The organism is Enterococcus sp. DIV1368f (assembly GCF_051712245.1).
Taxonomy (GTDB): Bacteria; Bacillota; Bacilli; order Lactobacillales; family Enterococcaceae; genus Enterococcus; species Enterococcus faecalis.
Genome location: NZ_JBIOON010000001.1, coordinates 2,377,501 through 2,435,171, shown reverse-complemented (window position 1 = coordinate 2,435,171; position 57,671 = coordinate 2,377,501). Strand labels below are relative to the sequence as shown.

Genomic DNA, 57,671 nt, shown 5'->3' with positions numbered 1-57,671 from the left:
ACTCTTCAATTAGTTAAATTAGTTCCGACCATTGCTTTAGGAAATAAGTCGGTCCAAGCGATTATTCAGAATCCGACATCCGCTATTTTTCCCGAAGTACGTTTAGAAGGGAAAGTAACGAAAAAAGGTGAAACGAAAGAATATGCTAAACGGATTTTACCAAGTGTTCGTTTTGCACCGAATTCAACGATGAACTTTCACTTAGATTTTGGGAAAGAAGATGTTCGTCCAGGAACCTATATTTTTGAAGGAAAAGCGGTCTTGAAAGAAGATGAACAACAAGTTTGGCCGTTTAAGCAAGAATTTACCATCAGTAGTCAAGAAGCCAAAAAATTAAACAAAGAAGCGGTGGTGAAATTGGTCCTACCGACTTGGTGGAATCAAGCTTTTTATGGGTTGTTAGTTGCAACGTTTGTGAGCCTAATTCTCGCTGTTTGGCGTTTTACGCAACAGAAAGCGACACTGAAACAACAAGCCTATTTACAACAAGAAAAACAGGCAGCCTTGAAAAATAGACAAGGAGTGCGCGATGATGACAGCGAGAAGTAAAGGGTCACTTCTGGTGATATTAGGAATGCTTTTAATCATCGCCAACGCGAGTCTGACCGCTTCTTCTGAGAGCTTTGCAGAAGAAGCGGGACAAACGAATATCGGTGTGACGTTTTATGGTGGGAAGGCACCGCTAGAAACAGAAGATATCACTAAGTCAACAGAACAGCCAATTACTAACAAAGATAAAAAAACGGCACAACGCCAAGAAGAGATGCCTAAGAAAAATACTGCCAAAACAAATCCCACTAATGCCCAGATGTCCTTACCAAGGACAGGTGAACGAAATAGCAGGTGGCTTTACAGTCTTGGTATTGTCTGTCTGCTCATAGTAATAATAAGTTTCTATTATTTGAATAAAAAAAGGAAAAAAGAAAAATAGATTGCCGTTTCTATAAATAAAATCAATTTGAAAAGGAGGCGTATTGATGGGGATTACGATGTGGATTTGGATTTGTGCCGGCTTGGCCGTCCTTTGTTTTGCTTTATTTTTACTATTCTTAGTAAGTAGCATGAATTTTGTTCATCAAGCAAAGCCCAAGCAGTCTTTAGTAAAACAATCAATGTTTAGTTGGCTGCTTCTGGTGATGTGTGGCGGCTGGGTAGCGGTGGCTATTTTACTGAATATCGCATTACAAACACAATTAACATAAAGAAAACCCGTTGTAAGTTTTTAAGAAACTTGCAACGGGTTTTTGTTAACTTTAAAATAAAGAACGGTACAATTTATCAAAAAAGTACAGTAGACATTTGTACCCAACTTAGATAGAAAATAAAGCGCTACCATTATATGATGATTACAGGAGGAGGACACAGGCTGTGAATTATAAAATAAGTTATCTCCTTGACGAGTATGCAGGGCAAAAAATTGCGCTCTCTTTGGCTCAACAAATAACCGATCTTTCGCAACGAGAATTAGTGACGCAACTTTCGGCAATAGGCGGAGAAGTTCAACAGAATACTGTCAGCATTCCAAGTCTTTCCGCAAATGAATGGGGGAAGCAACTTTTTCAACAACGTCAAGCGATCTATAGCGAAGCAGAAAGACAAGCACTCATTTTTTTACTCACTTATTCAGAGATCGAAGAACTATCAGTTTATCATTACCAAAATTTTTTAGATGTTTCGAAAGGCACTATTTTAGCGGACATCAAAAAAGTCCGACACCAACTAGCAACTGAAAACATTGCTTTATCCTACGAACGAAAACGAGGGTTTTACCTAGAAGGAGATGAATTTCGGATTCGTCGTTTCGGGAAAAATTGGCTTGCCCGCCTCTTACAACAAAAGTCGGGCACCTTTGCTTTATTTTGCTGGCTCAGTCAGCATCAAATGAGCCAATACGCAAAAATGCGTGACGGCATTCAATTAGCCGTCCAGGAAGCACAGCTTCAACTGGTACCCAGCAGATTGGATGAAATTAGTTACTTTCTTGCTTTTTCTCAAAAAAGATTAGGCAAATATAAAACAGTCGTCTGGCCTGAGAACCAGTTAATTCAGTCCTTACGCGCTTATCCCGTCAGTCGTCGTATTTTAAGTGATTTAGTTGGGCCAGTGGCGAATATAGAAACTGAGAGTCTTTTTTTCACGATTTGTTTAATGACAGCCTTGCAAGGAGAATTGCGAGATACGAAGTTAGAGTTTTTATTAGATATTTCTGGTGAAATTATTCGGAAAATGGAATTATTGGCCGTCGTTCAATTTGAGCAGCCTCGTGAATTGCTCATGAATGTGTATTATCATCTGGTTCCTGCCTATTTTCGAATTAACTATGGCTTTTACTTGCCGAATGTTTTAATCAAGGATATTCGACAATCGTATCGGTCGCTTTATCATCTTTGTGAACAAGCGTTAGCTCCTTTAGAAAAATTAACGAAACGGTCAATCCCGTCAGAGGAAATCGGTTTTTTTACCATATTATTTGGTGGAGAAATTTTCGGGCAAAAAAATGAACAGCGGCAAGAAAAGCTAAAAGCGCTAATTGTTTGTCCCAGTGGCATCAGTTCTTCGTTGATTTTGCAATCGGAATTGCGTCGGCTATTTCCAATGATTGAATTTAAAGAAACAAATGCGGTGAGGGAAATAGAGAATGTATCTGAAAAAAGCTATGACATCATTTTCTCAACGGTCCCTATTGAAACAGCCAAAAAGGTTTATCTTACCAAGCCCATTATGAGCTCTTTGGAGAAAAATCAATTGATGCACCAAGTCCAATCAGATTGGCTATTGCCAGGTATTTCCATGCCAGATGTTAAAGATATTTTAGATGCGTTAAAACCTTATATTTCCTTAAAAAAAGGAGTCACAGAAGCGCAGTTATATCGTGTCTTGCATCGTAAAATGAACAAAATTTTAGAAAAAGAGGAGGATCTGCGTCCAATGTTATCGGAATTATTAACAACAGAAACAGTCCAAGTCCTGCCTGAAGTTGCAGACTGGCGAGCGGGAATTACAGAAGCTGCCAAGCCGTTATTAAAAAATGGCAGTATTACGGAAAAATACATTGATGCGATGATTCAAAAAGTCGAATCGTTTGGGCCATTTATCCATATTTGTCCAGACGTAGCATTGCCTCATGCGCGACCAGAAGATGGCGTTAATCAGTTAGGTATGTCATTACTAAAAATCCAAAAAAGTGTCGATTTATTAGAAGATCCTAAGCATGAAATTCACCTTTTTATTTGTTTAGCTGCTTCAGATAACGAAACACATTTACGGGCCTTATCTAGTCTGACAAAAATTCTATCAAAAAAAGAATCATTACATCGCTTAGTGGCGGCTGAAACCGTTCCAGAAATACTATCAATTATCCAAGAAGGAGAGAAATAAGATGAAGATTTTTACAGTTTGTCAAAGTGGTTTAGGAACAAGTTTTATGGTGCAAATGAATATCCAACAAATTTTAGAGGAAGTCGGTGTTGATACAGATAATTTTCAAATTGATCACACAGATGTCGGGAGTGCCAGTGGCGATATGGCTGATTACTTCTTTGTCGAAAAAACATTGCAAGATGCTTTAGGGTCAATTCCTGCTGAAAAAATCATTCCTTTAAATGCGATTATTGATTACGATGAAACGAAGGAGAAAGTCTTGAAAGTTTTAGATGACAATGGCATTGCACATCAATAAGAAGGAGGAAAAACATGGAAACTTTATTGAATTTATTTGTTTCAATTGTTAGCCAGCCAGCGATTCTGGTTTCATTAATTGCTTTGTTGGGATTAGTTTTACAGAAAAAGAAATTTTCTGATGTTGTTCAAGGAACGTTGAAAACATTCGTCGGCTTCTTAGTTTTAATTGGTGGCGCAGGGCTATTGGCGAACTCATTAACGCCCTTTGCGGAGATGTTCCAAACCGCATTAAATACACAAGGCGTGGTACCTAGTAATGAAGCAGTTGTAGCGATTGCCTTGCAACAATATGGGACACCAACTGCTCTGATTATGTTGGTGGGCATGGTTGTTAATATTCTGTTGGCGCGTTTTACACGTTTTAAATATATCTTTTTGACAGGTCAAGCGATGATGTACGTTTCGTGTTTGACAGCCGTTATTTTAGTGGGGGCCGGTTTTAGCGTTAGTTTGCCAATGATTCTTTTAGGTGGTTTATTTGAAGGAACTTTATTAACAGTGACACCTGCTCTTTGTCAGCCCTTTATGAAACAAATTACTGGAAATGATAAAGTGGCAATGGGTCATACAGGGAATATCGGCTATGCGGCAAGTGGCTTTATTGGAAAAGTCTTTGGGAATAAAGAAAAGTCAACGGAAGATATTAAAATTCCTAAAAGTTTTGGTTTTTTAAGAGACTCAACCATCTCAATTATGATTTTGATGTCGATTGTCTATGTGATTTTGGCTTTGCTGGCTGGGACAGGCTATGTCGAGCATGAGTTAAGCAATGGCGAAAATGCGATCATCTTTTCATTAATTCAAGCAGGAACCTTTACGGCTGGTTTCGTAGTGGTTTTGCAGGGTGTGCGGATGGTTTTAGGAGAAATTGTACCGGCCTTTCAAGGGATTGCTAAAAAATTGGTACCTAATTCTAAACCAGCACTTGATGTTCCCATTATCTTTCCTTATGCGCCAAATGCTGTCTTGATTGGGTTCTTTGTGAGCTTTATTGTGGGAACTATTTCAATGTTAGCGATGGTTGGTCTGAATACCACCGTGATTATACCAGGCGTTGTTGGGCACTTTTTCTGTGGTGCCGCGGCAGGCGTTTTTGGAAATTCCACAGGGGGACGTCGGGGAGCGATTTTAGGGGCTGCGTTTAATGGCTTATTAATTAGTTGGTTACCGTTATTTATTTTACCAGTCTTGGGTGATCTACAGTTAGCATCCTCAACGTTTGCGGATACAGATTATTTAATCCCAGGCCTATTTTTAGGCAAATTAGGTGAGGCAGGTCCGAGTCTTTTAGTAGGAGGAATCATTGCTTTTGTAGTGGTTGTTCTTTTGGCTAGCGCTGTTTTGACTATGCGGGAGAAAAAAGTCGCCGAAGAAAACTAAGTGTTTTCTTCTACAAAAAGGCAAGTGGGACAGAAGTCGTTTTGACTTCTGTCCCACTTGCCTTTTACCATTGTTCTTGGATAAACTGTGCAATTTGTTTCCGCGCTTGTCGTCCTTCTGGCAAGTATTGTTTCATTGCGAAAACGTGTTGCATGCCAGGAACCAATCGGCAAGTATCTTGTGGTCGTGGCCCTAATTGTTTTAAAAATTGGTGATAGGAAGGGCAAAAAACTTCATGTGTGCCGCCCACGAAAAAAAGTGGCGGAAATTTTTGATAATCAAAGGACAAGCAATTTAAAGAAAGCGTGGCGTGATTAGCCGTGTCGTCAATCTCTTGGGCAATTAATTGTAAATAGTTCATGCCAATCATTTTGTCCTTTTTTTGATAACTTTTGGCAACAGGAATGTCTAAATGTCCATCTAACCAAGGAGAAATTAAAACAGCAGCTTTGGGTAAGCGTTCAGGGAAATCGATGGCTAAATTCTGCAATACGTTTAAAACCAATGTGCCACCAGCAGAATCACCTAATAAAATAACATCTTCGGGATCATAATGCTGTAAAATTTCTTGGTAAGCAGCATAGCAATGATTATAAATATCAGCAAAAGACTTATTTGGTGCTAATGGATATACAGGGATAAAATAATCTGTTGCAAAAGGGAGATCTTCAATTAGTTTATAACTAAAGTCTAATTGGCTATAGGCAAGATTCAATGTAAAGCCCCCACCATGCAGGTACAGTACAGCTTTCTTGGTAGGCGCAATAACGGAGTTTGACATGCGATACATCGTAGGAAATTGAGTCATTTCTTGAAGAGGAAAAAGATGACGTAAATGTTTTGGCAAAGTTACTTGTTCATTTAATGATCGTTGCCAATGATAAAAAGCCTTGGTGACTTTCGGATTTCGTTCAAGTCGAGCAATTTGGGAAAGACGTAAAGAATCTTCAAAAAGACAGGCTTTTAAGGATTTTTGACGAGAACGTGCGTGAAACAAATATGCGCTAGCTAACAACAAACCAATCGATTTCTTTTTCAATTAAGGCCCTCCATTCAGCAAAAAGTAAATCATTTTTTCTACAGTATAACATTTTAAAAGTAGAACAACGAAATTTGTTGAAGGGATGAAAGGACGGTTTAAACGAATGTACGTATTTATTTGTGGTTGCGTAAAGTAAATGATTGTAGTAAATTAAATGAGATTAAGAGGTCCGGTGAATGGGCGCGTTCACGGCAAGGAGAGAAGTAGGATGACAAATAAAAAGGTTACAATTAAAGATGTTGCCAATGACTCAGGTGTCTCCATTACTACCGTTTCACAAATTTTAAACGGGAATGGGGCACGGTTTAGTGGGAAAACGGTCGAAAAAGTATTGGCTGCAAAAGAGCGATTAAACTATCAGCCCGACTATTTTGCGCAGCGTATGGTGATGAAAAAAAGTAAGACAATTGGCGTAATCGTACCTGATATTACCAACCCATTTTTTGCGCAATTGATTCGAGGAATTGAAAGTGTTTTATACAAAGAAAATTTTATACTGATGTTATGCAATGCGGACCAAGATGTTACAAGAGAACATGAATATTTAACAGAGTTGATTCGTCGCAGTGTCGATGGTTTTGTGATTGCAAGTTCTGAAATTTCTAATCAAACGATTAATGAAACGCTACGTGCGAAAAAGATTCCGTTTATTGTACTTGACCAAAAAAAAGCAGAAGGCTTTAGCGACGCTGTTTTGACAGACGATTATAGAGGTGGGCAACTAGCAGCAGAGCATTTACAAGAGCAACGACATGAACAGGTCGTCGTGGTAATGCCACCACATGCGCCAGTCAATATTCAGCAACGGTTAAAAGGTTTTTGTTCTGTTTATACGGAAAAGATCCAGTTGATCGAAACAGAATTATCAAAAACCGGCGGCTACCAAGCTGTCCCCGAAATTTTAAAAACAGAGAGCACCGGAATTTTTGCTATCAATGATGAAATTGCTTTTGGTTTATATCGAGGATTAGCAGAAGCGGGCAAAAAAATTCCTGAGGATTATAGTATTATTGGTTATGACAATGTTGATATGTGCGAGTATGTTTCGCCGCCGCTAACAACAATTGCTCAACCTGTTTTTCAATTGGGGCAAACTACGGCGACTTTATTATTGGAAAGAATCCATCAGCCTGCAAAAGATTGGGAGGAGCAAACCTTGCCTGTTCAACTGATTGAACGATTTTCGACAGCACCCTTGAAATAGCTTTCAAGGTGTGCTATATTTTTGTTGTGGAATTAAAACGTTTTACTAAAACGTTTTAATTAAAATGAAAAAATAAATTTTATTGAGGTGGATGAAAATGAACGCGGTTACAATTATCGGAAGTATCAATTTAGACACAACATTAAGAGTCAAAGAAATGCCAAAACCAGGCGAAACAATTCACGCCATTGAACATTTTACAGCGGGTGGTGGTAAAGGAGCAAACCAAGCAGTTGCAGCGAAACGTTCAGGCGCAGAAACATATTTTATTGGTGCTGTGGGAAATGATGGCGCTGGAGCTATGATGACTGATTTAATGAGTCAAGATGAAATTAATTTAACTGGGGTCACCACTTTAGAGAAAACAGCTACTGGCCAAGCCTTTATTATGGTAGATAACGCTGGTGAAAATAGCATTATGATTTACGCGGGAGCCAATAACGCCTTTACGCCAAAACAAGTACAGGAACATCAAGAAATTATTGAAAAAAGTGATTTTGTGATTGCCCAATTTGAAAGTGCGATTGATAGTACGATTGCAGCGTTTAAAATTGCTAAAAAAGCAGGCGTCAAAACGATTTTAAATCCCGCACCTGCGTTAGAACAAGTTCCTGAAGAATTACTAAACGTTACAGATATGATTGTACCAAATGAAACAGAAACCGAAATTTTAACAGGAATTAAAATCACAGATGAAGCGAGTATGCGTAAAGCCGCAGAAGCACTTCATCAATTAGGGATTGAAGCAGTAATTATTACAGTAGGTAGTAAAGGCGCCTTTTATGACGTCAATGGACGAAGTGGTATTGTGCCTGCTTTTAAAGTGAAAGCGGTTGATACAACGGCTGCTGGCGATACTTTTATTGGCGCATTAAGTAGTATATTAGAAAAAGATTTTAGCAATTTGGAAGAAGCTATTCGTTATGGAAACAAGGCGTCCTCGTTGACTGTTCAACGTTTTGGAGCCCAACCTTCGATTCCTTATCAACACGAATTGGCAGACAAATAAAAAGGAGCGAGCGACATGAAAAAAACAAAAGTTATTAATTCAGATATTTCCCGCGTTATCGCACAAATGGGTCATTTTGATAAATTAAGTATTGGTGATGCAGGCATGCCAGTGCCTCGAACTACAGAAAAAATTGATTTAGCAGTTACCAATGGCGTCCCTAGTTTTATGGAAGTTTTAAACAATGTTCTTGAGGAATTGGCAGTTCAACGAATTTATTTAGCAGAAGAAATTAAAACAGAAAATCCTGACATGTTGACAGCAATTAAAACTCGTTTACCAGAAACTCCCATCAGTTTTATTCCTCATACAGAAATGAAACAAGAATTAAACAATTGCCATGCATTTATTCGGACAGGGGAAATGACTCCTTACGCAAATATTTTATTAGAAAGTAACGTTGTCTTTTAAACGAGAGAGGGGAAATAGAGATGAATGCGACTGCATTATTAATCGGTTTAGGACCGCTTCTAGGTTGGGGGCTTTTCCCAACAATCGCTTCAAAAATTGGTGGTCGTCCAGTGAATCAAATTCTCGGTACCAGTTTAGGAACATTAATTTTTGCCGCTATTTTTTCAATGATTAATGGTTTAGCTTTTCCAACGGGCATGGATTTATTCTTTTCAATTTTATCTGGTGTCGGTTGGGCCTGTGCGCAAATCATTACATTTAAATGCTTCACGATGATTGGTTCATCCCGTGCCATGCCAGTAACGACCGCGTTTCAACTTTTAGGGGCTTCTCTCTGGGGTGTCTTTTTCTTAGGAAACTGGCCAGGTGCGACAGCCAAATTGTTAGGCGCATTTGCCTTAGTGTTAATCATGATTGGTGCCAAAATGACGGTCTGGTCGGAAACGGAATCCGCTGAGAGTGCTGGGATTATGAAAAAAGCAGTTCTTCTATTAGCTGTTGGTGAAATCGGCTATTGGGCGTACTCTGCAGCACCACAAGCGACGGCAATTGATGGCATGCATGCCTTTTTACCACAAGCAATAGGCATGGTAATTGTGGCAGTTATTTATTCAGCAGTTGTCACTATTAAGGGTGGGGAAACATCCCCATTTATAGAATCCGTTTCTTACAAACAAATTTTTTCAGGCTTTTTCTTCGCCTTTGCAGCGTTAACTTATTTAATTTCAGCGCAGCCAGATATGAACGGCTTGGCAACGGGCTTTATTCTATCCCAAACATCAGTTGTGCTTGCAACGTTGACAGGTATTTGGTTCTTAGGTCAAAAGAAAACAGCCAAGGAAATGACCGTAACGATTATCGGCTTAGTTTTGATTTTGGCAGCAGCTACGATCACAGTGATGATTTAAAAAAGTATTCAACGACCTATTATTCAGGGCGTTGAATACTTTTTTTTATTTGTTCTAAAAATAATGCAGCAGCTGTGGAAAGAACCGTATTTTTGCGCCAAATTAAACTAATTTTGGCTGTTAAAGCAGGATATAGCGGGATAAAACGTAAATTTGTTTGCTTTGTTTCTAGAATACCATCAATGCTTAGGGCGCTACCTAGCCCAGCTTCTACCATCAGTGAAGCGTTGTAAAGTAAGTTGTAGGTCCCAACGATTCGGAACTGATCTAGACTTGCTTCGAGCCAATCAGAGAGTTGGCTCGGAACTTGTGCTTGTCGAGAAATAAATAAAGGTTCTTCTTTTAAATCGGCTGCAGTAATAACATTTTTAGTGGCTAAGGGATGGTCCTTTGCAGTAATTAAGCCCCATGTATCTACAACTGGTAATGTTAAATAGCTATATTTTTGTTTAGGTGCAGGCTCAATAATTAAACCAAAATCTAATAATCCTTTGTCTAGCCGTTCTATTACATCATCTGCATTCCCGCTGTATAAATGAAGGTGAATATCAGCTGAGTGCTGGCTTGTTATTTGTTGTAGTGCATTCGCTAAAAAAGACATAGCTTTTGTTTCGCCGCCACCAATCGTGATTTCGCCATTAATGAATTCATTTTGCGACAAGTTGGTGACTGTTTTATTCGCTAAGCTTAAAATATCTTGCCCTTGTTTAGCTAAATATTCTCCTTCAGGTGTTAATTGTATTTGTCGATTTCCTCGTATAAATAATGTCACGCCTAATTCTTCCTCTAATTCTTTTAATTGCTTAGATAATGTTGGTTGTGATACATGCAATTGTTTGGCTGCGCCACTAATCGTTTTTTCTTGGACCACTGCTAAGAAATAGTGAATCACTCGTAATTCCATTACTTTCCCTCCTATAACTAAAACGCATACTTATCTATTTATTATAAGTATTAGACAGAGGAGTTGTCACGTATTACGATAAATTTAGCAAAAGGAGGCGATTAGGAATGCTTACAAAAAATCTCCAAGAACTAATTGCAACAGGTAGCATTGATAAAGATGAACCACTATTTCAACTTATTCATCAGATTCAAGAGGAAAATAGTCGCTATTTAATAGAATTAAATCAACAAGCCTATACACATAATGAAGTAAGGAATCTTCTTGCCACGATTATCCAAGACAAAATTGACGAAACCGTTACGATTTTATTGCCTTTTTATACAGATTTTGGACGCAATATACATTTTGGTAAAAATATTTTTATTAATCGGGCAGCTATGTTTGTTGATTTAGGGGGCATTATAATTGAAGACAATGTTTTAATTGGTCCGCGCGTTAATCTCTTAAGTGTCAATCATCCGGAACTGCCAATGAAACGGCGAGGTGTATTGCTAGCACCAATTACCATTAAAAAATTTGCGTGGTTAGGCGCGGGTGTCACTGTTTTACCAGGTATTACGATTGGTGAAAATGCTATCGTAGCAGCTAATGCGACTGTAACTAAAGATGTGCCAGCTAACGCTATTGTTGCAGGAACACCAGCTAAAATTATTCGTTGGATTCAGGAAGATAAGGAGGAAATATAATGAAATCATTATCAGAAAAAGTTATTGTTATCATGGGCGCTTCCAGTGGCATCGGTGAGGCAACAGCCCGTTTACTTGCCAGAAAAGGAGCGAAGTTAGTCATTGCAGCACGTCGACAAGAACGTTTAATTGCTATAAAAAAAGAACTTCCTGAAGCAACGATTCTCGTGCAACAAGCAGATGTAACGAAAGAAGAGGAAGTTCAGCGTGTAATCAAGCTTACAATGGAAAAATATGGACGAATTGATGTTCTTTTTAACAATGCAGGAGTTATGCCAACGGCGCCTCTTATTGAAGCACCAAAAGGAGAATGGCGTCAAATGCTAGATATTAATATTATGGGTGTTTTAAATGGCATTGCGGCAGTTCTTCCAATTATGGTTGAACAAAAATCAGGGCAGATTATTGCTACTGATTCTGTGGCAGGACATGTCGTTTATCCAGATTCGGCTGTCTACTGTGGAACAAAGTTTGCTGTTCGAGCAATTATGGAAGGATTGCGACAAGAACAAAGAGAGAATAACATTAAATCAACGATTATTTCACCAGGTGCTGTACAAACAGAACTTTATCAAACAATTTCTAATCGAGTAGTAGCTGAAACGTTACATCTAGAACAGTTAAGTTGGGGCTTAAAGGCGGAAGACATTGCGCAAGCGGTGGTCTTTGCCATAGACACGCCAGATCGTATGTCAATCAGTGAAATGGTTGTTCGCCCGACCACACAAACGATTTAATTTAAAAAGTATTCCTAGAAAGGAATACTTTTTTTAAATCGTGATTGTTCGTTTTTTACAGAATTTAGAATTTGATATTTACTTATTTGTTGGTTTATTATATGATTAAACACGTTGTTTCATTAATAAATTGAATATTTTACGAACATTGTAAGATGTTTAGATTTTAGGAGGACGGAACATGAAAGAAAAAATAAGTTCATATTTTGAACTTGAACAATTGAATACGAATATGAAACGAGAAATGTTAGCTGGTTTCACCACATTTATCTCAATGGCGTATATTTTGTTCGTTAATCCAACCGTACTTGGTGCTTCTGGCATGGACGAAGGCGCTGTTTTTACTGCCACCGCTTTAGCGAGTGCCTTAGGTTGTATTTTAATGGGTGTGTTGGCGAAATATCCGATTGCGACAGCACCAGCTTTAGGAATTAATGCATTCTTTGCTTATTCAGTCTCTGTTGGTATGGGGATTCCTTGGCAAACGACATTAGCAGGCGTTTTTGTGGCTTCATTGATATTTATTTTAATTACAATTTTTAAATTACGCGAGCTAATTATTGATGCAATTCCTGCAGACTTGAAATTTGCTATTTCAGGTGGAATCGGGTTGTTTATTGCTTTTCTTGGTTTAAGCCAAGGCGGCTTAATTGTGGCTAATGATGCGACACTCGTTGGCTTAGGACCTTTGAATGTTGGCTCAACGTGGGTCACCATTGTCGGTTTGGTCGTAACTGCAATTCTGTTAGTTCGTCGAGTGCCTGGTGGTATTTTTATTGGGATGGCGATTTCAACGATTGTTGGTTTAGCGACAGGCGTTATTCCAATGCCTGATAAGATTATTTCAAGCGCGCCAAGTTTAGAGCCAACATTTTTAGTGGCGTTAGGACATGTGAAAGATATCAATACGATTCAAATGTGGGTCGTGGTTTTAACGTTCCTATTAGTAACATTCTTTGATACGGCTGGTACGTTGGTGGGCTTAGCCAATCAAGCAGGTTTTATGAAGGACAATAAAATGCCGCGTGTGGGGAAAGCTTTAGCTGCTGATTCAACAGCGATGTTAGCTGGTTCTCTACTAGGGACATCGCCAGTTGGCGCATATGTCGAATCATCTGCGGGGATTGCTGTGGGTGGTCGTTCAGGAATCACAGCTATTACAACAGGGATTTTATTTATTTTCAGCTTGCTATTTTCTCCTTTGTTAGCAGTTGTCACTTCGCAAGTTACAGCACCAGCGTTGATTATTGTTGGTGTTTTGATGGCACAATCCTTAAGCAAAATTAAATGGAACGAAATGGAAATTGCAATCCCTTCCTTCTTAATCTTGTTAGGAATGCCATTGACATATAGCATTTCAGATGGGATTGCCTTAGGCTTTATCTTCTATCCAATTACAATGATTGCGGCAAAACGTGGGAAAGAAGTTTCGCCAATTATGTATGGCTTGTTCTTTGTTTTTGTCGGATTCATGTGGATCCTGAATGCGCAATAAGTAAGAGAGAAAGTTATCAAATAGTTGATTCATAAGACAATGAACTTATGAATCAACTATTTTTTTTCGACTAAGCACTAGAAAAACGCCCCTTATTTGATGTATAATTTGCAAAGACATTGACCTGTGAAGATACAGGAACAGAGAGGAATTAATTGAGTGAAGTATACAGAAATTATGGTTCGCTATGGCGAATTATCAACTAAAGGAAAAAATCGTAAAACGTTTATCATGCAGTTAGCACAAAATGTGAAACGTGCGTTAGCTGATTTTCCAGCATTGAAAATCCATGCAGATAGAGATAGAATGCATATTTTATTAAATGGGGAAGATAGTGAAGAAGTGATTCCGAAACTAAGTAAAGTGTTTGGGATTCAAAATTTTTCGCCAAGTATTCGTATTGAAAAAGAAATGCCAGCGATTCGTGCAATGGTTCAAGAGGTTGTTCGGGAAGTTTATACGCCAGGTAAGACGTTTAAAATTACTGCTAAACGCTCGGACCATTCATTTGAACTTGATTCAAATGGCTTGAATCAAGAATTAGGTGGGGCTGTTATTGAAGCCATTCCGGAAATTCAAGTACAAATGAAAAAGCCTGATATTAACTTAAGAATTGAAATTCGTAAAGATGCGGCGTATTTATCTTATGAAACGATTCGCGGTGCGGGTGGATTGCCAGTGGGCACCAGTGGTCGTGGTATGTTGATGTTGTCAGGAGGCATTGATTCACCAGTTGCTGGTTATTTAGCTATGAAACGTGGCGTGGAAGTGGAAGCTGTCCATTTTGCTAGTCCGCCTTATACAAGTGAACAAGCGTTACAAAAGGCTAAAGATTTAGCTGAAAAATTAGTCCCTTATGTAGGAACTATTCAATTTATTGAAGTGCCCTTTACAGAAATTCAAGAAGAAATAAAACGAGTTGTTCCCCAAGGCTACTTAATGACCATTACACGACGTTTAATGTTACGCTTAACAGATGCAATTCGTGAAATGCGGAAAGGTTTAGTCATTATTAATGGTGAATCGTTAGGACAAGTAGCTTCGCAAACACTTCAAAGTATGGTAGCAATTAATGAGGTTACCTCAACACCGATAATTCGACCCGTTGTTTCAATGGATAAGACAGAAATTATCGAAATTGCCGAAAAAATTGACACGTTTGAATTAGCCATCCAACCCTTCGAAGATTGTTGTACAATTTTTGCGCCACCGCAACCGAAAACACGACCTCGCTTGGATAAAGCGCAAGATTATGAAGCGCGCTTAGACTTGGAAGGTTTAATGGCTCGGGCCTTAGAAGGACTCAAAATTACAGAGATTTCAGCAGAAACAGCGAAAGATAAACAAGAAGACGAATTTGCAGATTTCCTATAAGCAATAAATACAGTGACGGTCGCTTAGACGTCACTGTATTTATTTTGTACTTATTTCACAAACAAGTTGCTCGGAGAGGGGAACCGTGATAAACTGAATATGTGAAGTAGGTAACAAGGAGGACAGAGGATGGAGAAAAAAATGCCTAAAGCAACGGCAAAACGTTTGCCGGTTTATTTACGTTATTTAAAAATGTTAGGGGATTCTGGTGTTAAACGCATTAAATCACGAGAGTTTAGTGAAATGATCCAGATTCCTTCTGCAACGATTCGGCGTGATTTTTCCCACGTTGGTGAACTGGGCCGAAGCGGTTATGGTTACGATGTGCCGTATTTAATTGAGGTATTTAGTAATATTTTAAATACGCAAGAAGAAAAAAGAATTGCTCTGATTGGTTGTGGCAATTTAGGCAAGGCATTATTAAAAAATAATTTTAGACGCAACGAGAATTTGAATATTGTCTGTGCTTTTGATAATGATTCGGCTTTAGTTGGCACCACGATTAATGGATTATTAGTTCATGATATGTCTGAGTTAGAAGCATTCGTTCGACGAGAAGGGGTCACGGTAGCCATTTCTACAGTACCAAGTCACCATGCCCAAAAAGCCATCGACAAAATTGTACAAGCTGGTGTGACTGCGATTTTAAATTTTGCGCCAGACCGTGTCAGTGTGCCAGCCAACGTTAGTGTGCAATATATTGATTTAACAACGGAACTGCAAACACTGATTTATTTTAATGAAACTTTTTCACTAGCAAATAGCCCAAAGCAATAAAATTGTCTTCATAAAAATCCTCTACTATACTTATTATTGAAAGTGGAAAAGGAGGATTTCAGAATGAATGTTACAAGAAAAGGGCACGTATTAGAATTGACAGGTGAACAGCCTAAAGTTGGCACAAAAGCCCCCGTCTTTTCTTTGAAAAATTTAAACAACCAAGAAATCAACTTGGCAGATTATAAAGGTAAAACGGTTTTAATTAGTGTGGTTCCTGATATCGACACACGTGTTTGTTCACTGCAAACGAAACGTTTCAATCAAGAAGCGGCGAAATTAGACGGTGTTCAGATTATCACGATTTCCAATAACACAGTTGAAGAACAAGCAAATTGGTGTGCCGCTGAGGGTGTCGAAATGGAAATGCTTCATGATACTGAAGACTCATTTGGTGCAGCTTATGGTTTGTATATTCCAGAAATGGGCCGTTTAGCACGTGCTATTTTTGTGATTGACCCAGAAGGAACGTTAGTTTATGAAGAAATCGTCTCAGAAGTTTCGTCGGAACCCGATTATCAACAAGCGTTAGAAGCTGCAAAAAAAGTGTAATCCCTCTAGATTACAAATTGACTTTGCTTGCGCTTCATTGTAGAATGAAGCAAAGACAGCGAACAAGAGGAGTATCATTGGCGTCGTTTTAGAGAAAAAGTCGTTCAGGTGCAAGACTTTTACACAACCAGTGAGAAGGTAGCTTGTGAGTCAATGGTTTGAACACAGTACGTTAGTAGAACGATTCGTTTCGTGAACGTTATCTCACGAATGAGTGGCATTTGAATGAATTCAATTCAAATGCAATTTAGGTGGTACCGCGTAAATAAGATGAATCTACGCCCTAAAATACGAAAGTATTTTAGGGCGTATTTTAGTGTTTAGCCCAAAAAAACTCATTTGTAAAATAATTACCGCTCCAAATCGCGTATTTTAAGAAAGAAGGGGAAAAAATGTCAGAAGAAAAAAACTTACCAACGAAATATCAACCGACAGAAATCGAAGCTGGACGTTATCAAAAATGGCTAGATCAAGATTTATTTAAACCAAGTGGCGACAAAAAAGCGAAGCCCTATTCAATTGTTATTCCACCACCCAATGTAACAGGGAAACTACACTTAGGGCATGCTTGGGATACAACATTACAAGATATGATTATCCGCCAAAAAAGAATGCAAGGCTTTGATACGTTATGGCTACCAGGAATGGACCATGCCGGAATTGCTACGCAAGCAAAAGTAGAAGAGAAACTAGCACAACAAGGAATTTCACGTTACGACTTAGGTCGTGAAAAATTTGTTGATCAAGTGTGGGAATGGAAAGAAGAATATGCTTCTCACATTCGTGAACAGTGGGCAAAAATGGGCCTTTCTTTAGATTACAGCCGTGAACGTTTTACTTTAGATGAAGGGCTATCTGAGGCCGTTCGTAAAGTGTTTGTCTCTCTTTACGAGAAAGATTTGATTTACCGTGGTGAATATATCATTAACTGGGATCCGAAAGCGAAAACAGCATTGTCTGATATCGAAGTAATCCATAAAGATATTGAAGGAGCTTTTTACCATATGAGCTACCCATTATCAGATGGTTCTGGCGTTGTTGAAATTGCGACAACGCGTCCTGAAACAATGTTGGGAGATACGGCGATTGCGGTCCATCCAGAAGATGAACGGTATCAAGAACTTATTGGTAAGACAGTTGTCTTGCCATTAGTAGATAAAGAAATTCCAATTATTGCAGATGACTATGTAGATATGGAATTTGGAACAGGGGTTGTAAAAATCACACCTGCCCATGATCCAAATGACTTTGAAGTCGGTAATCGTCATGACTTACCTCGAGTAAATGTTATGAACGAAGACGGCACGATGAATGAACTGGCTGGAAAATACGAAGGAATGGATCGTTTTGCCGCACGTAAAGCGATTGTCTCTGACTTGAAAGAACTAGGTCGCTTAATTAAGATCGAAACAATGAATCACAGCGTGGGCCATTCAGAACGAACAGGCGTTGTCGTGGAACCTCGTTTATCGACCCAATGGTTTGTAAAAATGGGACCATTAGCTGAAAAAGCAATGAAAAATCAAGAAACAGAGGACGCTGTTGAATTTTATCCACCACGCTTCAATCAAACATTTTTACGTTGGATGGAAAATGTACATGACTGGGTTATTTCGCGACAATTATGGTGGGGCCACCAAATTCCTGCTTGGTATCACAAAGAAACGGGCGAGATGTATGTTGGGATGGAAGAGCCAGCCGACAGTGAAAACTGGGTTCAAGATAGTGACGTCTTAGATACATGGTTTAGTTCTGCTTTATGGCCATTTTCAACGATGGGTTGGCCAGATGAAGCAAGCGAAGATTATCAACGTTACTTCCCAACAAGCACATTAGTTACTGGCTATGACATCATCTTCTTCTGGGTAAGTCGTATGATTTTCCAAAGCTTAGAGTTTACAGGTGAACGTCCCTTCCAAAATGTCTTAATTCACGGCTTAATTCGTGATGAGCAAGGACGCAAAATGAGTAAATCATTGGGGAATGGGATTGATCCAATGGATGTTATCGAAAAATATGGCGCAGATGCATTGCGTTGGTTCTTATCAAATGGTTCAGCTCCAGGTCAAGATGTTCGTTTTAGTTATGAAAAAATGGATGCTTCTTGGAACTTTATCAATAAGATCTGGAATGCAAGTCGCTTCGTTATCATGAATGTAGAAGGTATGACTGCTGCAGATATTGACTTTAGTGGTGAAAAGACTGTCGCTGATCGTTGGATTTTAACGCGCTTAAACGAAACAGTCGCCCGTGTGACAGAATTATTTGATCGCTTTGAATTCGGTGAAGCAGGTCGCCAATTATACAACTTCATCTGGGATGATTTCTGTGATTGGTATATTGAAATGAGTAAAGAAATTCTTTACGGAGACAATGAAGCAGCTAAACAAACAACACGGAGCATCTTGGTGTACACATTGGATCAAATCTTACGTTTATTGCATCCAATTATGCCGTTTGTAACAGAAGAAATTTGGGAAAAAATTCCGCATCAAGGTGAGTCATTGGTTGTGGCAGAGTACCCAGTTGTGCATGAAGAATTTAACGATGAAGCAGCAGCTCGAGGAATGGAAGTTCTGAAAGAAGTTATTCGTTCGGTTCGGAATATTCGAGCAGAAGTGAATACACCACTTTCTAAACCAATTACCTTGTTAATTAAAACAAACGATACAGAAGTAGAAGAATTTTTAACAGCTAATACTAGCTACTTAGAACGCTTCTGTAACCCAGAGGAATTAGTCATCAGTCGTGAAATAGAAGCGCCAGAATTAGCCATGTCCGCTGTATTAACAGGCGCAGAACTATTCCTACCATTAGCTGGGTTGATTAATATCGAGGAAGAAATTGCTCGCTTAGAAAAAGAATTAGACAAATGGACAAAAGAAGTCAAACGTGTGCAAGGCAAACTTTCAAATGAACGTTTTGTGTCAAATGCACCAGATGAGGTCGTGGAAGCAGAACGTGCAAAAGAAAAAGACTACCTTGAAAAACAAGAGGCTGTCAAAGAACGGATTGCCCAATTACGTTCAATCTAAAAAAGAAAAGACAACAAAACCAAACGTTGGTTTTGTTGTCTTTTTGTTATAATTTGCCAAATAATTGAAACAAATACAACATTAAATAGCTGTAAGTAGCCACAGACCAGAATTTCAATAAAAGAACAATTTTCATGAATTCCTTTAAAGAAATATCTGTAATTCCCGCCACTAAACAAACAATATCATCTGGAGCGAAGGGGACTAACATAGTAAAGATTAAGAGCTTTTTGACATTGTGTTCATTTTTGTCTAAAATCTCTTCAAATTTTTTGTATTTATTGGGTGAAAGGATTATTTTTACAAAGCTACGTCCATAGTAACGAACTAGTAAAAAGCCAATAAACTCACCAATAATCAATCCAAGATAGCTATACAAAAGTCCTTGCAAATTGCCAAACATCAACATTCCTGCAACAGAAGAGATTCCTCCAGGTAGAATAGGGATAATCACTTGGACGATTTGTAAAAGAATGAAACACAGAACCGCATAGTTACCAAACTGTTTAATAAAAGCTTGCAAGGAAGCAACAGAATGAAAAATTCCTCTGGAATATCCCCATAAAATTAAGCCGAAGAAAAGCACCAGTCCAACTAGGGGTAACCACCGAATGAGTCCATTTAAAAATTTTTTCTGATTAGTCATGAGTGGCCTCCTGACGTTTTCGACGGTATTTTTTAAAGCCAAGATAACCAGCCGTTCCCAGTAAAATCATTCCGCTGACGGCAGTGCCGAGATAAATCATTCTTGGATGATAGGCAAAGGTTAACTGCTGTTTGCCCGCTGGAACTTCAACAGCTAAAAAGCCACCTAGAATGCGTTGTGTTTTTAATGGTTCTTTTTGTAGCGACGATTTGACTTGCCAATCTTGGTCATAAGGAATGGACGTATACAGTAACTGAGTATCATTTCCAGGTACATTCAGTGCGCCATTTAAATGGCCTTTTTTAGTTGCATTCACGTGAAGAGCTTGTTGGTGTAATTTGTCAACCGCACGATTAAAGGCTGTTTGGTCTAAAGTTTGAAGTTGCCAATTGGTTAAATCAACCACTTGTTCAGCAGTTAGTGACAGGGTCACGGTAGTTCCTTTTTCAAAATGCCCTAAATTGAACAGTTGATTGGTTGCAATATAAATCGGCGTCGAGATAACTTGTTGGTTTACCTTCAATTGTGTAACTTTTTTCCATTTTAAATTCGGAATATAAAGATGCAAGTCACCAGTGCTATTCACTTTAAAGGTTGCTTCAATTGTTTCGTTGGTATGATGAGGTTCATTTATCAACGAAGCTGTTTTAAAGTAAGGTTTATCCGTCGGCACGAGCGTTTGCAGGAGTTCTTCTTGGGCATCTAAAGGATTATTTTTTGCTAATTTTAACTTGGTTAATGCGGTTGGCGCCAAAAAGCCCATACCGATCGCTTCATCATTTTCCATGATTTTCGTGGAACCAACTGTTTTTAGCAATTTTTCACTGGTAGGTTTTTCAATTGGTAAAAAGTCATATTTCACATTTAAAAGTAAATTGGTTAGTTGTGAATTATCCACATAGGCAATCCGGCGATCATTTTTTCGATATAAACCTAGCGCACTTAATGTGTCTTGGGTAGTGGCAGTTAAAGTCGAAGTATAGCTAGAAACGCCAGCATAACCATAAAGTAAAGGATTATTGTAGCCGTTATTGATTTCACGGAACCCTGTTTCTTTGGAAGGAATGACTTGTTTCATGCGATAAAGTTCTGGTGCTGAGGCCATTTTTTCATCGATTAATTGGCTGTGTTTTCGGTAATCTTGGGCAAATGTTGCTTGGCTACCAAAGGGCATGTGTTTAAAAGAAATCCAGAAATTCGTTGTTAATTCTGTGCTGACCAGTAAGAATAAAGCCACGACTACATAGTTTCTTAAGGCCTTTTTTTGTGCTAAACGCAAGCAAACGAAAATCAACCAAATAAAAAGTAAACTTAGCCATAAATAATTGATCGAAATTAAGAGATTCTTTTGTGGACCATAATACAAAGATCCGTAGCCAATGACTAACAGCAGACTAAAAATAATAGGTGCGGACCAAGGAATGGTCACTTTTTTAAGCCAAACTTCATAGGCAAAGACAATCAATAAAAAGCTAAAAATAAAGACATTTCGGTAAGGGAAACCAGCTGGGCTTTGAAACATGTGCCAGACAGTGTTAAAGGCTTCTAACCAAAAGCTTAAAAAGAGAATGAATAAAAGAATCGCTGAAGCTATTCTTTCTTTTAACGCAATTTGTTTCGTTTGAAAATAGGCGACACAGAGGAGTGTCACAAATAATCCAGCAAAAACGGTTGGTAAATGGTCTAAACGCAACTCATAATTAATAGAACCTAAGCCTAATTGCGAGAAGAACGAAGTATTGAACTTAGGCGTTAAAAAGAACGTCGAGACATCAAAATCTGCTTTTTTTGTATAGAGCATTCCTTCTGCTGCAGGTAATAATAAAAAGCTAGTTGCGGTTCCTGTTAAAAAAGAAACGAGGATGAATAACGGACTTTGTTTAAAAAATTGCCGAATAGCATGGGCTTGAGTATTCTTTTTAAAGAACCAATAGATACTGTACAAAACAGCAAAGAGACAAATCATATAACCCATGTAGTAATTCGTCACAATCGCTAAAAACAGGGTTATACTGTATAAGCCCCATTTGCGTTGATCCCATAAACGTTGGAGTCCCAATAAGATAAGCGGGAATAGAATCAGTGCATCCAACCACATAAAGTTTTGGCTATAGACGGTGACAAAGCCACAGAAACTATAGGACGTTGAAAAAAGTAACGTGGTGCCATCAACTTTTTGATAGGTGTATTTTAAATAGCTAAACATCGTAGTGCCCATCAAGGCAAGTTTTAAGGTAATAATCCATAAAATTGCTATAGGTAATTGTTCATAAGGAAAAAAGAAAGCCAACACATTAAAAGGGCTCAGTAAGTAATAGGCTGCCAAAGGAACAATCGACTCACCAATCTCATTGGAAAAAGAGTAGAATGTAGTTATTCCCTCGTGAAAAGAGCGTTTTAAAAAACTCAAGAAAGGCATGTATTGTGTGCCTAAATCACTAACTAATAAGTTGTTGTCACCAAAAGGCGCAAGTTGTAATGTCATCCATACAAGCAACAGAAGTAAAAACGGCAAGAAAAAACTTCCTAACCATAAAAGCTTCGATTTGTTTTTCATCAAAATAAGTCCACCTTTATAAAAAAATCATGAATAAGCGTGTTGAACGCTCTAAAAATAGTTTTTAATTGGCTGGCTGGAACGAACCATCCAGAATGTTAGTTTACCATAAGTTCATTAATGTATCCGCTAATAATGCAAAATTATGAAAAATGCAAAAAGTTTTCAAGAAAAAGTTTCAATTGGTTATTAGTGAAAAAGTCACCTAACTTAGTTATAATGTAGAAGAAGACAAGGAGTTGGACAAGATGCAATTAACAATAGAAGAAGCCATTGAATGGATTCATAGCCGGTTACCCTTTGGTTCAAGACCTGGTTTGGATCGGATTAATGCGTTATTAGAAAAAATTGATCATCCAGAAAACAAAGTGCCAACGATTCATATCGCAGGAACCAATGGTAAAGGCTCAACCGTGACATATTTACGCTGTCTATTAGAAGAAATGGGCTTGAAAGTCGGAACCTTTACCTCTCCTTATATTGAATCATTTAATGAAAGAATTGCGATAAATAGTCAACCAATTTCAGACGAACAATTGATTACCTATGTGGAAAAGTATCAACCAATCATTAAAGAATTAGACCAGATCACTGAAGTGGCTGGAATTACAGAATTCGAAACATTGACAGGAATGGCCTTGGACTATTTCGTGAATGAACAAGTGGATATCGCAGTTGTTGAAGTTGGCTTAGGTGGATTACTTGATAGCACCAATGTCGTGAAGCCATTATTGACGGGAATTACGACAATTGGGAAGGATCACACAGAAATTTTAGGTGAAACAATTGCTGAAATTGCCTATCAAAAAGCGGGTATTATTAAAGAAAAAGTCCCAGTAGTAACAGGCAATATTTGTGCTGATGCGCTAGCAGTCATTGAAAAAGTCGCACAAGAAAAACAGAGTCCAATTTTTCGTTTTGGCAAAGAGTATCAAGTGGAATATCTACATCCTGACACACAATGGGGGGAAGTATTTAATTTCTATGGAGAAATGGGCAAACTGACAAAGATTAAAGTTCCCTTGTTGGGGCGTCACCAAGTAGAAAACGCGGCAGTGGCTATTCAATTATTTGACAAGTATTGCCAACTACAACATTTGCCGTTTAAAGAACGAGACATTACTCAAGGGTTAGCTAAAGCGCAATGGCCAGCTCGAATGGAACGTCTTAGTGATGAACCGTTGATTGTTTTAGATGGTGCCCACAATGATCATGCAGTAAAACGCTTAGTTGAAAACTTGCGCAAAGAGTTTCCACAACACACGATTCATATTTTATTTTCAGCTTTAGCAACTAAAGATGTGGATGAGATGATTCAGGACTTAAAGCAAGTACCGAATGCGCATCTTTACTTAACTAGCTTTGATTACCCTAAAGCTATTGCACTTACAGAAATGGAAAAATATGAAGACGATTTAACAGAAATTGTGTCTTTATGGCAATTTGGCTTAGGCGAAATTTTAGAAAAAATGTCGACAGATGATTTATTATTAGTAACAGGTTCATTATATTTTGTTTCTCAAGTAAGAGAATTACTTTTAACTATAGGAGGAAATGATGAAGAAATTTGATGGCGTAATTTTTGATATGGATGGGTTGCTTTTTGATACGGAGTTGATTTACTATACATCTACTCAAAAAGTAGCAGATGCAATGGGGTTACCATATAGTAAAGAAGTCTATTTAGACTATGTTGGGATTTCCGATGAAGAAGTACAAGAGAATTACCGACGTATTTATGCATCCTATGGTCACGACACAGTGGAAGAATTTATCCGCCGTTCTTATGATGATACCCTGCAAGAGTTTCGATCTGGTAACGTCCCTTTAAAACCAGGGGTGGTGGAATTCCTAGACTTTTTAGATGATCAAAAAATTCCTCGATTAGTTGCTTCAAGTAACGTCCGTCCAGCAATTGAAATGTTATTAAGCCATGCTGGGATTCAGGATCGTTTTGTAGGGATCGTTTCAGCAGAGGATGTTAAACGAGCAAAACCGGACCCAGAAATTTTTCAAAAAGCTCGTCAACTTTTAGGAACAGAAGCCCCGAAAACCTTGATTTTCGAAGACTCATTTCATGGGGTAAGTGCGGCTCATAGTGCGGGCATTCCAGTGATCATGGTACCTGATTTATTGCAACCAACTGAAGTTATCCAAGAGAAAACATTACATGTCTTGGAGAGTTTACATCAAGCGCCACATTATTTAAAATAATAAAAACAACACTCCTTTGCGTAGTTTATTAATGACTAGCAAAGGAGGTTTTTTTATGCAAGTATCGGATCTGTTTATTCGCGAGATGCCGAGTGATTGTTTACCACGAGAACGGCTCTTGGCGATAGGAGAAAAAGCATTATCGAATCAAGAGTTGTTGGCGATTCTGTTACGAACTGGCTCAAAAGAAGCAGACGTGATGACTGTTGCTGCAACGCTGTTAAAACAGTTTAAGCAACTTTCTTATTTGCAGCAAGCCACGTTGAACGAGTTAATGGCTATTAAAGGCATTGGCCAAGTGAAAGCTATTGAATTACGTGCGGCTATTGAATTGGGGTGTCGAATTTATCAAAGTAGTCAAATCAAATTTGGCAAAGTTACGTCCAGTCAACAAGTCGCTCAACGATTACTCCAAGAGATGAAGGGGCTGCAACAAGAACATTTAATTTGTATTTACTTGAATACCAAGAATGACATTATCCAACAGAAAACGATTTTCAAAGGATCACTGAATCAAAGTATTGCTCATCCACGCGAAATTTTTCGGGAAGCGGTTAAATATTCTTCTGCTCGCATACTATTAGCTCATAATCATCCATCTGGCAATCCGACACCGTCTCCACAAGATATTCAATTTACCAAACGAATGGAAGAATGTGGCGAAATGATGGGGATTCAATTGTTGGATCATATTATTGTTGGTGATAGCGGATACATTAGTTTGAGAGAAGAGAATTTTTTTGCTTCAGAATGAGGACAATTCTTGCAAAAATATTTTATCACGTGTAAAATGAAAGGGTAATCTTGTTTGGAATTATGTAGACTTTTTAAATTTTTTTAAATATTCTATTGGAAGCGAGCAAAGTTACGACTATTTATGTGCAAATGCACGAGGAGGAACAAAAGAATGGAACAAGGAACAGTAAAATGGTTTAACGCAGAAAAAGGTTTTGGGTTTATCTCACGCGAAGACGGAAGCGACGTATTCGTACACTTCTCAGCTATCCAAGGTGATGGTTTCAAAACTTTAGAAGAAGGTCAAGCAGTGACTTTCGATGTTGAAGATTCAGACCGTGGCCCTCAAGCAGTTAACGTAGAAAAAAACTAATAAAAAATAATCCAAAAACACCTAACGCATGTTAGGTGTTTTTTTGTTAGAAAAAATAGAGAAGAAAAATGGACAAGCATTTTTCTTCTCTATTAAATGAGAGCTTTATTGATCACTAACTGTGGCAGTCATAATCATTGGCAGAATCATTGGATGACGTTCTGTTTGTTCAAACAAGAAAGGCTGTAAAGCGGTCGTCATGGCTTCGCCTAATTTTGCTTCGGTACAGTTTTTATCTTTCATTGCTTCACGTAGAGCATTGAATAAAAGACGTTGGCCTTCATGAATCATATCACCAGACTCACGCATGTAGACAAAACCACGGGAAAGAATGTCTGGACCAGCCATAATTTCTTTATTTTTAATATCAACTGTTGCTACCGCTAAAACTAAACCTTCTTCAGATAAGATACGACGATCCCGTAAAACAACATTCCCGATATCACCGACACCATTTCCATCAACGTACACGTCATTAGCATTGAAGTGACCAGCAGGACGTGCGCTATCAGCCGTTAAAGCTAAGACATCGCCGTTGCCCATGATAAAGCAATTTTCTTCAGGAACCCCTGTATCTTGAGCGAGCGAAGCATGGATTTTTAACATTCTAAATTCACCATGAACAGGCATGAAATATTTAGGCTTCATCAAGCGAAGCATTAATTTTTGCTCTTCTTGTCCACCGTGACCAGAAGTATGGATATTATTGATTTTTCCGTGGATAACTTCCGCACCGGCTTCAGATAATAAGTTGATTAAACGGTTAACGCTTGTCGTATTCCCAGGAATTGGTGAACTTGAGAAAACAACCGTATCGCCTGGTTGAATACTAATTTGGCGATGTGTACCGTTAGCAATCCGACTAAGCGCGGCCATAGGTTCTCCTTGAGAGCCAGTACATAAAATCATTGTTTCATTTGCTGGCAATTGATTCAGTTCCGCCGCATCGACAAACGTTCCTTTGGGCACTTTGATGTAGCCTAAGCGTTCGCCATTGACAATGGCATTTTCCATGCTACGACCAAAAACAGCAATTTTGCGACCGGTTTTCACGGCTGCATCAGCAGCTTGTTGTAAACGGAAAATGTTTGAAGCAAAACTGGCAAAGATAATCCGACCATCAATTTTTTCAAAGATTTTTAAAATAGAGGTCCCAATTGTTTTTTCGGATTTTGTAAAGGTGGGTATTTCAGCATTGGTACTGTCTGAAAGAAGACAAAGGACGCCTTCTTCACCTAATTTCGCCATTCTGTGTAAGTTGGCTGGCTCACCAACGGGTGTAAAGTCAAACTTAAAGTCACCTGTTGCGACAATGTTACCAGAAGGCGTTTTAACCACAACGCCCAAGGCATCAGGAATACTGTGAGTCGTCCGGAAAAAGCTAATCGCTGTTTTTCTAAAACGAATCACCGTATCTTCATTAATTTCGTGTAATTCCGCTTCTCGCAATAAACCATGTTCATCTAGTTTGTTGGTAATTAAAGCCAAGGCTAGTGGTCCCGCATAGATTGGGATATTCGCTTGACGTAAAAGATAAGGAACGCCACCAATATGGTCTTCATGACCGTGGGTAATAACGAGTGCTTTGACTTTATGCAAATTTTGAACGATGTAGCTATAATCTGGAATCACGTAGTCAATCCCAAGTAAATCATCTTCTGGGAATTTGATCCCAGCATCAATAATGATAATTTCATCTTGGAATTGTACCCCATATGTGTTTTTTCCAATTTCGCCTAAACCACCGATTGCAAAAACGCCAGTTTCGTTATTTTTTATGTTTACTTTCATGTTAAAACTCCGTTAGAGTGAAGTCCGCATGTTCTTGCTCGTAAGCAAGATGTTTTTCGTCTAATAATTGAACGTATTCAATATTGTATGGGGTATTTTCTTCAACTAATTGGCGCACGATTACATCGCTATCGGCTTCCATGTAAAGAGATTTTGTGTCTTCTCTTTTTGGGTTTCTGATTTTTGTTTCTTGATAGTATACTTTGTAAATCATCGATTCATTTCTCCTTCAGCTACTAATAGTAGCAATTTATAGTTTTTTCATTTTAAGACAGAAAATTAAACACAACAAAACGAGGTGCTGATCACCTAAAAAAGAATGCTCATCAAAAACATCTGTTAATGATGAAATGAAGCCTCGACTTTGCTTCATTCTGGGTATTTGATTTTATGTGTTCTTTTTCAACCGTCCCGTGTGTTGTGAATAACAACAATTAAGCTTATTTTATCATAGAATGATAAGGAAGTATAGAAACACTCACTGGACTTTTAAAAAAAACAAACTTCTTGTTTCGCCTTATTCTTGATCAAGTTCGAGTGCCTTTTTTTTAGGACGCCAATACCAACTTAAGCCAATCACGTGGGCTAAATAAACAATCGCTAAAGTCGTAGTCATCAACGTATTTCGGACAATTAAACACGGAATGGCAAATAAAAGAAACATGGAAATAAATAGTTTCCATTTGCCTTTACGAGTAATTTTTTTCTCAAAGAAGGCTTCTTGGATATATTTTTGATAATAAGAAGAAGCTAAAAATTTGTTATAAAGTTTATCTGAACTACGCATCCAAAAAAAGGCCGTTAATAAATAAAAACCAGTGGTGGGTAAAAGCGGCAAAAAGATTCCTAACGTGCCTAAAGCAAACGTACAGGAACCGAGAAAAATGAAGAATAATTTTTTCATTCAAAGGGTCCTTTCAGTTTTTCCCAATTATGGCACAATCAAAAGGAAGTAGCAATTTTAATCGTATAAGTAAATCATTAAAATTATCTATTTTTTAGAAAATCTAAAAGGGAAAGGATAGAAAGAGAAAGGCTGTTTTTTCTAGCCAGACAGCTTGTATTACCGATTTCTTTTTGATACAGTGGGAGTACTAGAAAATTTAAAGTAAGATAAGAAGGAGATGATTAATTGAAGTTAATGTGGCGTTACACAATGCGTTATAAGAAATTACTTTTCGCTGATTTTATTTGTGTGTTTGGTTTTATTTTGATTGAATTAGGCTTGCCGACCATTTTAGCGCGAATGATTGACAAAGGAATTATTCCTAGAGATATGGACTATATTTATCAGCAAGGGATTTGGATGGTTGTAATTACGATTATTGGCGTCGCAATGAATATTTTGCTAGGGTACTTTGGTGCCAGAATTACAACAAACATTGTTCGTGATATTCGTGATGATTTATTTGAAAAGATTCAAACTTTCTCACACAGTGAATATGAAAGTATTGGGGTTTCTTCCTTAATTACGCGAACTACCAATGATGCATACCAAATTATGCTCTTCATGGGAAATATTTTACGTCTTGGCTTTATGACGCCAGTGATGTTTATTGCCAGTCTTTACATGGTGATGCGAACGAGTCCGTCGTTAGGAATGTACGTTTTAGGTGCCTTGCCTTTTCTGCTGCTAGCAGTTGTCGGAATTGCTCGTTTGTCAGAACCGTTATCTAAAAAGCAACAAAAGAACTTAGATGGAATCAATGGGATTTTAAGAGAAAATCTTTCTGGATTGCGGGTAATACGCGCATTTGTTAATGAAAAATTTGAAGAATCTCGTTTTAATAAAGTCAATGAAACTTACACTAAAAGTTCAAAAAGTTTGTTTCGTTTAATGGCAGCAGCCCAACCAGGCTTCTTTTTCTTATTTAATATTGTGATGGTCTTAATCATTTGGAGCGGGACTGTTCAAATCAGCCACGGGGATTTAGAAGTTGGGAATTTAATAGCTTTTATTGAATATATTTTCCATGCGCTGTTCTCGTTTATGTTATTTGCCAGTGTCTTTATGATGTATCCGCGGGCTGCGGTTTCGGCTTCACGGATTCAAGAAGCCTTAGACATGGAACCAGCTATTCGTGAAGAAGAAGGCGTAACAGAAACAGCTACTAAAGGCTATCTAGAGTTTAAAAATGTAACCTTTGCCTATCCTGGACATGCGGAAAGCCCAGTTATTCGCAATGTAAGTTTTAAGGCGTCACCTGGTGAAACAGTGGCCTTTATTGGGAGCACAGGTAGTGGGAAATCAACATTAATTCAATTGATTCCACGGTTTTATGATGTATCAGAAGGTGAAATTTTAATCGATGGAGTGAACGTAAAAGATTACCAACTTAGTGCATTACGCAATAAGATTGGCTATATTCCACAAAAAGCGTTACTTTTTACTGGTACAATTGCTGATAATCTTCGCTACGGTAAGGAAGATGCGACGTTAGAAGAAATGGAACGAGCAATTGACATTGCTCAAGCAACAGAATTTGTTTCACAAAAACCGCAAGGCTATGATGAACCTCTTTCAGAAGGTGGCACGAACTTTTCTGGTGGTCAAAAACAACGTTTAGCTATCGCACGGGCGATTATTCGCAATCCGGAAATTTATATATTTGATGATAGTTTTTCTGCGTTAGATTATCAAACAGATGCAAATTTACGAGCGCGTCTGAAAAAAGAAACAACAGAATCCACTGTTTTAATTGTGGCACAACGTGTTGGAACAATTATGCATGCGGACCGCATTGTTGTTTTAAACGAAGGCGACGTGGTCGGAATTGGCACACATCGTGAATTACTTGAGACTTGTCCAATTTACTATGATATTGCGGCTTCTCAATTGTCAGAGGAGGAATTAGCATGAAACACGCCTTTTCTTCTATGAAACGAATCGGTCGCTATATTAAACCGTACCGAGTTACGTTTTATTTAGTTATTTTATTTACAATATTAACCGTTGCCTTTAATGCAGCGTTGCCTTATTTGACTGGATTACCAACGACAGAAATTAGCCGTAATATTGCGGCTGGCGAATCCATTAATTTTGATTATGTAATCCGATGTTTAATTTGGATTTTAGTTGTGGGAACAGGTTATTGTGTGGCACAATTTTTGTCAGGATTTTTAATGACGAATGTCGTTCAACAATCCATGCGCGATTTACGTCGAGATATTGAAGAAAAAATCAATCGTTTGCCAGTTTCTTATTTTGATAAGAACCAACAAGGAAATATTTTGTCACGGGTGACGAACGATGTGGATGCTGTCAGCAATGCGATGCAACAAAGTTTTATCAATATTGTTTCGGCAGTCTTAGGTATTGTGATGGCGGTAGTGATGATGTTTTTAATCAATCCGCTGATGGCGATTTTTTCAGTGATTATGATTCCGTTGTCTCTGATTATTTCCAGAACAATTGTTAAAATCTCCCAGAAATATTTCCAAGGAATGCAAAATTCTTTAGGAGACTTAAATGGTTATGTTCAAGAAAATATGACTGGGTTCAGTGTCTTAAAACTATATGGTCGGGAAAAAGAAACCCTTGAAGGCTTTAAACAAGTCAATCACCGTTTAAATGGTTTTGGTTTCAAGGCATCCTTTATCTCAGGATTAATGTTGCCATTGGTTCAAATGACCGCTTATGGGACCTATATCGGGGTAGCTGTCCTTGGTAGTTACTATGTGGTTGCTGGTGTGATCGTAGTGGGGCAGTTACAAGCGTTTATTCAATATATTTGGCAAATTAGCCAACCAATGGGGAATATTACGCAGTTGTCTGCAGCTTTACAAAGCGCTTCAGCTTCGACCATGCGGATTTTTGAAATCCTAGATGAACCAGAAGAAGAACTTAACGAACAAGATGTTCCTTTGCCAGAACCTATTTTAGGCTCTGTTGAATTTGAAAATGTCAGCTTTAGTTATGACCCAGAAAAACCGTTAATTCGTAATTTGAACTTTAAAGTTGATGCGGGCCAAATGGTTGCGATTGTGGGACCAACTGGCGCTGGGAAAACAACCTTAATCAATTTGCTAATGCGTTTTTATGATGTAACAGAAGGCGCCATTAAAATTGATGGTATTGACACAAAAAAAATGAACCGTAGTGATGTCCGATCTGTATTTGGAATGGTATTGCAAGATGCTTGGTTGTATAAAGGTACCATTGCCGATAACATTCGTTTTGGGAAATTGGATGCCACGGATTATGAAGTTGTGGATGCAGCGAAAACGGCCAATGTGGATCACTTCATTCGGACAATGCCAGATGGGTATGAAATGGAAATCAATTCTGAGGGAGATAACGTTTCCCTTGGTCAAAAACAATTGTTGACCATTGCCCGAGCGGTAATTTCTGATCCGAAAATTTTGATTTTAGATGAGGCGACTAGTTCAGTCGATACACGCTTGGAAGCCTTAATTCAAAAAGCAATGGATCGTGTTATGGAAGGACGAACAAGTTTCGTTATTGCCCACCGCCTATCAACTATTCGTGAAGCTGATTTAATTCTTGTTATGAAACAAGGAGAAATCATTGAAAAAGGTACGCATCATGAGTTGCTGGAACAAGGTGGCTTCTATGAAAAACTATACAATAGTCAATTTGCTGAAGAAGGCGACTATGAGGAATAAAAAAACGGCTGTCTGAAAAGACAGTCGTTTTTCTTGTCTTTTTTACTATGAAAGTGAGGAATTCTTGTCTATACTTAATGAAAAGAGGTGACAGAGTTTGAAAAAAGAATATTTTATTGCTGCTAGTGCAGATGTCTATGGAAACGTACAACTAGCAAAGGATAGTAATATTTGGTTTCAGTCGGTCTTAAGAGGTGACAGTAACACAATTACCATTGGTGAAGGTAGTAATATTCAAGATGGCACGATTATTCATGTTGATGAAGATGCCCCGACAATTGTAGGCAAGTATGTAACGGTGGGCCATCAATGCATGTTACACGGTTGTAAAATCGGTGATGGTGCTTTGATTGGCATGGGGTCAACGATTCTAAATAATGCTATTATTGGAGAAAACAGCCTGATTGGTGCGGGCTCTTTAGTGACGGAAGGCAAAATTATCCCGCCAAATGTTTTAGCATTTGGTCGACCCGCGAAGGTTATCCGTCCGTTAACGGCAGCAGAAATAGCCAGTAATCATACGAACGCCTTACATTATATTCAACGAGCAGAAGAATTTCGCCAACAAAAATACCCAAAACTAACATAGAATTAGGAGGAAAATGATGAAGAAAATTAAAGTAATGACAGTTTTTGGAACACGGCCAGAAGCAATCAAAATGGCCCCTTTAATCAAAGTTTTAGAAGAGCAAAGTCAAGGGTTTGACTCTGTAGTAGTTGTAACAGCGCAACATCGACAAATGTTGGATCAAGTGTTAGAAGATTTTCAAATTACACCGAATCATGATTTAAATATCATGAAAGATGGGCAAACCTTAACAGATATTACAAGTCGTGTTTTGAATTTATTAACTGAGGTTCTTGTGACAGAACAGCCGGATATTGTCTTGGTTCATGGCGATACAACCACGTCATTTGCGGCTGCATTGGCTGCTTTTTATCAACAGATTCCAGTGGGACATGTGGAAGCAGGATTGCGGACCTGGCAAAAATATTCTCCGTTTCCGGAAGAAATGAATCGTCAACTGGTAGACGTGTTAACTGATATTTATTTTGCCCCAACCACTCAAAGTAAGGACAATTTAATCAAAGAAAATCATCCAGAAGAACATATTTATGTAACTGGCAATACAGCGATTGATGCGATGGCGTACACTGTTGATGCCCACTATCAAAATGATTTATTGGAAAAAATCCCTACAGACCAACGCATTGTACTAATCACAATGCATCGTCGTGAAAATTTAGGCCTGCCAATGGCAAATGTGTTTAAAGCTGTTCGTCGACTTGTAATGGAACATCCAGAAATTGAAGTCATTTTCCCTATGCACAAAAATCCCAAAGTCCGTGAAATAGTAGCGGAACACTTAGGTGAATTAGCACGTGTGCATTTAATTGAACCATTGGACGTCAAAGATTTTCAAAATTTTGCAGCGAAAAGTGCGTTAATTTTAACTGATTCTGGCGGTGTGCAAGAAGAAGCTCCTTCCTTAGGTGTGCCAGTTTTAGTTTTACGAGATACAACGGAACGACCAGAAGGCGTAGCGGCAGGAACATTGAAATTGGTTGGTACAGACGAACAAGTAGTCTATCAAGAGGCGAAAACATTATTGACTGATTCTGATGCTTACCACGCGATGGCGCATGCACAAAATCCGTATGGGGATGGTCAAGCTAGCCGCCGAATCGTTGAAGCCATTGCCTATGAAATGCAGCAATCAGATAAAAAACCAGATACGTTTACAGCAAAATAAATAAAAAGGCAGAGAAGCGCTGAAAAATGTGCTTCTTTTGCGTATCTTATTTTGAAGAATCAATTAGACAAAAAATGCTAGAAAGTAGTGAAGTGAAGATGTATCAAACGATTTTATTTGATTTAGATGGCACAATTACGGATTCTGGTAGCGGCATTATGCGTTCTATTTTATACGCAACAGAACAATTAGGCTGGCCAGCTCCTAGCGAGGAGACGTTACGTTCTTTCATAGGGCCGCCTTTATATGAGTCGTTTTTGCACATGGCGCCTTCAGCTGAAGCAGCGCAACAAGCCGTGGGTCATTATCGAGCGTATTATCAGAGAAAAGGCATGTTTGAAAACCATGTGTATCCAGGGATTCCAGAAGTGTTAACAAGGTTAAAGGAAGCGGGAGCAAAGTTATACATTGCGACTTCCAAGCCAGAAGAATTTGCTAAAAAGATTATTACTCATTTTGATTTAGATCGTTATTTTACAGGCATCTATGGAGCGAGCATGGACGGTCATCGTTCTAAAAAAGCAGATGTGATTCAGTATGCATTAACGGAAGCTCAATTAGACCCAACCAAAGAAGCGATTATCATGGTTGGTGATCGTAATCATGACATTCTTGGTGCTCAACAAAATGGCTTAGATAGTATAGGTGTCTTGTATGGATTTGGTGAAGAAACAGAATTACAAGAGGCGGGAGCGACATTCCTAGTACAATCGCCTAAAGACTTAGGTGATATTTTGCTACAAAATTCTTAATAAAAAATGGATTTTCGATAAATTTAGGAGGATTTTAAGATTTATTATCGTTTCAATAGAAAAGCGCCATCATAGGCTTTAAACGTTGTCAATGATGAATTTTTTATCGGGGAATGACGGTCTTTTTATTAAAAACATTTAATTTTAAAGAGGTTTCATGTATAATAGTTTCAGTCATAAACGATAGAATAGTAAGGAGGGTTAGTTTTGGCTAATGATAACCAAAATAACCAAGATCCCAAATCTTCGCTTAGAGATCAAGTAACTGGGTCTTTAAAAGGTAGAAATGATGGCGATCAACCTGATTCCTCTGAAAAAAATGATAGGTCCCCCCAACCTTCATCTGATGAATCACAAGAAACAGCGAGCCGCACAACACAAACACGTGCAGGTTCTAGAGCTGCTCGAAGACGTGGGAAAGACAAGACAACACAGACAGTCGAAGAGCCAACCCCGATTGAAACAGACGAAAAGCCAACAAATACAAAAAAACAAACACGTAAAAAAGAAGATCGTTTAGTCGGTCGTATCGTGTTAATTGTAGTTTCTGTATTGGTTTTAATGATGGCAATCTTTGGGTTTACTTTTTATAAATATGTAGACGCTGGGCTACAACCACTAGACAAGAACAATAAGAAACTTGTTCAAGTGCATATCCCAGAAGGATCTTCTAATAAGCAAATTGCTGCGGTTTTAGAAGAAAGCAACGTCATTAAAAGCGGAATGGTTTTTAACTACTACGTAAAATTTAAAAACTTAACAGATTTTCAAGCGGGCTATTATCAAATGTCTCCAAGCATGACACTCGATGAAATTGGTGAAATGCTAAAAGAAGGAGGTACGCCAGAACCAACTAAAATCGCAGATGGCAAAGTAACGATTCCTGAAGGCTACGATATAGATAAAATTGGCGAAGCCATTGAAAAAAATACGGATTTCAAGAAAGCAGATTTCATTGCATTAATGAAAAACGAAGACTTCTTCAATCAAATGAAGGCTAAGTATCCTGATTTACTTGAAAGTGCTGCAACCGCAGAAGGTGTTCGTTATCGCTTAGAAGGCTATTTATTCCCGGCAACTTATGATTACTACAAAAAAGCAACACTTCCTGAATTTGTCGAACAAATGATTGCTAAAATGAACACAGTAATGGAACAATATACGCCGACAATTCATGCAAAGAATTTAACCAATCAGCAAGTCTTAACGTTAGCTTCATTGGTTGAAAAAGAAGGAGTCAAAGAAGCAGACCGCAAACAAATTGCCCAAGTATTCTTTAACCGCTTGGCTGCCGATATGCCGATCCAATCAGATATTTCTATTTTGTATGCTCTAGGAGAACACAAAGAAACTGTAACGTATGCTGATTTGGAAGTGGACTCGTCTTATAACTTGTATAAAAATACTGGTTATGGACCAGGACCATTAGATAGCCCAAGTGAGGAGTCAATTAAAGCAGTCTTGAATCCGACACCAAGTGACTATTTATACTTTGTAGCAGATATTTCTACAGGAAAAGTATACTTCTCAAAAACATATGAAGAACATCAAGTATTAGTAGATCAGTATGTCAATAATTCAAGTAGTGAATAAAATGAAAACATAAAAGAGCTTGGTGAATCAATTTTGTATGATTCACCAAGCTTTTAGATACTCAAAAAGTAATCTGTTTAAGAGAGGGAAAGCGTAGCAACTAGAAATTTATATAAATAAAATTTAGCAAAATCACAAAAATTCAATAATTATATTTACAATTTAGAAAAAGCGTGGTACTCTTTTGTGGATTGAAAGCGGAATTTTTTTCAATAACCAACCAAGAACTACGTATCGTTAAGCGAAAAAGGAGAATTAACATGGTAGAAAAAGTATATCCAATGACTCTTGAAGGAAAAGAAAAATTAGAACAAGAGCTAGAAGAATTAAAAACAATTAAACGTAAAGAAATCGTAGAGCGTATTAAAATCGCTCGTAGCTTTGGGGATCTTTCAGAGAACTCAGAGTATGAATCAGCTAAAGATGAACAAGCTTTCGTTGAAGGACGTATTACAACGTTAGAAAATATGATTCGTTTTGCAGAAATCATCGATAATGATGGCGTGGACCAAGACGAAGTTTCCATCGGTAAAACAGTTACTTTCCAAGAATTGCCTGATGGAGAAGAAGAGGAATACACAATCGTAGGAAGTGCCGAAGCCGATCCATTTTCTGGTAAAATTTCTAACGATTCACCGATTGCGCAAGCCTTAATTGGTAAACAATTAGGCGACCAAGTGATTATTGCAACACCTGGTGGCGACATGACAGTTAAAATTACAAAAGTTGAAGCAAACTAAATAATTGAGTAGGGCAGGCAGCTTCCAAGGCCTGTCCTTTCGCAATCTAGGACATTTAGGGCTAAAGTCCTATGGTAACCTGAGGCGCAAACCACTATGATTAAATAAAATAAACGAGTAAAATAAATGATAGAGGGAGGAGGCAAATCTATGAATAACCCTTGGCGCTTTTTTATCGTCGCAGAAGCATTACTTTTTATTCTGGCGTTATGGCAAATTGTACATAATCCTGGATTAGCTGTTTTATTAACAATTGGCGTTTTACTTGTGGCCTACGTTTCCAGGAAAGCATCAAAAACACATTTTAACAACTTTCAATTCGTCCTCGGCGTTGTTTTTATTGTCATTGGTGCAATGAACAGCACGGCCGTTTGGTTTATGTTGATTTTTGGCGTACTCTTTATCGGCTTAAAAGGCTTTGAGATTTCAGGCGTGGATATAGCTGAGCGAGCACCTTGGCGTAAAAAACAAATGATTATGGTGGAGACGGCGGCAAAAGAACCTAAAAATGGCAAACGATTTAAACGCCGCTGGTTTGCCAACGAACGCATTGGTAACAATATCTATGAATGGGACGATATCAATATTGATTTAATCTCTGGGGACACCATTATTGATTTAGGTAATACGCTACTACCGAAAGAAGACAATATTATTATTATTCGTAAAGGTTTTGGCCGCACGCGAATTCTAGTACCGTTAGGTGTAGCTATTTTGTTAGAACATTCAACGTTTTACGGAACGGTACGTTTTGAAGAAGAAAAATATCAATTGAAAAACGAATCATTAAAAATTTACAGCAATGATTACGATACCAATCTTCGTCGTTTGAAAATTATGACGAACACTTTAGTAGGAGATGTTGAGGTGATCCGTGTATGACCGATCGGATTTCAAGACGCATGATTTCATTATATGCGTCCCTTAGCACCTTTATTGTTATCTTAATTACATTGTTTTCATATTTTCATTCGATTAAACAAAACCGGTGGCTATTAGAGCTTCTTCAGAGAAAAGTCTTTTATTTACCACTAATTGTGCACATTGTTCTCATATCCTTACTAATAGGCTTATTGACCTTTTTACTGATTTCATTGGTTCAAAAAGGGCAATATGGACGGATTGAAGAAAAACTTCGGTTATTGGCCAATGGTAATTATGAAAGTCCAGTCTTAAACAAACCAACGACCAGTGAAAATCAAGACCATTATCTAACCGAAGTCGAACAAGATATTTGGTCGATTAAAAATAAATTATTAGAGATGTCTAAAGAATTGCAATTATTAAACAGTCGACCGCAATTAATGGATGGGCAAACAAAAGAAGAAATTTTAGAGAACGAGCGGCATCGTTTGGCGCGGGAGTTGCATGATTCAGTCAGTCAACAACTTTTTGCAGCCATGATGATGTTGTCTGCCTTAAATGAACAAGCACAACGAACAGAAACCCCTGAACCATATCGCAAACAACTAGCCATGGTGGCAGAAATCATTAATGCCTCCCAATCGGAAATGCGCGCGTTACTATTGCACTTGCGTCCTATCAGTCTAGAAGGAAAAAGTTTGCGTAAAGGTATTGAACAATTACTGAAAGAACTACAAACAAAAATTAAAATTGAATTGATTTGGGATGTTGAAGATGTTCATTTAAATAGCAGCATTGAGGATCATCTTTTCCGAATTGTGCAGGAATTACTTTCAAATACCTTAAGACATGCCAAAGCAAAGGAATTAGAGGTATACTTACACCAAGTCGATAAAAACGTGCTATTGCGTATTGTTGATGACGGTGTCGGCTTTGATATGAAGGAACAAAGTAATAAAGCCGGTAGTTATGGCTTAAATAATATCCGAGAACGTGTTGTCGGCATGGGCGGTACAGTTAAAATTATTAGTTTTAAAGGGCAGGGAACTAGCGTTGAAATTAAAGTTCCTGTCATAAAGGAGGAAACTGCAAGTGATCAAAGTAATGTTAGTGGATGACCATGAAATGGTCCGTTTAGGCGTTTCATCATATTTATCTATTCAAGAGGATATAGAAGTCGTAGGCGAAGCAGAAAATGGTAAGATTGGCTATGAAAAAGCATTGGAACTACGTCCAGATGTTATTTTGATGGATTTGGTAATGGAAGAAATGGACGGCATTGATTCAACAAAAGCGATCTTGAAAGATTGGCCAGAAGCCAAGATTATTATTGTGACGAGTTTTATTGATGATGAAAAAGTGTATCCGGCGATTGAAGCTGGTGCAGCGGGCTACCTATTAAAAACATCAACAGCACATGAGATTGCTGATGCAATTCGGGCGACTTATCACGGAGAGCGTGTGTTGGAACCTGAAGTGACGCATAAGATGATGGAACGGTTAACAAAAAAACAAGAGCCGGTGTTGCACGAAGATTTGACAAACCGGGAACACGAAATTTTAATGTTGATTGCACAAGGTAAAAGTAATCAGGAAATAGCTGATGAACTCTTTATCACTTTGAAAACAGTTAAAACACATGTTTCAAACATTTTAGCAAAACTAGATGTGGATGATCGGACCCAAGCGGCGATTTATGCTTTTCAACATGGTTTAGCCAAATAAATATCAGATAAATCCATAAATAAATTCTAGGAAATCCTTCTAGGAATTTATTTATGGATTTGTTATACTAATTTTAACGAACAGACAGGAGCGGTCAGAAGAAATGAAACAAAATTTTGCAATTATTGGTTTAGGACGTTTTGGCGGCAGCATATGCCAAACTTTGGTGGAAGCTGGTCAAGAAGTTTTGGCCATTGACAGCAGTGAAGACCGTGTCAATGAATATATGAATATTGCAACGCATGCAGTGGTGGCTAACGCCCAAGATGAAATGACGTTGCGTTCTTTAGGAATTCGGAATTTTGATCACGTAGTGGTGGCGATTGGTGAAGATATTCAAGCGAGTATTTTAGTGACACTAATGGTTAAAGAAATGGGGGTTCCCAATGTCTTAGCCAAAGCAGTCAATGAATATCATGCCCGCGTCTTAGATAAAATTGGGGCAGACATGGTCGTTCACCCAGAGCGGGATATGGGTATTCGAATTGCTCACAAACTTGTTTCACGCAATATTTTAGATTATATTGAATTATCTAGCGAATTTTCATTAGCTGAGGTTCGGGTCACCAATCCTAAATTTTACAATAAAACCTTAGCAGAATTAAATTTCCGTCAACGATTTGGTTTAACTGTGGTAGCGATCCGCCGCTCGAAAACAGAAGTAATTGCTTCGCCAGATGCTTCTGAAATTGTTCGAGAAAACGACAATTTATTAGTTATCGGTGATACCGCAGACGTGGATTTATTAGATGAAAAAATGAATGGCTAAGCACTTTATTCTCTAAAAGCACTGCGCTGTGCTACAATAAATGGCGACAGAGATGTGAAGGAGGAACAAAGAATGAAATTAGAAGTGACACCGAAAGCCCAACAATGGTTTAAAGAAGAAACCGGGGTTCAGCCTGAGACAGGCATTCGTTTTTTCGGAAAAATTTACGGAAAAACACCTGTTCATGATGGTTTTTCCATTGCGATGTCTGTAGAAGCGCCAGATGAGCCAATGATTAAAGAGAACCTAGATGGGATTACCTATTTTATTGAAGAAACAGATGATTGGTTCTTTAAAGGGTATGATTTGATTGTTGATTATGATGAAAAGAATGATGAACCGCGTTATCAATTTGAAGCAAACCAAGAAGATTTAACAAAATAATTTTAGTGCTAAACAGAAAAAGCTGAAGTAGTGCGTAGGACTATTTCTGTTGCTTTCGTTTAACCGCTAGTCAGCCTGAGAAAAAATCGTTTTGGATTTTTTCTCAGGTTCTTTCTATTTAATTAAGCTATTCTTAATTGGATATCGTTATTTAATAAGGCTATCATATGGTATAATGATAATTAACTGAAGTGTGGAGGAAATAAAATGCTATCAATTGTTGTCCCTTGTTATAATGAGGAAGCAGCGATTCCGCTGTTTTTTGAAGAAGTAGAAAAAATTAGCCAGCAACTATCTCATTCAGTAGAATATATATTTGTGAATGATGGCTCAAAAGATAATACGTTAGCTGTTTTAAGACAGCTTTATCGCGAACATCCAGAGAAGGTCCGTTATCTTTCTTTTTCACGAAATTTTGGGAAAGAAGCAGGCTTATACGCTGGTTTAAAAGAAGCAACAGGTGACTTAGTGACAGTCATGGACGTTGATTTACAAGACCCGCCTGAGTTATTACCTCAAATGATTGAGATGATTGAAACCAGTACAGATTTAGATTGTGTTGGCACACGACGCATAACAAGAGACGGCGAACCGCCCATTCGTAGCTTTTTTGCACGGATGTTCTATAAACTCATTAATCGAATTGCTGAGACGGAAATGGTGGATGGTGCCCGTGACTTCCGTGTCATGACCCGACAAATGGTCGATGCGATTTTAGAGTTATCTGAGTATAATCGTTTTTCAAAAGGGATTTTTAGTTGGGTCGGCTTTAAAACAGAATATATTGAATTTAAAAATCGAGAACGAATTGCTGGAGAAACCTCTTGGTCTTTCTGGAGTCTATTAAGTTATTCAATTGACGGGATTGTCAATTTTTCAGAGACACCATTGAATATTGCTTCATACGTTGGCGCCTTTTCGTGTATTGGTTCTGCACTAGCAATGTTAGTGATTATCTTTCGAACATTAGTTAATGGTGATCCAACAAGCGGCTGGCCTTCAATGGTTTGTATTGTACTTTTTGTAGGTGGTTTGCAACTATTATGTTTAGGAATTATTGGCAAATATATTGGCAAAATTTTCTTAGAAACGAAAAAACGACCAATTTATATTGTAAAGGAATCAGAAAAAGATTCTAAAAAATAACCAAAAAAGCAGAGAAAAATTCTCTGCTTTTTTGTTATGCGTTAAAAAAAGTGTAAATAGGCTTTTCAGAAAAACAACATTTTTTACATAAAAAATACATTAACTTTACCTATTTTTATCTTAATGAAACAGCTTTGCTCTCGCGGTTGCAAGAAATAAATGTTAAAATCAAAAGGTATGCTATTAAATGTTTTTTTGGAGGTTGGGTCATGATAGAAGTTATCGACTTGAAAAAAGTATTCGATAATGGGTTTGAAGCGTTAAAATCGGTCAATTTTACGATTGAACAAGGGGACTTGGTTTGTTTGTTAGGACCAAGTGGGTGTGGGAAATCCACAATTTTAAACTTAATTGCAGGTTTATTACATCCAAGTGATGGAGATATTCAGTTTCGACAGCAATCGGTTGTCAAAACAGCACCAAAAGATCGGAACATCGGGTTCGTTTTTCAAAACTATGCCTTATATCCACATATGACTGTTCTAGAAAACGTAATGTTTCCTTTGACAGTAGGAAGTAAGAAAGTTCCCAAGGCAGAGGCACAAGCTATTGCCGAAGAATATATGAAACTAACGAATATTGAAGAGTTAAGCCATAAAAAGCCAGGCACACTTTCTGGTGGTCAACAACAGCGTGTTGCGATTACCCGAGCGTTAGTTCAAAAACCAGATGTTTTATTATTAGATGAGCCTTTAAGTAACTTGGATGCACGTTTGCGTTTGAAAATTCGTGAAGAAATCCGCCGCTTGGTGAAAGAAGTAGGCATTACAACAATCTTTGTAACGCACGACCAAGAGGAAGCGCTATCAATCAGTGATAAAATTATTTTATTAAACGAAGGGGTTATTCAACAAAATGATGAACCTCAAAACCTTTACTTAGAACCAAATAACTTATTTGTTGCTCAGTTCATAGGTAACCCAATTATTAATTTATTGTCTGTTGAAGTGAAAGACGGCAAAATGTACCACGAAAGTTTTGAAATTCCGCTTGAGCGTTTTGAGCATGCTCGCTTTAAAATGCCAATGACTGATGGGAAATATACGTTTGCTTCTCGTCCAGAAGATGTGGTACCAGCTGAAACAGGTCTCTTTACCACAACGACAGATTTAGTGGAATTGATTGGTCGAGAACGTATTTTACGATTTACATTAGGAAATGAACAAGTGAAATCAATTGTAAGTGTAGAAGAAGCGATTGAAGAAGGAGACACTTTATCTTTTGATTTTTCATATAAAAAAGTATTTATCTTTAACGAAGCGGGAGACCGGGTTTACTAATGAAAAAATACAATCCAGAAAATCAACCAAAAGCATGGCTCTTCCTTCTGCCATCATTAGGAATCATTTTACTGTTTAGCGTTTATCCGCTGTTTCGTTCTTTGTGGATGAGCTTCCAAAAAGGTTCCTTAATTAACCAACGCTACGCTGGTTTAGAAAATTATCAACGTGTATTGAATGATCCAATCTTCTATAAAGCGTTAAAAAATACAGCGCTCTATGCATTTGCTGTGGTACCGATTGCCTTGATAATTTCCCTAGCAATTGCTTGGATTATCTTTGAAAAAGTTAAACATAAGAGTTTCTTTGAAACGATTTTCTTTATGCCTTATGTAACGAGTACGATTGCCATTGGGATTGTCTTCCGTTACTTCTTTAATGGCGATTATGGAATTGTCAATTACGTCTTAGGTTTTTTCGGCATTCCTTCTGTCAACTGGCTAGATAATGTTCAAATGAGTATGCCAACATTGATTATTTTTGGGGTTTGGACGAGTTTAGCATTTAATATTATTATTTTGTTGGCGGGTTTGAGAAATATTGATGAAGAACACTTTAAAATAGCGAAAATGTTTGGTGCCTCAGACGGCGAAATTTTCCGACGTATTACGTTTCCGCAACTAGTCCCGACCATTGCCTTTTTATTAACGGTCAATTTAATTGGCGCCTTTAAAGTTTATACACAAGTTTATGCTTTATTCGGTGGTCGTGCGGGGATTGCCAATAGTGCCACAACCGCAGTGTACTATATTTATGACAAATTCCACATTGCAGGGCGTCCCGGAATTGCGATGGCCGCCACAGTGATTTTATTTGTGATTATTTTAGTGGTCACTTTCTTACAAAATAAACTCTTAAAGAAAGTGGGGCAATAAGCCAATGAAAAAAGTTTTAACGATTATCGCATTTGTTTTCTTAGGCATTTTAGCCGTTATTACGTTATTTCCATTTGTCTATATGATTTTAGCTGGTTTAATGAGTTACTCTGAAGCGACCAGCATGCCGCCAACCATGTTTCCAAAACAACCACAATGGCAAAACTACACAGAGGTCTTTCAAAAAGCACCCTTTCTTCGGTATTTCTTGAACACAGTCTTTGTTTCAGGCGTTACAACGATTGCTACGGTAGTCACCGCCGTTTTAGCTTCATTCGCGTTAACGAGTTTGAAGTTCCGTTTTAAAAATGTGGTCATTGCTTTAATGATTTCGTTGTTAATGGTTCCATATGAATCTATTATCTTTACCAATTATCAAACGATTGCGCAATTAGGTTTGTTAAATACTTACAGCGCCTTAATTATTCCATTTTTAACTAGTATTTTTTATATTTACTATTTAAACGGTTATTTAAAAGGTATTCCTGATACTTTTTACAAGGCTGCCAAGATTGATGGCGCTAGTGATTTAGAATATATTTGGCGTATTTTAGTACCAATGTCAAAACCAGCGTTAGTAACAGTAGGGATTTTAACATTTATTTCTAGTTGGAATTCTTTCTTGTGGCCATTGTTGGTGACGAACGAGAAAAAATACCGTCTATTAAATAATGGACTATCGGCCTTTGCGACAGAGAGCGGTAGTGACGTACATTTACAAATGGCTGCTGCAACATTAACCGTTATTCCAATTTTAATTATTTACTTGATTTTCAGAAAAGAAATTATCAGAGGAGTTGCAAAAAATGGAATCAAAGGCTAAAACAACTGTGACTTTTCACAGTGGCATTTTAACAATTGGAGGAACCGTGATTGAAGTGGCGTATAAAGATGCCCACATCTTCTTTGATTTTGGTACAGAATTTCGACCAGAATTAGATTTGCCCGATGATCACATTGAAACCTTAATTAATAATCGTTTAGTGCCAGAATTAAAAGACTTATATGATCCACGTTTAGGTTATGAATATCATGGTGCAGAAGACAAAGAGTATCAATACACCGCTGTTTTCTTATCTCATGCTCATTTAGATCATTCACGCATGATTAACTATTTAGACCCAGCTGTTCCGTTGTACACACTAAAAGAAACGAAAATGATTCTAAATAGTTTAAATCGCAAAGGTGATTTTTTGATTCCATCACCGTTTGAAGAAAAGAATTTTACCCGAGAAATGATTGGTCTTAATAAAAACGATGTGATTAAAGTTGGCGAAATTTCAGTGGAAATCGTACCTGTTGATCATGATGCGTACGGTGCTTCGGCATTACTGATTCGCACGCCTGACCATTTCATCACATACACAGGTGATTTGCGCTTACATGGCCATAATCGTGAAGAGACTTTAGCTTTTTGTGAAAAAGCCAAACATACTGAATTATTAATGATGGAAGGCGTAAGCATTAGCTTCCCAGAACGTGAACCAGATCCAGCCCAAATAGCGGTTGTCAGTGAAGAAGATCTTGTTCAGCACTTGGTTCGTTTAGAACTAGAAAACCCGAATCGACAAATTACCTTTAATGGTTATCCAGCAAACGTGGAACGTTTTGCTAAGATTATTGAAAAGTCACCACGTACAGTCGTTTTAGAAGCAAATATGGCTGCGTTGTTACTTGAAGTATTTGGAATAGAAGTTCGTTATTATTATGCTGAATCTGGTAAAATACCAGAATTGAATCCAGCGTTAGAAATCCCGTATGACACGTTACTAAAGGACAAAACAGACTATTTGTGGCAAGTTGTGAACCAGTTTGACAACCTCCAAGAAGGTAGTTTATACATTCACAGTGATGCACAACCGTTAGGGGACTTTGATCCACAGTATCGCGTGTTTTTAGATTTGTTGGCTAATAAAGACATTACTTTTGTCCGTTTAGCTTGTTCAGGACATGCAATTCCAGAAGATCTGGATAAAATTATTGCATTGATTGAACCTCAAGTATTGGTTCCAATCCATACGTTAAAACCAGAAAAACTGGAAAACCCGTATGGTGAAAGAATATTGCCAGAACGTGGCGAGCAAATTGTTTTATAAATTTTTTTAAGGGAGAGAAAAAAATGAAGTTCAAAACTCTAGCAACAACAGTGTTAGCAACCGCAGCTATTTTCGCATTGGGGGCTTGTGGTAACGGTAATGGGGCCAAAGAATCAAACGATATTGTGAAAGAAGTGAAGGAAGATACGACAATCACTTTCTGGCATGCAATGAATGGGGTTCAAGAAGAAGCGTTAACAAAATTAACGAAAGACTTCATGAAAGAAAATCCAAAAATTAAAGTGGAATTACAAAATCAATCTGCTTACCCTGATTTACAAGCCAAAATCAATTCGACTTTAACTTCACCAAAAGATTTACCAACAATTACGCAAGCGTACCCAGGCTGGTTATGGAATGCTGCACAAGATGAAATGTTAGTGGACTTAAAACCATATATGGATGATGACACAATCGGCTGGAAAGATGCAGAGCCAATTCGTGAAGTATTGTTAGACGGCGCCAAAATCGACGGCAAACAATACGGCATTCCATTTAATAAATCGACAGAAATGTTATTCTATAATGCTGATTTGTTGAAAGAATATGGTGTTGAAGTACCGAAAACATTAGAGGAATTAAAAGAAGCTTCTAAAACAATTTACGAAAAATCCAACAAAGAAGTCGTTGGTGCTGGTTTTGACTCGTTAAATAACTATTACGCAATTGGAATGAAAAACAAAGGCGTTGATTTTAATAAAGACTTAGATTTAACAAGCAAAGATTCACAAGAAGTCGTGGACTATTACCGTGATGGTATCGAAGCAGGTTACTTCCGCACAGCTGGTTCAGATAAATATTTATCTGGCCCATTTGCAAACAAAAAGGTAGCGATGTTTGTCGGTAGTATTGCTGGTGCTGGTTTTGTTCAAAAAGATGCTGAAGCTGGTGGCTATGAATATGGTGTTGCACCACGTCCTGAAAAAATCAACTTACAACAAGGAACAGATATTTATATGTTCGATAGTGCTACGCCAGAACAACGGACAGCGGCATTTGAATTCATGAAATTCTTAGCAACGCCTGATTCACAATTGTACTGGGCACAACAAACAGGTTATATGCCAATTCTAGAATCTGTTTTACACAGTGATGAGTACAAAAATTCTAAGACAACCAAAGTACCTGCACAACTTGAAAACGCAGTAAAAGATTTATTCGCTATCCCAGTAGAAGAAAATGCTGATTCAGCCTATAATGAAATGCGGACAATTATGGAAAGTATTTTTGCTTCATCAAATAAAGACACGAAAAAATTATTGAAAGATGCAACGTCACAATTTGAACAAGCATGGAACCAATAATCAATAAATAAACAGACGTGGGAGGTTGGGATCTGAGTCGTTATGGCTCGTGTTCTAACCTTCCTGTTCTTTTGGGCGGAAGAAGGAGAGAAACAAAATGCAAATAAAAATTTTAGCAACAAGTGATATGCATGGGTATATTATGCCAACAAGTTATAGTGAAAAAAAGATGGATTTGCCTTTTGGAACCGCAAAAGCAGCAACCATGCTGAAAAAGTTACGGGCGTCTGCCAAAGGACCAGTTTTTCAAATTGAAAATGGGGATTTTATTCAAGGTTCGCCGCTTAGTTACTACGTAAGAAAAGCAGAAACACATTCAGTGGAAGCCATCACTAAAATCATTAATCAAATGAATTATGATGTTAGCATTTTAGGTAACCACGAATTTAATTACGGATTAGATTATTTAAAGGAAACGATTGCCAGTTATCAACAGCCAGTTTTAGCTGCCAATATTCTTGGTAAAGATGGACAACCTTATTTCGGTCAGCCGTATGTCATCATAGAAAAACAAGGGGTTAAAGTAGCCATCCTTGGCGTGACGACTCAATATATTCCTCATTGGGAACAGCCGGCAACAGTCAAAGATTTAACGTTTAAAAGTGTCGTTGAAACAGCGGCAGAATACGTGCCAAAACTGCGGGAAGAAGCGGACCTAGTTGTTGTCGCTTACCATGGCGGTTTTGAAAAAGATTTAGAAACAGGGGAACCCACGGAATTACTAACAGGAGAAAATGAAGGCTACGATTTATTGGAAAAAGTTCCTGGGATTGATGCCTTAGTCACTGGTCACCAACATCGAGAAATTGCTACAAAACTGAATGGAATACCTGTGATTCAACCAGGTTTTCGAGGAGCTTTCGTTGGAGAAATTACTTTAGAAATTGAACCTATGGCTAAAGGCTATCGCGTTATCGGAAGTGATGCAGCTATTCATCCTGTTGGGAACGAACAACCAGATGCAGAAATTTTAGCTTTGACAACAGCGTTACATGACGAGGTAGAAGAGTGGCTTGACCAACCAGTGGGAAATGTGGAAGGGGATATGACGATTCAAAATCCGAATGCCGTACGCCTCAAAGAACATCCATATATAGAATTTATTAATAACGTCCAAATGGCTTCAAGCGGAACGGATATTTCAGGGACTGCACTTTTTAACAATGAAGGCAAAGGGTTTAATAACCAAATTACGATGCGCGATATCATTACCAACTACATTTATCCAAATACCTTGGCTGTATTGCGTGTCACTGGACAAGACCTCCGTGAAGCGTTAGAACAAAGCGCTACTTATTTTGTGTTAGAAAAAGGCCAACCAATTTTTAACCCGAAATATGTCGATCCAAAACCACAATACTATAATTATGATATGTATGAAGGCATTGAGTATACGCTTGATTTAAGACAACCGTTTGGTGAAAGAGTGACGAAACTTAATTATCATGGCAAAGCAGTGCAAGCAGAAGATGTTTTGGAAATCGTGACAAATCAATACCGAGCAGTCGGTGGCGGAAACTATCAAATGTTCCAACCTGAAAAAATTATTCGAGAAATTCAAATTGATATGACGGAACTGATTGCAGAATATTTGAAAAAACATCCAATCATTCAAGCGTCGACAAATGATAACTTCAAGGTTATCTGGTAAAAAATAGCAAAAAAAAGCCTTCAACCATGCAATTACTTGAAAGATGGTTGAAGGCCTTTTTTGAGTTAATAGCCTTTTTTTAAGGAAACTTGGTTTTTGACGAGGGTCTGATCCGTCACAAATTGATTTAAGTTTGGAATAAAAATCGCCAGTAATTTTGATTTGAACTTCGGTGTCATGCCAGAAATATGAGGTGTTAATAAAACATTCTGCATCTCCCATAAAGGGCTATCTTCGGGAAGAGGTTCTTCTTCAAAGACATCTAAGGCAGCAAAAGCAATGGTTTTATTGTTTAAGGCAGTTATCAAATCGTTCGTTGCTACTGAGGCGCCGCGACCAACATTTACGAAAATTGTTTCAGGAGCCATTTTTTCAAAAAGTGCCTGATTGTATAAATGTTTTGTTGTTTCAGTCAAAGGAAGAATGTTCACAACAATGGACATTTCATGGATAATTTTACTCATATTCTTCTGTGAATAGCATTCAATGAAGCCTTCCGTCACATGTCCAGAGGTATTCACGCCATAAACTTGAAGATTTAAACCTTTAGCAAATTTAGCTAATTGTTGTCCGATTTGCCCGGTGCCTACGATTAACATTTTTTGCCCAGAAAGTTGTTGATAGGAAGGGGCTGTTTGATTCCATGTGTGTTGCATTTGTTGTTGGATACTTTCTTGCAGTCCGCGGGTATGTGCTAATAAAACGCCTAAAACATGTTCTGAGATAGAAACACTATGGATTCCGCTACCATTAGACAACAGAATGCCTTTTTCTCTTAATTTATCAAAATCCATATAATCAGCACCAGCAGAAATGAGCTGAATCCATTTTAGATGACTAGTATCAGATGCTAATAAACGCGGACCAATTTCTTTATGCCAGCCTAACATAATTTCGATTGCCTCTTCTTCAGCAGAGGATAAATGATCGGTAGATGTTTTAACTAGATAATTGGGCGCCACAGCTTTCACTTGTTCCAGTTGTTCTTCGTTGAATACTTCATTTAAATAAATAATTGGTTGGTTCATCTTTCTTCCTCCTAGCACTTTTTATTGTATCAAAAATAAATTTAAAAGAGAAAAAGAAAGGCTTTTCAGTAAAGCAGAAAGCCAAGGACAAAAATCCGTTTTAGATTTTTGTCCTTGGCTTAAAAACTGCTAAAGTCCAGCGCTAACCTTATTTAGGTACACCGTTTTCAAATAAACTTGTACTATGAACTGGTTGACGTCGAGCATCGGGCCGTAAGTAATGTAAAGCATTATTTACGGCAGTAGGTGCCTCACCAAAACCTGTAGCGATTAACTTCACTTTTCCCTCATAGGAACAGATATCCCCTACAGCGTATACACCAGGAATGTTAGTTGACATATCGGAATGAACATTAATAGCATTTCTAGAAACGTCTAATCCCCATTCTTTGAGGTGTGTTAAAGAAGAAGTGAAGCCATAATTGATAATTAAATCATCCAGAGGGAGATCCAATGTTTGGTCACCTTTTGTCTCCGTTAATTGGATGCCTGTGAACGTTTCGTTTTCCTTTAAAATATCACTAATGATATAAGGAGTTCTGATAGAAACACTAGATTTTTCCAGTTGTTCCACGCTATGTTCGTGGCCGCGAAATTGTGGGCGACGATGGATAATAGATACTTCTTCTGCAACGTTTTCTAGCATTAAAGCCCAGTCAATTGCAGAATCGCCGCCACCAGCAATCGCAACTTTTTTGCCAGCGAATTTTTTCATGTCAGTCACATAATAATGGATTGACTCACCTTCAAAGGCTTCAACATTTTCGATAGCTAAACGTCGAGGTTGGAAAGCACCGTTACCAATCGCAAAGATAACCGTTTTAGAATAATGTGTGCCTTTAGTTGTGTCTAAGCGCAGAAGTCCATCTGCTTCCTGTGCAAGGTGTGTGACCTCTTCTTCCAAACAAACATCGTGCTGAAATGGCTGCATCTGTTTTTCCAAATTGGCAATTAACTCACCTGCTTTAATAGCAGGGAATCCAGGAATATCATAAATATATTTTTCGGGATACAGCATTGTTAGCTGACCACCTAATTGCGGCAGGCTATCAATGATTTTCGTTTTCGCTTTACGAATTCCCGCATAAAAAGCGGCAAATAATCCAACAGGACCGCCGCCGATAATTGTTAAATCATAAATATCTTTTTCATCAGACATTTGAAAATTCCTCCTAATTCATTTAGGGTTGAGACAACTATTGATCGTTTTGCGAACACTTCACAAAATAGCACGGCTTTTCGAAAAAAGCAAGTTTGGCTAACGAATCAAAGCATTCTTTAATCATTGGAAAAAGATCATAGCAATTTTCAGCATTTTTCGATATGATGGAACTATAAAATAATTATCTAGGAGGACATTCTCATGTCACAATTTCCACAATTAGATTTAGAAAATGCTAAAGGCCCAAAAGCGGTCATTAAAACAAACCGAGGCGACATCACTGTTCAATTATTCCCAGAACAAGCGCCTAAAACGGTTAAAAATTTTGTTGAATTAGCGAAAAAGGGCTACTATGATGGCGTTATTTTCCATCGTGTGATTCCTGATTTTATGATTCAAGGCGGTGACCCAACCGGAACAGGAATGGGCGGCGAAAGTATTTATGGAGAAGCATTTGAGGATGAATTTTCTCGGGATGTTTTCAATTTGCGTGGCGCATTGTCAATGGCAAATGCTGGTCCTAACACAAATGGTAGCCAATTCTTTGTTGTTACTAATCAAAATGTTCCAGCTCAAATGATGAGTCAGTTAGAAGACGCTGGTTTTCCAGAAGAAATTATTGAAGCTTACAAACAAGGCGGAACACCTTGGTTAGACTTCCGTCATACTGTTTTTGGTCATGTTGTGGATGGTATGGATGTAGTGGATGAAATTGGTGGAGTCCAACGGGATGCCCAAGACCGTCCAACATTTGACGTCGTGATGGACACAGTTGAAATCATTGGTGAATAAGTTTAACCAATTGAAAAAGAGAGTACCAACGAGGGACAAATTCGTTGGTACTCTTTATTTTTTTCTTAAAACGACTAACTTTTTTTTAAAAGCATCCAAATCTCTTCTTTTAATGAAGTCTTTATAGGATACTGAGTTAAAGAATAGAAGGAGAGGAAGCAAATTTGTTAGAAAAATACAGATATCCAATGGCCTTGGCTTTGTTTGCAGTGATACTCCCATTTATAGGAACGTTTTTTACGTATGTAGATCAGCAAGGAATCGTTCATGAACCAGGATTTTATACAATCATAATTGGAGAAATTTTACTTCTATTTTCAGGTATCTGGTTCGTCAGAGTTTATTTAGCTAAACGCAAAAGAAAGAATTAAAAACAGCTGTCCTAAAAACTAGGACAGCTGTTTTTAATTAAAGGCTTTTTTGATACGTAAAAGGCCTTCTTCGAGAGTTTCTTTTGAACAAGCTAAGTTTAAACGCATGTGTTGAGAACCTTGGGGACCGAAACTAATTCCTGGATTTAGAACCACTTTCCCCTTATGAATTAAGGTATCGCGAAGTTCTCGATCCGTTAGTGAATAAGAACTAAAGTCTAACCATAAAAGATAGGTCCCTTCAGGCTCCATTACACGAACGCTAGGCAGCTCTTCACGGAAAAAGGAAAGGGCAAAATCAATATTTTCTTTTAAATAATCCAGTAACGCCGTTAGCCATTCCTCCCCTGTTTGATAGGCAGCTGCCGTTCCAACGTAGCCAAAAGTATTGATACCGCCTTGATGATTTTTGTCTTGTAAAGATACGAAAGATTGCCGTAGTTTTTCATTAGGAATGAACAGCATTGAATTTTTAATACCCGCTAAATTAAAGGTTTTCGTTGCCGCGGTTAAGGTAACTGTGAATTCCTTAAATGCTTCATCAGCGACAGTGAAGGAAGTGAAGGTATGCGGTTTGAAAATCAAATCCTGATGAATTTCATCGCTAACCACAGTTACTTGGTGTTTTTGGCATAAACGGCCAATTGCTAGCAATTCTTCTTTTGTCCAAACACGTCCACCAGGATTATGGGGATTACAAAAAAGTAACAGTTTCACCTTTTCTTCGATTATCTGTTGTTCCATTTTAACCAAATCAACTTCATAATGTCCGTTAACTTCTAGTAAAGAATGTCGCACAAGTCTACGCTCATTTTGTTTTACCACATCTGCAAAAGGGGGGTAGACTGGATCACAAATCATGACAGAATCCGCAGGTACTGTATACGCTTGAACGGCTGTGGCCAAACTGGGAACCACGCCACTATTAAACAAAATTTCTTCTTTTTCAACAATCAATTGATGGTGTTGCCGTTGCCAATCTTGAATTGCTTGATACAGTTCATTAGGTGCAACTGCATATCCTAGAATGCCTTGTTCAATAACTTGTGACAAGGCATCAAGAATAGGCTGATGTACTTTGAAATCCATATCAGCAACCCATAAAGGTAGTAAATCTTTTTCGTGGTAACTCGTTTCAACGGTGTCCCATTTAACACAATTCGTGTGGCGACGATCAATGGTTTCATTAAAATTAAACATAAGATAACTCCTTTTCTTCTATATAAAGTCTTACTTCCTATAGTATAGTAGATTTTGCTTAAAAGATGAAACAATTGTTTTAACAACTAGGGAAGAAATAATGCACAAACGTTGAAAAAATGCTATTATTTTAAATGAGTAGAAACGGAAAAAGAAATTTATCGTATGAAAAGAGGAAATTTGATGAAGTACAAAATTGGTATGGTACTTTCTGGCACAATTACCGGACTTCAACCATATGGCGCATTTGTTTCTTTAGACGAAGAAACACAAGGACTGATTCATGTTTCGGAAGTACAAGCTGGCTTTACTAAAAATATCCATGGACTCTTAACCGTTGGACAAAAAGTAACCGTTCAAGTTATTGATGTTGATGAATATTCTCAAAAGATTAGCTTATCTTTACGGACCCTTGAAGACAAAGTTCATTCAGTGAACCATCGACGCAAAAAATATTTTACGGATAAGAATAAAAAAATTGGCTTTGCAACCTTAGACAAAGAACTTCCAGAATGGATTGATGAAGCAATGGATAAGTTGCTTGAAAAATAATTCTGTATTTTTTCAGAAAGTGTGTTACAATTTCTTTTGTTAGTGAATCTAAAAATTAATTGAGGTGGATGTCGTGTCTAACAAAAAAGTCGCTGGAACAATCATACTGAACTTAAACGATGGTAGTAAAAAATTTTTGATGCATCCAATAGGTGAAGCGATTGAGTTTGCGATGGCAAAAGTTTCTGATGAGATGACGGGTTTAGCTAGTATGCTACAATGGTTCAAAGAAGAGGTTCAATTGGACGTTACTTCAATTAGCTTAGTAGAATTAACTAACGCGCATATCAATAAAGAAAATGTTCCGCTGTTTGTCTTCGAGATGGATGAACAAGCACTTAAAAATGAAATGGATAAAGACTATACATGGGTAGCACCTGCAGAATTAAAAACGATTTGGTCAAAATATCATATTGAAGGTGTCCCAATGTTTTAAACAAAAAAGAAAGAATCTGTCGATAATCGAACAGATTCTTTCTTTTTTTTCGTTGTACGTAAAAAAGTTAATCGAACTATTTCAAATATATGATTCAAATTGTTCGATTTTTAATAAGGAATTAAACTGTTTTGATAGACAATTAGGATTTAAAAAGTTTAAAAACGAAATAATTGAAAAGAATGAAAACAGATTGAAAACTTCTTTTAATTTTTTTGAAAAAAAGTGTTGACCAAACATCAAAATCTTGATATATTATTACATGTCGCAAGGCGAGTCACACAGCTGAGCGATTCAGAAATCACTAATTAAATAACAATTCTTGATTTCAAATCTCTCGAAAAAAGTTTGAAAAAACAACAAAAAAATTGTTGACAAATAACAAACGAGATGATAAGATATAGAAGTTGTCACAACAGACAACAACGACCGAGCGAAACAACTTAAAAAAACTTTTTTAAAAAAAGTTCTTGACGTTCAAACGAAAGTTTGTTATGATATAAAAGTTGCTGCGAGGTAACGTAGACCTTTGAAAACTGAACAAAGAATAGACGAACCAAATGTGTAGGGCGTCTTGATTCAATTCAAGACAACAAACATTTTTAACAAGCAAGCAATATGCTAGCAAACAAATTGAGCTTAACAATCGCAAGATTGTTCTAACTTTTATTATGAGAGTTTGATCCTGGCTCAGGACGAACGCTGGCGGCGTGCCTAATACATGCAAGTCGAACGCTTCTTTCCTCCCGAGTGCTTGCACTCAACTGGAAAGAGGAGTGGCGGACGGGTGAGTAACACGTGGGTAACCTACCCATCAGAGGGGGATAACACTTGGAAACAGGTGCTAATACCGCATAACAGTTTATGCCGCATGGTATAAGAGTGAAAGGCGCTTTCGGGTGTCGCTGATGGATGGACCCGCGGTGCATTAGCTAGTTGGTGAGGTAACGGCTCACCAAGGCCACGATGCATAGCCGACCTGAGAGGGTGATCGGCCACACTGGGACTGAGACACGGCCCAGACTCCTACGGGAGGCAGCAGTAGGGAATCTTCGGCAATGGACGAAAGTCTGACCGAGCAACGCCGCGTGAGTGAAGAAGGTTTTCGGATCGTAAAACTCTGTTGTTAGAGAAGAACAAGGACGTTAGTAACTGAACGTCCCCTGACGGTATCTAACCAGAAAGCCACGGCTAACTACGTGCCAGCAGCCGCGGTAATACGTAGGTGGCAAGCGTTGTCCGGATTTATTGGGCGTAAAGCGAGCGCAGGCGGTTTCTTAAGTCTGATGTGAAAGCCCCCGGCTCAACCGGGGAGGGTCATTGGAAACTGGGAGACTTGAGTGCAGAAGAGGAGAGTGGAATTCCATGTGTAGCGGTGAAATGCGTAGATATATGGAGGAACACCAGTGGCGAAGGCGGCTCTCTGGTCTGTAACTGACGCTGAGGCTCGAAAGCGTGGGGAGCAAACAGGATTAGATACCCTGGTAGTCCACGCCGTAAACGATGAGTGCTAAGTGTTGGAGGGTTTCCGCCCTTCAGTGCTGCAGCAAACGCATTAAGCACTCCGCCTGGGGAGTACGACCGCAAGGTTGAAACTCAAAGGAATTGACGGGGGCCCGCACAAGCGGTGGAGCATGTGGTTTAATTCGAAGCAACGCGAAGAACCTTACCAGGTCTTGACATCCTTTGACCACTCTAGAGATAGAGCTTTCCCTTCGGGGACAAAGTGACAGGTGGTGCATGGTTGTCGTCAGCTCGTGTCGTGAGATGTTGGGTTAAGTCCCGCAACGAGCGCAACCCTTATTGTTAGTTGCCATCATTCAGTTGGGCACTCTAGCGAGACTGCCGGTGACAAACCGGAGGAAGGTGGGGATGACGTCAAATCATCATGCCCCTTATGACCTGGGCTACACACGTGCTACAATGGGAAGTACAACGAGTCGCTAGACCGCGAGGTCATGCAAATCTCTTAAAGCTTCTCTCAGTTCGGATTGCAGGCTGCAACTCGCCTGCATGAAGCCGGAATCGCTAGTAATCGCGGATCAGCACGCCGCGGTGAATACGTTCCCGGGCCTTGTACACACCGCCCGTCACACCACGAGAGTTTGTAACACCCGAAGTCGGTGAGGTAACCTTTTTGGAGCCAGCCGCCTAAGGTGGGATAGATGATTGGGGTGAAGTCGTAACAAGGTAGCCGTATCGGAAGGTGCGGCTGGATCACCTCCTTTCTAAGGAATATTACGGAAATACACATTTCGTCTTTACTTTGTTCAGTTTTGAGAGGTCTACTCTCAATCAAATAAGTTCGGGGCCTTAGCTCAGCTGGGAGAGCGCCTGCTTTGCACGCAGGAGGTCAGCGGTTCGATCCCGCTAGGCTCCATTGATAGCTTTTGCTATCAGATTCGTTCATTGAAAACTGGATATTGAAGTAAAAAGAATCAAAACAAACCGAGAACACCGCGTTGAATGAGTTTTTTAATAAGTTCAATTGCTTATTTATTGATTAACCTTCTATCGCTAGAAGAAGTGATCAAGACCCAACCGTAAGGTTGATAAGGTTAAGTGAATAAGGGCGCACGGTGGATGCCTTGGCACTAGGAGCCGATGAAGGACGGGACTAACACCGATATGCTTTGGGGAGCTGTAAGTAAGCTATGATCCAGAGATTTCCGAATGGGGGAACCCAATATCTTTTATAGGATATTACTTTTCAGTGAATACATAGCTGATTAGAGGTAGACGCAGAGAACTGAAACATCTTAGTACCTGCAGGAAGAGAAAGAAAATTCGATTCCCTGAGTAGCGGCGAGCGAAACGGGAAGAGCCCAAACCAACAAGCTTGCTTGTTGGGGTTGTAGGACTCCAATATGGTAGTCTGTTAGTATAGTTGAAGGATTTGGAAAATTCCGCTAAAGAGGGTGAAAGCCCCGTAGACGAAATGCTGACAACACCTAGGAGGATCCTGAGTACGGCGGAACACGAGAAATTCCGTCGGAATCCGCGGGGACCATCCCGCAAGGCTAAATACTCCCTAGTGACCGATAGTGAACCAGTACC

At 38.3% G+C, this 57,671-nt stretch carries 55 protein-coding genes, 1 tRNA gene, 2 rRNA genes and 1 other annotated feature (2 of these 59 only partly in view); of the genes, 48 read left to right on the top strand and 10 right to left on the bottom strand.

The features are described from left to right. The 6 genes from IGL07_RS11920 to IGL07_RS11895 form a co-directional block, all read left to right on the top strand. Window positions 1-549: the end of a DUF916 and DUF3324 domain-containing protein gene (locus IGL07_RS11920; RefSeq protein ID WP_010817647.1), read on the top strand. It extends 585 nt beyond the left edge of the window; only the last 549 of its 1,134 coding nucleotides appear in the window; its start codon lies beyond the left edge, outside the window; it ends in the stop codon at window positions 547-549. Further along, a complete protein-coding gene (locus tag IGL07_RS11915) occupies window positions 530-931 on the top strand; it encodes an LPXTG cell wall anchor domain-containing protein (RefSeq protein WP_025189585.1) in 402 nt (133 codons plus the stop codon). Before IGL07_RS11920 ends, IGL07_RS11915 begins: the two co-directional genes overlap by 20 nt. A 46-nt stretch (window positions 932-977) precedes the next feature. After that, window positions 978-1,202, top strand: a complete 225-nt coding sequence (locus IGL07_RS11910; RefSeq protein WP_002375698.1) for a hypothetical protein — start codon at window positions 978-980, stop codon at window positions 1,200-1,202. Between the two features lie 166 nt (window positions 1,203-1,368). Continuing rightward, the gene (locus tag IGL07_RS11905) at window positions 1,369-3,378 is read left to right on the top strand and encodes a BglG family transcription antiterminator (RefSeq protein WP_010817645.1); all 2,010 of its coding nucleotides are present in this window, start codon (window positions 1,369-1,371) and stop codon (window positions 3,376-3,378) included. A 1-nt stretch (window position 3,379) separates the two neighbouring features. Then, entirely contained in the window at window positions 3,380-3,679 is a 300-nt protein-coding gene (locus IGL07_RS11900) for a PTS sugar transporter subunit IIB (protein ID WP_002367331.1), read from the top strand. Between the two features lie 14 nt (window positions 3,680-3,693). Continuing rightward, on the top strand, window positions 3,694-5,061 hold the full coding sequence (locus IGL07_RS11895) for a PTS ascorbate transporter subunit IIC (RefSeq protein WP_002355097.1): 1,368 nt from the start codon (window positions 3,694-3,696) through the stop codon (window positions 5,059-5,061). Between the two features lie 64 nt (window positions 5,062-5,125). Here the strand turns inward: IGL07_RS11895 and IGL07_RS11890 are convergent, their stop codons facing one another. Next, window positions 5,126-6,100 (bottom strand): alpha/beta hydrolase, encoded by a 975-nt coding sequence (locus tag IGL07_RS11890; protein ID WP_002375702.1) that lies wholly within the window; start codon window positions 6,098-6,100, stop codon window positions 5,126-5,128. 211 nt (window positions 6,101-6,311) lie between these two features. Between IGL07_RS11890 and rbsR the strand changes: the two genes are divergently transcribed. From rbsR to rbsU, 4 genes are all read left to right on the top strand, one after another. Next, entirely contained in the window at window positions 6,312-7,307 is a 996-nt protein-coding gene (rbsR, locus tag IGL07_RS11885) for a ribose utilization transcriptional repressor RbsR (protein WP_002375704.1), read from the top strand. A 91-nt stretch (window positions 7,308-7,398) separates the two neighbouring features. Continuing rightward, on the top strand, window positions 7,399-8,316 hold the full coding sequence (gene rbsK, locus IGL07_RS11880; protein WP_002381157.1) for a ribokinase: 918 nt from the start codon (window positions 7,399-7,401) through the stop codon (window positions 8,314-8,316). Between the two features lie 15 nt (window positions 8,317-8,331). After that, a complete protein-coding gene (gene rbsD / locus IGL07_RS11875; protein ID WP_002355102.1) occupies window positions 8,332-8,727 on the top strand; it encodes a D-ribose pyranase in 396 nt (131 codons plus the stop codon). A gap of 20 nt (window positions 8,728-8,747) precedes the next feature. Next, the gene (gene rbsU / locus IGL07_RS11870; protein ID WP_010712832.1) at window positions 8,748-9,635 is read left to right on the top strand and encodes a ribose/proton symporter RbsU; all 888 of its coding nucleotides are present in this window, start codon (window positions 8,748-8,750) and stop codon (window positions 9,633-9,635) included. 19 nt (window positions 9,636-9,654) lie between these two features. Here the strand turns inward: rbsU and IGL07_RS11865 are convergent, their stop codons facing one another. Then, window positions 9,655-10,539, bottom strand: coding sequence for a LysR family transcriptional regulator (locus IGL07_RS11865; protein WP_010712831.1), 885 nt, complete (start codon window positions 10,537-10,539; stop codon window positions 9,655-9,657). 107 nt (window positions 10,540-10,646) lie between these two features. Between IGL07_RS11865 and IGL07_RS11860 the strand changes: the two genes are divergently transcribed. The 7 genes from IGL07_RS11860 (at window position 10,647) to IGL07_RS11830 (ending at window position 19,198) form a co-directional block, all read left to right on the top strand. Beyond that, window positions 10,647-11,228, top strand: a complete 582-nt coding sequence (locus IGL07_RS11860; protein WP_002355105.1) for a DapH/DapD/GlmU-related protein — start codon at window positions 10,647-10,649, stop codon at window positions 11,226-11,228. Next, window positions 11,228-11,965: an SDR family oxidoreductase gene (locus IGL07_RS11855; protein WP_002359155.1), complete on the top strand. Its 738-nt coding sequence runs from the start codon at window positions 11,228-11,230 to the stop codon at window positions 11,963-11,965. The genes IGL07_RS11860 and IGL07_RS11855 overlap by 1 nt, the downstream gene beginning before the upstream one ends. A 181-nt stretch (window positions 11,966-12,146) precedes the next feature. Next, window positions 12,147-13,460, top strand: coding sequence for an NCS2 family permease (locus IGL07_RS11850; RefSeq protein ID WP_002355107.1), 1,314 nt, complete (start codon window positions 12,147-12,149; stop codon window positions 13,458-13,460). A gap of 159 nt (window positions 13,461-13,619) precedes the next feature. Then, window positions 13,620-14,834, top strand: coding sequence for a tRNA uracil 4-sulfurtransferase ThiI (gene thiI, locus IGL07_RS11845; protein WP_002359156.1), 1,215 nt, complete (start codon window positions 13,620-13,622; stop codon window positions 14,832-14,834). A gap of 129 nt (window positions 14,835-14,963) precedes the next feature. Then, complete coding sequence (locus IGL07_RS11840) at window positions 14,964-15,611, top strand: redox-sensing transcriptional repressor Rex (protein WP_010817644.1); 648 nt, start codon at window positions 14,964-14,966, stop codon at window positions 15,609-15,611. 63 nt (window positions 15,612-15,674) lie between these two features. Then, the gene (tpx, locus tag IGL07_RS11835) at window positions 15,675-16,163 is read left to right on the top strand and encodes a thiol peroxidase (RefSeq protein ID WP_002355111.1); all 489 of its coding nucleotides are present in this window, start codon (window positions 15,675-15,677) and stop codon (window positions 16,161-16,163) included. Between the two features lie 49 nt (window positions 16,164-16,212). After that, window positions 16,213-16,452, top strand: a binding site (T-box leader). 103 nt (window positions 16,453-16,555) lie between these two features. Then, the gene (locus IGL07_RS11830) at window positions 16,556-19,198 is read left to right on the top strand and encodes a valine--tRNA ligase (RefSeq protein WP_002372973.1); all 2,643 of its coding nucleotides are present in this window, start codon (window positions 16,556-16,558) and stop codon (window positions 19,196-19,198) included. 46 nt (window positions 19,199-19,244) lie between these two features. Here IGL07_RS11830 and IGL07_RS11825 read toward each other — a convergent pair whose 3' ends face one another. Together IGL07_RS11825 and IGL07_RS11820 are read right to left on the bottom strand one after the other, a co-directional pair. Continuing rightward, window positions 19,245-19,844 carry a TVP38/TMEM64 family protein gene (locus tag IGL07_RS11825; RefSeq protein ID WP_002355114.1) on the bottom strand — a complete coding sequence of 200 codons (600 nt, stop codon included), beginning with the start codon at window positions 19,842-19,844 and terminating at the stop codon, window positions 19,245-19,247. Further along, the gene (locus IGL07_RS11820; RefSeq protein WP_010817643.1) at window positions 19,837-22,401 is read right to left on the bottom strand and encodes a YfhO family protein; all 2,565 of its coding nucleotides are present in this window, start codon (window positions 22,399-22,401) and stop codon (window positions 19,837-19,839) included. The genes IGL07_RS11825 and IGL07_RS11820 overlap by 8 nt, the downstream gene beginning before the upstream one ends. A gap of 248 nt (window positions 22,402-22,649) precedes the next feature. Here IGL07_RS11820 and IGL07_RS11815 point away from each other — a divergent pair, with 248 nt between their 5' ends. The 4 genes from IGL07_RS11815 to IGL07_RS11800 all read left to right on the top strand — a co-directional run bounded on the left by IGL07_RS11815 (window position 22,650) and on the right by IGL07_RS11800 (window position 25,723). After that, window positions 22,650-23,972 (top strand): bifunctional folylpolyglutamate synthase/dihydrofolate synthase, encoded by a 1,323-nt coding sequence (locus IGL07_RS11815; protein ID WP_010817642.1) that lies wholly within the window; start codon window positions 22,650-22,652, stop codon window positions 23,970-23,972. Next, entirely contained in the window at window positions 23,956-24,615 is a 660-nt protein-coding gene (locus IGL07_RS11810; RefSeq protein ID WP_002385286.1) for an HAD family hydrolase, read from the top strand. The genes IGL07_RS11815 and IGL07_RS11810 overlap by 17 nt, the downstream gene beginning before the upstream one ends. Window positions 24,616-24,670: 55 nt before the next feature. Then, entirely contained in the window at window positions 24,671-25,369 is a 699-nt protein-coding gene (radC, locus tag IGL07_RS11805) for a RadC family protein (RefSeq protein WP_002365188.1), read from the top strand. Between the two features lie 153 nt (window positions 25,370-25,522). Further along, window positions 25,523-25,723: a cold-shock protein gene (locus IGL07_RS11800; RefSeq protein ID WP_002355121.1), complete on the top strand. Its 201-nt coding sequence runs from the start codon at window positions 25,523-25,525 to the stop codon at window positions 25,721-25,723. 105 nt (window positions 25,724-25,828) lie between these two features. Here IGL07_RS11800 and rnjA read toward each other — a convergent pair whose 3' ends face one another. From rnjA to IGL07_RS11785, 3 genes are all read right to left on the bottom strand, one after another. Beyond that, entirely contained in the window at window positions 25,829-27,514 is a 1,686-nt protein-coding gene (gene rnjA / locus IGL07_RS11795) for a ribonuclease J1 (protein WP_002355122.1), read from the bottom strand. A 1-nt stretch (window position 27,515) separates the two neighbouring features. Beyond that, a complete protein-coding gene (locus IGL07_RS11790; protein WP_002355123.1) occupies window positions 27,516-27,728 on the bottom strand; it encodes a DNA-directed RNA polymerase subunit epsilon in 213 nt (70 codons plus the stop codon). 303 nt (window positions 27,729-28,031) lie between these two features. Continuing rightward, window positions 28,032-28,418 (bottom strand): YbaN family protein, encoded by a 387-nt coding sequence (locus IGL07_RS11785; RefSeq protein WP_002355126.1) that lies wholly within the window; start codon window positions 28,416-28,418, stop codon window positions 28,032-28,034. A 228-nt stretch (window positions 28,419-28,646) separates the two neighbouring features. On the opposite strand from IGL07_RS11785, the gene efrA reads away from it, so the two are divergent. The 19 genes from efrA to IGL07_RS11690 all read left to right on the top strand — a co-directional run bounded on the left by efrA (window position 28,647) and on the right by IGL07_RS11690 (window position 49,073). Further along, window positions 28,647-30,374: a multidrug efflux ABC transporter subunit EfrA gene (gene efrA / locus IGL07_RS11780; RefSeq protein ID WP_010710228.1), complete on the top strand. Its 1,728-nt coding sequence runs from the start codon at window positions 28,647-28,649 to the stop codon at window positions 30,372-30,374. Beyond that, window positions 30,371-32,140, top strand: coding sequence for a multidrug efflux ABC transporter subunit EfrB (efrB, locus tag IGL07_RS11775; RefSeq protein WP_010817641.1), 1,770 nt, complete (start codon window positions 30,371-30,373; stop codon window positions 32,138-32,140). The genes efrA and efrB overlap by 4 nt, the downstream gene beginning before the upstream one ends. Before the next feature lie 97 nt (window positions 32,141-32,237). Then, window positions 32,238-32,729 carry a gamma carbonic anhydrase family protein gene (locus tag IGL07_RS11770; protein WP_002355129.1) on the top strand — a complete coding sequence of 164 codons (492 nt, stop codon included), beginning with the start codon at window positions 32,238-32,240 and terminating at the stop codon, window positions 32,727-32,729. Between the two features lie 13 nt (window positions 32,730-32,742). Then, window positions 32,743-33,894 carry a non-hydrolyzing UDP-N-acetylglucosamine 2-epimerase gene (gene wecB, locus IGL07_RS11765; protein ID WP_002402063.1) on the top strand — a complete coding sequence of 384 codons (1,152 nt, stop codon included), beginning with the start codon at window positions 32,743-32,745 and terminating at the stop codon, window positions 33,892-33,894. 74 nt (window positions 33,895-33,968) lie between these two features. Beyond that, a complete protein-coding gene (locus IGL07_RS11760) occupies window positions 33,969-34,646 on the top strand; it encodes an HAD family hydrolase (protein ID WP_025189584.1) in 678 nt (225 codons plus the stop codon). Window positions 34,647-34,853: 207 nt separating this feature from the next. Continuing rightward, window positions 34,854-36,239 (top strand): endolytic transglycosylase MltG, encoded by a 1,386-nt coding sequence (mltG, locus tag IGL07_RS11755; protein WP_002375722.1) that lies wholly within the window; start codon window positions 34,854-34,856, stop codon window positions 36,237-36,239. Between the two features lie 260 nt (window positions 36,240-36,499). After that, window positions 36,500-36,979 carry a transcription elongation factor GreA gene (greA, locus tag IGL07_RS11750; protein WP_002355133.1) on the top strand — a complete coding sequence of 160 codons (480 nt, stop codon included), beginning with the start codon at window positions 36,500-36,502 and terminating at the stop codon, window positions 36,977-36,979. Window positions 36,980-37,129: 150 nt separating this feature from the next. After that, window positions 37,130-37,861 carry a cell wall-active antibiotics response protein LiaF gene (liaF, locus tag IGL07_RS11745; protein ID WP_002381168.1) on the top strand — a complete coding sequence of 244 codons (732 nt, stop codon included), beginning with the start codon at window positions 37,130-37,132 and terminating at the stop codon, window positions 37,859-37,861. Then, the gene (locus tag IGL07_RS11740) at window positions 37,858-38,961 is read left to right on the top strand and encodes a sensor histidine kinase (protein WP_002365182.1); all 1,104 of its coding nucleotides are present in this window, start codon (window positions 37,858-37,860) and stop codon (window positions 38,959-38,961) included. The genes liaF and IGL07_RS11740 overlap by 4 nt, the downstream gene beginning before the upstream one ends. Further along, window positions 38,936-39,568: a response regulator gene (locus IGL07_RS11735; RefSeq protein ID WP_010817639.1), complete on the top strand. Its 633-nt coding sequence runs from the start codon at window positions 38,936-38,938 to the stop codon at window positions 39,566-39,568. Before IGL07_RS11740 ends, IGL07_RS11735 begins: the two co-directional genes overlap by 26 nt. 103 nt (window positions 39,569-39,671) lie before the next feature. Beyond that, window positions 39,672-40,337, top strand: coding sequence for a potassium channel family protein (locus IGL07_RS11730; protein ID WP_002355139.1), 666 nt, complete (start codon window positions 39,672-39,674; stop codon window positions 40,335-40,337). A gap of 54 nt (window positions 40,338-40,391) precedes the next feature. Beyond that, window positions 40,392-40,721, top strand: coding sequence for a HesB/YadR/YfhF family protein (locus tag IGL07_RS11725; RefSeq protein WP_002355140.1), 330 nt, complete (start codon window positions 40,392-40,394; stop codon window positions 40,719-40,721). Window positions 40,722-40,928: 207 nt separating this feature from the next. Further along, window positions 40,929-41,867 (top strand): glycosyltransferase family 2 protein, encoded by a 939-nt coding sequence (locus tag IGL07_RS11720; RefSeq protein WP_002373102.1) that lies wholly within the window; start codon window positions 40,929-40,931, stop codon window positions 41,865-41,867. A 146-nt stretch (window positions 41,868-42,013) separates the two neighbouring features. After that, on the top strand, window positions 42,014-43,147 hold the full coding sequence (locus IGL07_RS11715) for an ABC transporter ATP-binding protein (RefSeq protein WP_025189582.1): 1,134 nt from the start codon (window positions 42,014-42,016) through the stop codon (window positions 43,145-43,147). After that, complete coding sequence (locus IGL07_RS11710; RefSeq protein ID WP_002355143.1) at window positions 43,147-44,022, top strand: carbohydrate ABC transporter permease; 876 nt, start codon at window positions 43,147-43,149, stop codon at window positions 44,020-44,022. The genes IGL07_RS11715 and IGL07_RS11710 overlap by 1 nt, the downstream gene beginning before the upstream one ends. A 4-nt stretch (window positions 44,023-44,026) precedes the next feature. Continuing rightward, window positions 44,027-44,845, top strand: a complete 819-nt coding sequence (locus IGL07_RS11705; protein WP_002355144.1) for a carbohydrate ABC transporter permease — start codon at window positions 44,027-44,029, stop codon at window positions 44,843-44,845. Next, window positions 44,829-46,118, top strand: a complete 1,290-nt coding sequence (locus tag IGL07_RS11700) for an MBL fold metallo-hydrolase (RefSeq protein ID WP_010817637.1) — start codon at window positions 44,829-44,831, stop codon at window positions 46,116-46,118. Before IGL07_RS11705 ends, IGL07_RS11700 begins: the two co-directional genes overlap by 17 nt. A 23-nt stretch (window positions 46,119-46,141) precedes the next feature. Next, a complete protein-coding gene (locus IGL07_RS11695; protein ID WP_002359172.1) occupies window positions 46,142-47,422 on the top strand; it encodes an extracellular solute-binding protein in 1,281 nt (426 codons plus the stop codon). Window positions 47,423-47,519: 97 nt separating this feature from the next. After that, window positions 47,520-49,073, top strand: a complete 1,554-nt coding sequence (locus IGL07_RS11690; protein WP_002380858.1) for a bifunctional metallophosphatase/5'-nucleotidase — start codon at window positions 47,520-47,522, stop codon at window positions 49,071-49,073. A gap of 65 nt (window positions 49,074-49,138) precedes the next feature. Here the strand turns inward: IGL07_RS11690 and IGL07_RS11685 are convergent, their stop codons facing one another. Both IGL07_RS11685 and IGL07_RS11680 read right to left on the bottom strand, forming a co-directional pair. Further along, window positions 49,139-50,101: a phosphoglycerate dehydrogenase gene (locus IGL07_RS11685; protein ID WP_002355148.1), complete on the bottom strand. Its 963-nt coding sequence runs from the start codon at window positions 50,099-50,101 to the stop codon at window positions 49,139-49,141. A gap of 148 nt (window positions 50,102-50,249) precedes the next feature. Next, window positions 50,250-51,260, bottom strand: coding sequence for an NAD(P)/FAD-dependent oxidoreductase (locus IGL07_RS11680; RefSeq protein WP_002368301.1), 1,011 nt, complete (start codon window positions 51,258-51,260; stop codon window positions 50,250-50,252). 204 nt (window positions 51,261-51,464) lie between these two features. Here IGL07_RS11680 and IGL07_RS11675 point away from each other — a divergent pair, with 204 nt between their 5' ends. Both IGL07_RS11675 and IGL07_RS11670 read left to right on the top strand, forming a co-directional pair. Continuing rightward, the gene (locus IGL07_RS11675) at window positions 51,465-52,055 is read left to right on the top strand and encodes a peptidylprolyl isomerase (protein WP_002355150.1); all 591 of its coding nucleotides are present in this window, start codon (window positions 51,465-51,467) and stop codon (window positions 52,053-52,055) included. Window positions 52,056-52,219: 164 nt separating this feature from the next. After that, the gene (locus IGL07_RS11670) at window positions 52,220-52,426 is read left to right on the top strand and encodes a DUF3955 domain-containing protein (protein ID WP_002355151.1); all 207 of its coding nucleotides are present in this window, start codon (window positions 52,220-52,222) and stop codon (window positions 52,424-52,426) included. Window positions 52,427-52,459: 33 nt separating this feature from the next. Here IGL07_RS11670 and IGL07_RS11665 read toward each other — a convergent pair whose 3' ends face one another. After that, entirely contained in the window at window positions 52,460-53,626 is a 1,167-nt protein-coding gene (locus IGL07_RS11665; protein WP_002380855.1) for a MalY/PatB family protein, read from the bottom strand. Between the two features lie 183 nt (window positions 53,627-53,809). On the opposite strand from IGL07_RS11665, the gene IGL07_RS11660 reads away from it, so the two are divergent. The 6 genes from IGL07_RS11660 to IGL07_RS11635 form a co-directional block, all read left to right on the top strand. Further along, entirely contained in the window at window positions 53,810-54,178 is a 369-nt protein-coding gene (locus IGL07_RS11660; RefSeq protein WP_002365178.1) for a CvfD/Ygs/GSP13 family RNA-binding post-transcriptional regulator, read from the top strand. Window positions 54,179-54,242: 64 nt separating this feature from the next. After that, on the top strand, window positions 54,243-54,614 hold the full coding sequence (locus IGL07_RS11655; RefSeq protein WP_002385270.1) for a hypothetical protein: 372 nt from the start codon (window positions 54,243-54,245) through the stop codon (window positions 54,612-54,614). Beyond that, entirely contained in the window at window positions 54,598-54,846 is a 249-nt protein-coding gene (locus IGL07_RS11650) for a hypothetical protein (RefSeq protein ID WP_025189581.1), read from the top strand. Before IGL07_RS11655 ends, IGL07_RS11650 begins: the two co-directional genes overlap by 17 nt. A 435-nt stretch (window positions 54,847-55,281) precedes the next feature. Next, window positions 55,282-56,842: ribosomal RNA gene (locus IGL07_RS11645) — 16S ribosomal RNA — on the top strand. 79 nt (window positions 56,843-56,921) lie between these two features. Beyond that, window positions 56,922-56,994: transfer RNA gene (locus IGL07_RS11640), tRNA-Ala, on the top strand. Window positions 56,995-57,170: 176 nt separating this feature from the next. Further along, a 23S ribosomal RNA gene (locus tag IGL07_RS11635) occupies window positions 57,171-57,671 on the top strand (it continues 2,412 nt past the right edge of the window). The 16S and 23S rRNA genes sit together here with 1 tRNA gene alongside, the layout of an rRNA operon.

Excerpts from the sequence above, each read along its gene's own strand:
- IGL07_RS11915 (WP_025189585.1), top strand. The coding sequence starts at position 530 with ATGATGACAGCGAGAAGTAAAGGGTCACTTCTGGTGATATTAGGAATG.
- IGL07_RS11910 (WP_002375698.1), top strand. The coding sequence starts at position 978 with ATGGGGATTACGATGTGGATTTGGATTTGTGCCGGCTTGGCCGTCCTT.
- IGL07_RS11900 (WP_002367331.1), top strand. The coding sequence starts at position 3,380 with ATGAAGATTTTTACAGTTTGTCAAAGTGGTTTAGGAACAAGTTTTATG.
- IGL07_RS11895 (WP_002355097.1), top strand. The coding sequence starts at position 3,694 with ATGGAAACTTTATTGAATTTATTTGTTTCAATTGTTAGCCAGCCAGCG.
- rbsR (WP_002375704.1), top strand. The coding sequence starts at position 6,312 with ATGACAAATAAAAAGGTTACAATTAAAGATGTTGCCAATGACTCAGGT.
- rbsK (WP_002381157.1), top strand. The coding sequence starts at position 7,399 with ATGAAAATGAACGCGGTTACAATTATCGGAAGTATCAATTTAGACACA.
- rbsD (WP_002355102.1), top strand. The coding sequence starts at position 8,332 with ATGAAAAAAACAAAAGTTATTAATTCAGATATTTCCCGCGTTATCGCA.
- rbsU (WP_010712832.1), top strand. The coding sequence starts at position 8,748 with ATGAATGCGACTGCATTATTAATCGGTTTAGGACCGCTTCTAGGTTGG.
- IGL07_RS11865 (WP_010712831.1), bottom strand. The coding sequence starts at position 10,539 with ATGGAATTACGAGTGATTCACTATTTCTTAGCAGTGGTCCAAGAAAAA.
- IGL07_RS11860 (WP_002355105.1), top strand. The coding sequence starts at position 10,647 with ATGCTTACAAAAAATCTCCAAGAACTAATTGCAACAGGTAGCATTGAT.
- IGL07_RS11855 (WP_002359155.1), top strand. The coding sequence starts at position 11,228 with ATGAAATCATTATCAGAAAAAGTTATTGTTATCATGGGCGCTTCCAGT.
- IGL07_RS11850 (WP_002355107.1), top strand. The coding sequence starts at position 12,147 with ATGAAAGAAAAAATAAGTTCATATTTTGAACTTGAACAATTGAATACG.
- IGL07_RS11840 (WP_010817644.1), top strand. The coding sequence starts at position 14,964 with ATGGAGAAAAAAATGCCTAAAGCAACGGCAAAACGTTTGCCGGTTTAT.
- tpx (WP_002355111.1), top strand. The coding sequence starts at position 15,675 with ATGAATGTTACAAGAAAAGGGCACGTATTAGAATTGACAGGTGAACAG.
- IGL07_RS11830 (WP_002372973.1), top strand. The coding sequence starts at position 16,556 with ATGTCAGAAGAAAAAAACTTACCAACGAAATATCAACCGACAGAAATC.
- IGL07_RS11825 (WP_002355114.1), bottom strand. The coding sequence starts at position 19,844 with ATGACTAATCAGAAAAAATTTTTAAATGGACTCATTCGGTGGTTACCC.
- IGL07_RS11820 (WP_010817643.1), bottom strand. The coding sequence starts at position 22,401 with ATGAAAAACAAATCGAAGCTTTTATGGTTAGGAAGTTTTTTCTTGCCG.
- IGL07_RS11815 (WP_010817642.1), top strand. The coding sequence starts at position 22,650 with ATGCAATTAACAATAGAAGAAGCCATTGAATGGATTCATAGCCGGTTA.
- IGL07_RS11810 (WP_002385286.1), top strand. The coding sequence starts at position 23,956 with ATGATGAAGAAATTTGATGGCGTAATTTTTGATATGGATGGGTTGCTT.
- radC (WP_002365188.1), top strand. The coding sequence starts at position 24,671 with ATGCAAGTATCGGATCTGTTTATTCGCGAGATGCCGAGTGATTGTTTA.
- IGL07_RS11800 (WP_002355121.1), top strand. The coding sequence starts at position 25,523 with ATGGAACAAGGAACAGTAAAATGGTTTAACGCAGAAAAAGGTTTTGGG.
- rnjA (WP_002355122.1), bottom strand. The coding sequence starts at position 27,514 with ATGAAAGTAAACATAAAAAATAACGAAACTGGCGTTTTTGCAATCGGT.
- IGL07_RS11790 (WP_002355123.1), bottom strand. The coding sequence starts at position 27,728 with ATGATTTACAAAGTATACTATCAAGAAACAAAAATCAGAAACCCAAAA.
- IGL07_RS11785 (WP_002355126.1), bottom strand. The coding sequence starts at position 28,418 with ATGAAAAAATTATTCTTCATTTTTCTCGGTTCCTGTACGTTTGCTTTA.
- efrB (WP_010817641.1), top strand. The coding sequence starts at position 30,371 with ATGAAACACGCCTTTTCTTCTATGAAACGAATCGGTCGCTATATTAAA.
- wecB (WP_002402063.1), top strand. The coding sequence starts at position 32,743 with ATGATGAAGAAAATTAAAGTAATGACAGTTTTTGGAACACGGCCAGAA.
- IGL07_RS11760 (WP_025189584.1), top strand. The coding sequence starts at position 33,969 with ATGCTAGAAAGTAGTGAAGTGAAGATGTATCAAACGATTTTATTTGAT.
- greA (WP_002355133.1), top strand. The coding sequence starts at position 36,500 with ATGGTAGAAAAAGTATATCCAATGACTCTTGAAGGAAAAGAAAAATTA.
- liaF (WP_002381168.1), top strand. The coding sequence starts at position 37,130 with ATGAATAACCCTTGGCGCTTTTTTATCGTCGCAGAAGCATTACTTTTT.
- IGL07_RS11740 (WP_002365182.1), top strand. The coding sequence starts at position 37,858 with ATGACCGATCGGATTTCAAGACGCATGATTTCATTATATGCGTCCCTT.
- IGL07_RS11730 (WP_002355139.1), top strand. The coding sequence starts at position 39,672 with ATGAAACAAAATTTTGCAATTATTGGTTTAGGACGTTTTGGCGGCAGC.
- IGL07_RS11720 (WP_002373102.1), top strand. The coding sequence starts at position 40,929 with ATGCTATCAATTGTTGTCCCTTGTTATAATGAGGAAGCAGCGATTCCG.
- IGL07_RS11710 (WP_002355143.1), top strand. The coding sequence starts at position 43,147 with ATGAAAAAATACAATCCAGAAAATCAACCAAAAGCATGGCTCTTCCTT.
- IGL07_RS11705 (WP_002355144.1), top strand. The coding sequence starts at position 44,027 with ATGAAAAAAGTTTTAACGATTATCGCATTTGTTTTCTTAGGCATTTTA.
- IGL07_RS11700 (WP_010817637.1), top strand. The coding sequence starts at position 44,829 with ATGGAATCAAAGGCTAAAACAACTGTGACTTTTCACAGTGGCATTTTA.
- IGL07_RS11695 (WP_002359172.1), top strand. The coding sequence starts at position 46,142 with ATGAAGTTCAAAACTCTAGCAACAACAGTGTTAGCAACCGCAGCTATT.
- IGL07_RS11690 (WP_002380858.1), top strand. The coding sequence starts at position 47,520 with ATGCAAATAAAAATTTTAGCAACAAGTGATATGCATGGGTATATTATG.
- IGL07_RS11685 (WP_002355148.1), bottom strand. The coding sequence starts at position 50,101 with ATGAACCAACCAATTATTTATTTAAATGAAGTATTCAACGAAGAACAA.
- IGL07_RS11680 (WP_002368301.1), bottom strand. The coding sequence starts at position 51,260 with ATGTCTGATGAAAAAGATATTTATGATTTAACAATTATCGGCGGCGGT.
- IGL07_RS11675 (WP_002355150.1), top strand. The coding sequence starts at position 51,465 with ATGTCACAATTTCCACAATTAGATTTAGAAAATGCTAAAGGCCCAAAA.
- IGL07_RS11665 (WP_002380855.1), bottom strand. The coding sequence starts at position 53,626 with ATGTTTAATTTTAATGAAACCATTGATCGTCGCCACACGAATTGTGTT.
- IGL07_RS11660 (WP_002365178.1), top strand. The coding sequence starts at position 53,810 with ATGAAGTACAAAATTGGTATGGTACTTTCTGGCACAATTACCGGACTT.